This window comes from Spirosoma oryzae, assembly GCF_003002825.1.
GTDB lineage: Bacteria > Bacteroidota > Bacteroidia > Cytophagales > Spirosomataceae > Spirosoma > Spirosoma oryzae.
In genome coordinates, this window is the sequence record NZ_PVTE01000011.1 from 115,343 (window position 1) to 173,013 (window position 57,671).

Genomic DNA, 57,671 nt, shown 5'->3' on the forward strand with positions numbered 1-57,671 from the left:
GGTGGTCGCTGCGGAAGTACCAGCCCTCGGGATGGTCGGGCTTGTCCCACAGCGTATCGAGTTTGAAATGCGCGTCCGCTTTGTTGACGGCCAGGGCTGCATTGACTAGATCGGTCGAGTTGCGGTGTGGCGGCTGTTGTCCCAGAATACAGGCGCTGTCCGGCGCATTCCGGCCGATCATTTCCGCGTTCAGCACCGCGACGATCGAGCCTTTCGGTACGGTCGGGTGTTCAACGTAATAGCGTGAACCCAGTAGTCCGCGTTCTTCGGCGCCGTGAAAGACAATCAGCGCCGACCGTTTGCCGGGCTTTTTGGCGAAGGCCCGCCCGATGGCCATTGTTGCCACGCAGCCGCTGGCGTTATCGTCGGCCCCGTTCCAGATCGAGTCGCCTGCTACCGCCCGCCGAACACCGTCGTGGTCCTGGTGGGTGCTGAAGAGTACGTACTCGTTTTTCAGCTTTGGATCAGTGCCGGGTGCCTTCGCCACGATGTTGACCGATGGGTAGCTGAAACTTTCGACGTTGACCACGTTGGTAAATTGCTGACCGGGTTGCTTGATCCAGTCGATGGCGGAGGCTGGTAGCCACACCGTCGGGGCCTGTGCAAACACCCGCGTGTTGGGACCACCCGGCAGGTCATACCGACCGCGTTCCAGCCCCGTCGTCCAGCGCTCGAAATACGACTGCGCTTCTTTATTCGACACCCATACCACGGCCAACGCGCCCGCTTTGACCAGTTCGGCAGCCCGGCGGCTCATCGTGCCGAATAGAAACCGGCGGTAGCTGATGTCAGCGGGGCCGGTACCGGAAAACTGAATCGCAACGGCTTTGCCCTTGATGTCGACCTTGGCCAGTTCCTCTGGTGTGCCCGTACCGACGAAAACGAGCGGGGCATCGACCGATGCGATGGCCGGAGCGAGCAGAAAAGCATCCTGTCCGTGCGTGAGCTGGTGCGAGCCAATGTTCAGGCGGCTGGTTTCGGTGATGCGGGTGCGTTGGATGTGAAAAAACTGGAAGAACGTCCCGTCGTCGCCCGCCGGCTGAAGTCCCATTGCGCGCAACTGATCGGCGATCCATACCGACGCTTTCAACTCGTCGAGCGACCCGGCTTCGCGACCCCGGAAGTGATCCCCGGCAAGGGCGAACAGGTCCCGTTTGATGTCGCTTTCAGTAATGGCAGACACGGCACTGGTACCGGGCGCGACGCTTTGTTTTCCGGTTTGTGCCAGCGCCGGCGAACCAGCCCACAAACTAACGATGGCCAGCAACCCCGTCAGGCGGGGCCGTAGCGAAGAAGGAGAGGGTAACGACATGATGAAGGGAATAAGGATGATTGGGTAACAGACAAATTTACACGATTATCGATGGGAACAACCCGCCCATCCGGGCTAATCCGGGAAGTCCTGATCGATCGGCTTTTTGTCCTATTTGGCTGGTCTGACCGACGTATAGTTCGTATATTTGAAAAATTCTTACTAAATAAAAAGCTAAACGCTGCTTCTGTGGAACGAAGAAATGCGCTGAAAACACTGGCCGGTGCGCTGGGCGGTCTGGTAGCCCTTCCGGGTTGGGCAACTGGCTGGACAGCAGAGTCTGTTCAACTGACAAAATCATTCCTGCCCGCCGATCAGATCGAAACGCTGGCGGCTGTTGTCGATACGATCATTCCGGCAACCGATACGCCCGGCGCTAAAGAACTCAATGTGTCGCAGTTCATCCAGAAAGTAGTAGCTGACTGTTACGACAAAGCTGCGCAGGATGCGCTGTCGAACGGCCTGGTGCTGACTAACGATCTGGCGCAGAAAGCCTACGGTAAGCCGTTTGGTGGTGGCGATGCAACGCAACGCACAGACCTGCTCAAACAGATGGAGCAGTCGACCGAACCGGCGCAGGCTACCTTCATCAAACTGGTGAAGCCGCTCACGATTCGGGGCTACCTCAACTCCGAGTACGTCATGACCAACCTGACCCACTACGAGTTTATTCCGGGTCATTACCACGGCTGCGTGCCAGTGAAAAAGTAAGTTTAACGTTTACTGTTCAACGTTAAACGTTGGTGCAGGCGGTAAACCTTAAACATCAAACTACAAACCTTGAACTATCCGAAGGATGGCTAATTTCAATATTGATGCGCAGGCGCTGAATACCTACGACGCCATTGTGGTGGGGTCGGGGATAAGCGGAGGTTGGTCGGCCAAAGAGTTGACCGCTAGAGGGCTGCGGACACTGGTGCTGGAGCGTGGCCGCGACGTACGGCACATCACCGACTACCCCACGACCAACATGCAGCCGTGGGAGTTTGAGCACCGGGGACAACTCCGAAAAGACGTAAAAGACGCGAACCCCATTATCAGCAAGTGTTACGCGTTCTACGAAGGAACGGAGCAGTTTTTCGTGAAAGACGCCGAGCACCCGTACGTGCAGGAAAAACCCTTCGACTGGATTCGGGGCTATCAGGTCGGCGGAAAATCGCTGATGTGGGCGCGGCAGACGCAGCGCTGGAGCGACTTCGATTTTACTGGCCCCGCCCGCGATGGATTCGCCGTCGACTGGCCGATCCGGTACGCCGATCTGGCCCCCTGGTATAGCTATGTGGAGAAGTTTGCCGGGATCACCGGTAACAAAGACGGTCTTGACGTACTGCCGGACGGTGAGTTTCTGACACCCCACGAGTGGAACTGCGTCGAAACGCATTTTCAGAAGCAGATCGCCAGTAAGTACAAGGACCGGCACGTGATTATGGGTCGGGCAGCACACCTGACGAGTCCGAAACAGATTCACTACGATCAGGGCCGGGCGCAGTGTCAGCACCGGACGATCTGTGAGCGGGGCTGTCCGTTTGGTGGCTATTTCAGCAGCAACTCCAGTACGATTCCCTGGGCGGCCAAGACGGGCAAGATGACCCTGCGGCCGGACTCGGTGGTCCATTCGATTATTTACGACGAGAAGAAAGGACGGGCCACGGGCGTACGCGTTATCGATGCCAATACGAAGCAGATGACGGAATACTACGCCCGGCTGATCTTCGTCAATGCCGCTGCGCTGAATACCAACCTGATTCTGCTGAACTCGATCTCGTCGCGCTTCCCCAACGGACTCGGTAACGACAGTGGTACGCTGGGCAAATACGTGGCCTTCCACAACTACCGGGCGGGTATTTCGGGCGAATACGACGGCAACCTCGACATGACTACCGATGGACGCCGACCCAACAGCCCGTACATTCCCCGCTTCCGTAACGTCTACAAGCAGGAAACCGGTTTTCTGCGGGGCTATGCCGCCGGTTTTCAGGCTGGCCGTTCATCCCAGACAGATATGAGCGGTATGGGGGCCGATCTGAAGCAAAGCCTGTTGAACCCAAAGCTGGGTGGCTGGCATGTCGGGTCGCACATGATGGGCGAGACCATTCCCAAAGAATCAAATTACGTTGCGCTCGACCAGTCGCTGAAAGATCCGTATGGCATTCCGCAGCTTAAAATCGCGATTGCCTACGACGACAACGACGAGAAGATGATCAAGGATTATCAGGAGCAGATGACCGAGATGTTTCAGGCGGCTGGCTTCACCAACATCCGCCTGCGCGACGACAAGCGCAACCCCGGCCTCGACATCCACGAGATGGGGGGTGTGCGGATGGGTAAAGACCCGAAAACGTCGATGCTCAACAAGTGGAATCAGCTACACGCGGTGAAAAACGTGTTTGTCACCGACGGCGCGAGCATGACTTCAACCTCGACGCAGAACCCCTCGCTTACCTACATGGCCTTCTCCGCCCGCTCCGTCGACTACGCCGTCAAGGCGATGAAGAAAGGATTGGTGTAAGGTTTTCGGTATACAGTATTCAGTTTACGGTCGGAGTCGCCAGTACGAGCATCTACCGTAAACTGAATACCGTGTACTAAAACTGTTTTTGCATCTTCAAACTTTCCGTCGTAACGTTGCGTTAATTGAACTGAGTCTAAATAATTAATGCCGTTTTAAAACGCGGTGCCGGGACCATGAGCAAGCGCAGTGTAGCCGATTTGAAAATAGGAGAGCGGGCTGTTATTCAGGCGTTCAACGACGAAGTCATGTCGCTGAAGCTATTGGAAATGGGTTGCCTTCCCGGCGCTGAAGTCTGCATGGGTAGCAAGGCACCCTTAGGCGACCCGATTTGTCTGCATGTGTCGGGCTATTGCCTGTCGATGCGGAAATCAGAAGCCGCCACTATTCTTGTCGATTAGTATCTGGTTGACAGGGTACCGTTTTCAGTTACGCCCATTGTCGACTTGCTGAGAATGGCCTGTCGCGAACCGTAGCCTGTAAACAGTAAACCGAGTTGAAGCCCCCTATCATTGCCCTCATTGGCAACCCCAACGCGGGTAAATCGTCGCTCTTTAATCAACTGACCGGACTGCGCCAGAAAACTGGTAATTTTCCCGGCGTTACTATGGACCGTAAGTCGGGCCCGTGGTCGATCGACGATCAGACAACGGCTACCGTAGTCGACCTGCCCGGTGTCTACTCCATTTATCCGAAGTCGCTGGATGAACAGGTCGTCACCGATATTCTGGCCAATCCCCAACATCCTGATTATCCTGACGTCGCGATTGTCGTTGTCGACGCATCGAACCTGCACCGAAACCTGCTGCTCTTCACGCAGGTCGCCGATTTGGGTCTACCGACGATTCTCGCGCTGAACATGCTCGACGTGGCCAAAGAGCAGGATAAAGACGTCAACGCGGTTCGGCTGGCTATGCGGCTAGGGGTACCGGTCGTACGGATCAACGCCCGGACCGGCGAAGGGGCCGACGCGCTGCGCAAGGCGGTAATGAAGCAAATACAGGAGCCGGTGCTGCCTGGTAAACCGCTGTTCGACCCGGCCGACGAAGCCCCTGCACTGATTGCCAGTACTAAAGCGCAGTACGGACTGAGTAACAACTACCTGGCCTTGCAATATGTCATTCAGCACGACGGCTTTACCTTTCTCAACGAGCAGCAACGGAACGGTCTCGATACGCTGATTGCCGATCACGACTTCCGGGAAGTACCCTTTCAGGCGAGTGAAACGATTACCCGCTACAAACGCATTGCGCAAATCGTTACCGAAGTTGTTACCGATCAGCGCCCAATCGGTAAGCCTACCTGGACGCAGAAACTCGACCGGGTCTTGCTGCACCCGATCTGGGGCTACACCATTTTCGCGCTGATTCTGTTGCTGATCTTTCAGGCCATTTTCGCCTGGGCAGCCCCCTTCATGGATGGTATCGACACGGGCGTTGCCTGGCTCAACGGACAGCTGAAAGAAAGCCTGCCGCCCGGCCCGCTCACCGACCTGCTGACGGATGGTATTCTGGCTGGCATTGGTGGTATCCTGGTGTTTATTCCGCAGATTGCCTTCCTGTTCCTGCTGGTGTCACTGCTGGAAGAGTCTGGCTATATGGCGCGGGTTATGGTCATCATGGACCGGATCATGCGCAAATTCGGCCTGAACGGGCGCAGTGTCGTGCCGCTGATTTCGGGTGTCGCCTGCGCTGTCCCGGCAATTATGGCCACGCGAAGCATCGGCACCCGTCGCGACCGGCTCATTACGATTCTGGTAACGCCCCTGATGAGCTGCTCGGCCCGCCTGCCGATCTATACCATCCTGATTGCGCTGGTCGTGCCGAGTCGGCGTGTACTGGGGGTTTTCAACGTGCAGGGGCTGGCGCTTATGGCGCTCTATCTGCTTGGTTTGCTGAGTGCGTTGCTGGCAGCGTATGTGCTCAAACTGATCCTGAAGACAAAAGAGCGTGGCTATTTCATCATGGAGTTGCCTACGTTCAAGCTGCCGCGCTGGAACCACGTCGGACTGACGGTCTGGGAAAGTGTACGGGCGTTTGTCTGGGAAGCCGGGCGCGTCATCCTCGCGATCTCCATCATTTTGTGGGTGCTGGCCAGTTACGGGCCCGGCAACGATATGCAGCAGGCCGAAGAAGCCGTTCGTCGGGAGCAACCGACGCTCTCATCCGATGACCTCAACAACCGCATTGCTTCGGAGCGGCTGGAAGCGTCGTATGCCGGTAAGTTCGGCCATTTCATCGAGCCCGCTATCCGACCGCTGGGCTACGACTGGAAGATCGGTATTGCGCTGCTCAGTTCGTTTGCGGCCCGCGAAGTGTTTGTCGGTACGATGTCGACAATCTACAGCATCGGTGCCGGGGGCGATGACGAAGGCGTGACCATCCGGGAACGGTTGCAGCAGGAGCGGAACCCGGCGACGGGCGGGCCGATGTATACGCCGGCGCTGGCCTGGTCGCTGCTGATTTTCTATGTTTTTGCCATGATGTGCATGAGTACGCTGGCGGCTACACAGCGCGAAACCAAAAGCTGGAAATGGCCCACCGTGCAATTGATTTATATGATGGCCCTTGCCTATGGGGCCGCCTTTCTGACGTATCAACTGATGGCTTGATTAAGGCAGCTGCTGCAAACAAAACGTCTCCAGTCTTGCGGCTGGAGACGTTTTGTTTGGGTATGAACTGTGCGTTACCACAGCAGACCTTTTGCAATGAGTGGGTAGATGAAGTGGTAGACAATGTAGCCGAACAAAGCAACGGTAATGCTGCCGAGCGCCGTTGTCTGGTCGAACAATACCCGCGTTTTACTGCGGCTGGAAGACCAGTTGCGTTGAGTCGTGTATTTCATCTTCGATAGTCAATATACTGTCCTGCATTTAAGACAATTTTGACACCGAACTGTAGCGGCCCAATACGACCGTATTGAGCGAACGGTTAGAGGGGCGAAAACAAACTTCTTTGCGTACTCCTGTTGACCGGACATTTCGTAAACGGTAGGTCGTTGGGGCATCGGACAACCGCTAAGTCAACGTACGCGGGGAAATAAATCTACAGTGGCGTTGACTTCATTCTACACATCTACTCCCAGCGCAAGGCATCGATGACGTCGGAAGCAGTCATGCCGATGGGGCCCCGCTGATCGGCGATAACGTCGCCCGCCAGGCCATGCGCATAGACGCCCAATACGGCCGCTTCGACCGAATCGTACCCCTGCGCCAGTAGCGCCGTCAACACGCCTGTCAGTACATCCCCCGTGCCGCCCGTGCTCAGGCCCGGATTACCCGTCGAATTGAAGTGAACGTCACCCGTGGGAGTGGCGATAGCGGAGTGGGCTCCTTTCAGGACGACAACGACACGGTGCGTTTTGGCAAAGTCACGTAGCAGATCCAGCTTTTCATAATCGTTCTGCCAGGGCTTGGTCAACCGTTCAAACTCTTTGGGATGGGGTGTCAGGATGCTGTTCTGGGGAATCTGACTGTACAATTCGCGGTTTTCGCTCAACAGATTCAAGGCATCAGCGTCGATCACCATTGGCCTGGTGATGGTTGGCAGCAGGTCGCGCAGCATCGCCAGCGTTTCGGGGGCTTTACCGATACCAGGGCCAATACCGACTGTCGTATACGTTACCGGTTGCGGCCCCCCAACCCGACTGGTGCCAGTCAGTACTGTTTGATGACCGTCGGACTCACACATGGCTTCAGGAACCGATGCCTGTATGATCGAATAGCCACACTGGGGTACGTGTACGGTCAGCAGGCCTACGCCCGATCGTAGACAGGACCGTGCGGCAAGTACAGCAGCCCCTATCTTGCCAAAACTACCCGCTAGTAGCAGCGCATGGCCGAACGTCCCCTTATTCGAGTACCGATCCCGCTGGTGCAGCAGCAGACGCGCTTCGTTGGGCTGCGTGTAGTAATAAGGCGTCGGAGCAATGTCGATGTAGCGTTTATGCAACTGAATGTCGATCAGGTGCCACTTGCCTACGTACTTCCCGTTCTTCGGTAAAACAAAAGCCAGCTTGGGCAACTGAAACGAAACCGTGTGGTCGGGTTCGATAATAACGTCGTTGGCCTGATTCGGCTGATCGACGTACAGACCGCTGGCAATATCGACGGATACAACCGTTGCCGGGGCGCGATTGATCGCTTCGATCGTTGCTTTAACAATGCCATCCGCCGGACGCGATAAACCGGAACCGAGAATGGCATCGATCACGACTTCGTTGTGCCGAAGCGTCGGCAGGTCGCGCGAATACTCGATGTACTTGACGTCTTCGGTGATGAGTTTGAGCCGGCGATGGTTGTGCATAAAATCGTCGGACTCGCGCGGAGCGTACCGAACGACGTATACTTCAACCGGATAGTCCCGCTCCATCAGCAGCCGGGCAATGGCCAGACCGTCGCCCCCATTGTTGCCCAGGCCGCAGAAGATTTTAGTCGACGTAGTAGCCGGAAAATGATCGACGAACCAGTTGACGAACCCCATTGACGCCCGTTCCATCAAATTGAGCGGAGCGATAGGCTCATGTTTTATAGTCGATTCGTCGAGCGCACGGATCTGATCAACGTTCAATATTTTCATACGGCCTATCGCGGTTGTAAGAGGGAATTTTACAAAAGTATTTTCCTGCGCCCAAAATTTTGCTATCTTTGCGGCTCATTTCGCAAATAGTTATCTGGCGATTATATACGGTCATGAGCGATTTAATCAAACTAGTGGAGGCAGACAACGCGCAGCGTCGCGCCGATTTGCCCACCTTCCGGGCAGGCGACACGGTGAATGTGCACGTCAAAATCCGCGAAGGAAATAAAGAACGCATTCAGGTATTTTCGGGCACGGTTATTCAGCGCCGGAACCCGAGCAGCGGTGGCGAAACGTTCACCGTACGTAAAGTATCAAACGGAGTAGGCGTCGAGCGTATCTTCCCCGTTTTGTCGCCTAACGTCGACAAAATCGAAGTAGTACGTCTTGGTAAAGTTCGCCGGGCACGTCTGTTCTTCCTGCGTGGTCGTCAGGGTAAGGCAGCACGTCTCAAAGAGCGTAAGCCGAAGGCAGTCGCAGCGGCTTAATCGCCGGCTGTATGGCCAGAGAAGCATGACAAAAGCCACCTGCGAGGGTGGCTTTTTTGTTGTAAAACTATAGCGTTGTATAGTTGCTAGCGCGTCAGCCTGTCCGGCGGCTAGTGGTCAGTGCGACGCGGTAGCAACTACACAACTAGACGACTCTATAACTAGACAACTCTAAAAGTCCCCATGATCCTTCCGTTCTTCAAATACCAGGGTACCGGCAATGATTTCGTTATGATCGACGACCGGAACGAAACGTTTCCTGCCGATGATCAGGCGCTGATCGAGCGCTTGTGCAACCGCCGGTTCGGTATCGGTGCCGATGGGCTGATTCTACTGCGCAACGACCCCGACTACGACTTTCGGATGATTTATTTCAACGCCGACGGAGCCGAAGGCAGCATGTGTGGCAACGGCGGTCGCTGTATCGTCCGGTTTGCGCACGACCTGGGTGTGTTCGACCGGGCTACGCGGTTTATCGCCGTCGATGGCGAACACGAAGCGACGGTAACCGAAGCGGATGTATCCTTGAGAATGAGCGATATAGCTGGCGTAGGCAAGCAGGGAACGCATGTCTTCCTGAATACCGGTTCGCCCCACGCTATTCTGTTCACGGACGACATCGAATCGACGGATGTCGTAGCCGATGGGCGGGCCATTCGCTACAGTGAATCGTTTAGTCCCGGCGGAACGAACGTCAACTTCGTGCAACAGACAGACAAATCAGCCCTATATGTCCGGACGTACGAACGGGGTGTGGAGGATGAAACCTATTCCTGCGGTACGGGCGTGACGGCGGCTGCATTGGCGGCTTACCAGCACCTGGGCGTTGCGGAACCGGTAGCGATCCGTACCATTGGTGGTAACTTGCAGGTGTCGTTCAAGCCCCAAATCGATGGTACGTTTACCGACGTATATCTGATCGGTCCGGCCCAGCGTGTTTTTGCCGGGACTATCGTCATCTGACCGTAAACGCTACCATGATTCTTTACAAAGCGAAAAGCTGGCTACCCGCCGTCTGGCATTTCCATACCGGCCCAACTGCACTGGCCCTGTTCCGACGACTGGGCATTGTCCTGATTTACGTGGTCGTCGTAACCACGGTCGAACTACATTATTTCGACATTCGGTTGAAGGATACGCCGAGTTCATTCTTATCGGCGATGGGTATCCTGCTCAGCCTGCTGCTGATCTACCGGACCAATACGGCCTATGATCGGTTTTATGAAGGGCGTACAGCTTGGGGCGCGCTGGTCAACAACAGCCGAAACCTGGCGCTTTATTTCAATGCGGTGCTACCGGCCGATCGGCATGAGGATCGGCTGTTTTTCGCCAAAATGATATCCAACTTTCCGTTTGCGCTGAAGAACCACCTGCGGGGCAGTACGAGCGTCGACGAACTGGAGTTATTGACAGATGAAAACAGCAAAACGCTGGCCCGCTTCGATTACAAACCCGGTGGCGTATCCAGCCTGCTCTGGAACAGGTCGGAAGGGCTGTATCGGGAGGGGATGCTATCTACCTCGCAGCACATCAACCTGAATCAGCGGCTGACGGCGTTGATGGACGTAGCGGGAATCTGTGACCGGATCAAGAGTACGCCAATCCCGTTTTCGTACAACCTGTTTATCAAGCTGTTCATTACGCTTTATGTGGCGGTTCTGCCCTTCACGATCATTCAGGCATTCGAGTACATGACCATTCCGGCGGTATTGCTTACCTCGTATATCCTGGTTGGCCTGGAATTGATCGGTGAGGAGATTGAAGATCCGTTTGGTGTCGACCGGAACGATCTGCCGCTCAGCCAGATCAGTCAGCTGATTCGGGTCAACGTACACGATATTCTGGATTTCGACTTGCCACAGGCTGAAAAGCTGGCCGCCAAACCCGGCTTTATCATCGTCACATAGGGTTTATTGACAGGATTACAGGATTGACATGATTTATCACTTAAAAAAATAAATCATGTCAATCCTGTAATCCTGTCCATTACACATCGCCAATCAGGCCACCGTGCAGGTGGTAGAGTGTGTGTTGCTGGAATTCAGGCTGGCGACGCAGTTCTTTGACGGCGATGCGACTGCGGGTGCCATTAGAGCACACGACGATCAGCGGGTCGAACCCAGTTAGTTCGGCTTTCCGGGCGCGAATGTCGGGCAGGGGCAGATTCAGGCCACCGAGGTTAAACTCGTCAAACTCCCATTCGTCGCGTACGTCGAGTAACAAAGCACCGGACTGTTGCCGCAGCGACTCAAGTTCATCTAGGGAAATATCAATATAAGCAGGCTCGCTCAAAACCGTACACTATTGGGCTGACAGCCTTTTTTTAACAGTCTCAACGAATGTAACGGTCGTTTCAGTCAGACTTGCAATGCGTTCGACGCTAAAGTCTGTCTGTAACAATAGATTACGAACCAAAATCCGTTTCCCTTCCTCCAGTCCCTTTCGCTCACCTTTCACATAGAAAGGATCTCCCTGCTCGTTTATGTAATGTGCCAGATTGTCCATAGTGGATTCGAAAAGTGGTCGTAATTTACGCAATTGGACCAGCACCCGCAACTGAGTGATGTAACGCTGAAAGTCCAGCGAGCTAGTGGCTGTCTGATCTAGCCGAATCAGTACATTCGTCAATACTTCTGACGAATCGGGCGGGCTAAAATTACCCAGTACCGCAAGCAAAATTTCTTCTGGTACATCCGACGATAAAAACAACCGGTAATCAAGCTGCTGAAAGTGTACCAGATTGTAACGAAATGATAAGTCGCCACTAACCAGCGATGTAGTCATTCTTGGTATTAACTGACCCAGATAAAGCACATACTGTTTGACCGGAAGTTCATACCGCTCTAAAAGCATAGCGCAGTAAGAGTGCATGCGATGAATCATTTTAGGCTCATCTGCCACTTGGAACTCCAGATGCAGAATAAATGTGTTGCCTGCCTGATCAGTGATGCGTTTCAGCGCGTCGGGTTTGCGTTCTTTCGTATGTTGAATATCGTCGGGAATTTCGTCCGAACTAAACACCTGAATGTGCAATACCTTTTCGATCAGTGCTGGAATTGAGGCTTCTAAGTTCTCTTTTAGGATTTTGTCGTATTGACTACTTTGACGGGAATGGTGGGTGTTCATAGGTACGGCAGAATCGGATACTAGACACAAACTTATGGATTAGTTACATGGCTGTGTCGCATTCTTGCTGTCAATCTGTCAGTCTATGCCGGAACTGGAATAGCCTTTGTCAGTACCCAAGCACACGATTTTACTGTTCGATTCCCTGACAAAGTTGCCTTATGGAAACCGTACAAAACGAAAAGGGGCAGATCTCGATTCATACCGAGAACATTTTCCCAATCATCAAGAAGTTCCTGTATTCAGACCACGAAATTTTCCTGCGGGAACTGGTCTCCAATGCCGTCGACGCGACACAGAAGCTGAAGCAACTGTCGTCGTTTGGTGAGTTCAACGGCGAACTGAATGATCTGAAAGTAACGGTCTCGCTCGACGAAGAAGCCAAAACCATTACCATTAGTGACAATGGTATCGGTATGACTGCCGAGGAGATCAAGAAATACATCAATCAGATTGCGTTCTCCGGCGCGTCGGATTTTCTGGAGAAATACAAAGACAAAACCGACGACAAAGGGCAGATTATCGGTCACTTCGGGCTTGGCTTCTATTCGGCATTCATGGTCGCCAAAGACGTGGAGATCGTGACGAAGTCGTACCGCGACGGGGCCGAAGCCGTCCGGTGGGTGTGCGATGGATCGACGGAGTATGAACTGACGGCGGCCGAACGAGCCGAACGGGGTACCGATATAATTCTGCACGTTGCTGAAGACTCCGAAGAGTTTTTAGACAAAAGCCGGATTCGCGGTATCCTCGACAAATACGCCCGTTTCCTGCCGGTACCGGTGGAATTTGATGGCAACGTAATCAACAATACCGCGCCGATCTGGACCAAATCGCCATCGGAACTGACCGACGAGGATTACAAAGCGTTCTACCGGGAGTTGTACCCAATGGGGGAGGAGCCACTGTTCTGGATTCACCTTAACGTGGATTATCCGTTCAATTTGACGGGTATCCTGTACTTCCCACGCGTTAAGAACGAATTGCGGTTTCAGCGGGAAAAGATTCAGCTCTACAGCCGGCAGGTATTTATCACCGACGAGGTGAAAGACGTAGTGCCCGACTTCCTGATGATGCTCCACGGCGTAATCGACTCGCCGGATATCCCGCTAAACGTATCGCGCAGCTTCCTACAGGCCGATTCCAACGTTAAGAAGATCAACGGCTACATCACGCGGAAGGTCGCCGACAAGCTGAACGATTTGTTCAAGGAAGACCGGAAAGGATTCGAAGAGAAGTTCGACGACATCGGTCTGTTCATCAAATACGGTATCCTGAGCGACGATAAGTTCTGGGAGCGGGCCAAGAATTTTGTCCTGCTAAAAGGAACGGATAACAGCTATTCGACCATCGATGAATACCGCGAAAAAACGCAGGCCAATCAGACCGACAAATCCGATACGCTGATCTGGCTGTACACGACCGACCGCAAGCAGCAGGATGCTTACATCGGCTCGGCGACCCGGCGCGGATACGACGTGCTGTTGATGGATAACGTCATCGATGCCCACTTTATCAACGCGCTGGAGTCGAAGCTGGACAAAGTACGACTGCAACGTGTCGATGCTGATACGCTCGATAAATTGATCGACAAAGACATCAACAACGAAAGTGTGCTGTCGACCGACGATCAAACGAAGGTGAAAGAGCTGTATGAAAAAACGCTCGATAACAAGATGTTGACGGTGAGCGTGGTCTCGATGCCTGCCGACGAACTGCCGGTTACGATTACACAGCCGGAGTTTATGCGTCGGATGAAGGATATGTCGGCCCTTTCGGGCGAACAGTCGTTCTACGGCAACATGCCCGTTATGTACAATGTCGCTGTCAACGCAAACCATCCCCTGATTGGTCGGTTGTTGGCGGAGACTGACGAAGCTGCGCAGCAGGCGCTGGCCAAGCAGACGTACGATCTGGCGCTGCTGGCGCAGAATATGCTGACGGGCGCTGACCTGACGGCCTTCGTACAGCGTACGGTTGCGGGCCTGTAGACGATAGCTCCGCAGTACAACGCAAAAGAGCGACTCGATCGGGTCGCTCTTTTGCGTTTCAACGGCCAGTATTTTTCATGACTATTTTTTGTCGCTGATTAAACCCGGATGATGATTTGTAGTCTAACTGCGAAGAATAGATCGATATAGTGGACTTAACTTCGTTACAGCATGGCCGGGGGCGTACAGTACATTGCGGAATGAGCCCTATATTCGTACAATATTAGTTTATCGCCATTAGTCTACAGTTGTAGAGTAATAATAAAGGGAACAGGTTGGTTCCTGCTATTCATTGGGCGGTAGAAATCGACAGGTTGCGGAAAATCGTACGTTTGATCGTGTCAGCACAAACCGCGTATAGCGTTTGCCGTTGTTACTGATTTTGCGGTAAAGGGTGTTCACACTGTTTTCGTTATCATTGTAAATCAATAAGCAACAGACGTAGGGTCCGGGCGGGCTCTTTATGAATAGTTATGTCACAAACGCAGTTTCCTATTCTGCTGGTTGACGACGATGCTCAGATTGCCGACGTGCTGGTAAGGGCTGCGCAATCTAGTTTTCCGGAAGCCTCGTTTATCTACGTAGCCAGTTTTGAAGAGGCAAAAGCATACATCGATGATCTGGAAGGTCGCGGACCTAAAATCGTATTGCTTGATATCGATTTGAAAGGAGCGGTAGACGGCCTGGATTTTCTGGCCATGTTACGGGCGCACCCCAAGGGGCGGTTGTTACCTGTCGTGATGCTGTCAGGGTCGAAAACACCCAAACAGGTCGAGCGTTCGTACGCTTTTGGCGCGTCAGCGTTTACGGTTAAGCCGTACTCGTACAGCGACTGGAAGATGTACTTGCACAACCTGCGCACGTATTGGTTCGAAACCGTAACCCTGCTTGACTTCCGACATCGGCGGGACTCCTGATCACATTGTTTACGCCTGCGAACGTCGGGTGAACCAGACCCGGCGTCGGGCGGCAAGACGGGCCATAAAGAACAGCAGAACAACGACCAGTACGACGAACGCGAAGAGCGGCAGGAAAATCGACAGTAACGACAGGCCGAAGGACGCTACGTTTTCGCCGGTCGCCACTACCGGGTTTGCCAATCCACCCGTGGTAGCCGTGGAACCCAGCCGGAGCAGGCTTGTTCCGGCCTGAATGATACCTGCCGAGCCACCGCCCATAATCAGACCAAGTCCCCAGTGAAACACTGGGTTGTCGATGGGCAGCAGGGCCGTGCTGAGTAGGGTGCCGGCGATGATCGACGCGGGGGTAGCCACCGTGTCGAGCAAATTATCGAGCCAGGGAATATAATAAGCACCCAGCTCAAATACGGTAGCCACGGTCAGGCCAAACAAGGCCGGCGTCTGACTGAGCCATTCAAAACCCGGCATTGGGTTGATATACCCCAGGCGTGTTGCCAGGCTGGCCAGCAGCAGCGGTACGAAGACCCGAAAACCGCAGCAGGCCGCCAGACCGATACCCAGGCAGGCGCTCATAATCCATTCGATAGACATAGGTGTTGGTTACTTGTTTCCCCTATGCCTAACCGATTTCAGCGCGAAGGGTTTAGCCAAAGAACTGTGGGTTGAAATTCATCAGATACACTTCGGCAGTGGCGCGGGTTAGTGCCGTGTACAGCCAGCGGACAAATTCGTGGTTGACCTGCCCTTCCGGCAAAAAGCCCTGATCGATGAATACGGCGTCCCATTGGCCACCCTGCGCCTTGTGGCAGGTTAGTGCGTAGGCGAATTTCACCTGCAGGGCGTTCAGGTACGGATCGCGCCGGATGGCTTCAGACCGCTCTTTCTTGCTTTTGATGTAGAAATAATCCTGCGAAACGCTCTCGTACAACGCCTTCGACTGCTCCTGTGTGAGCGATGGTACGGCGGAGTGCAGCGTATCGAGGAGGATCTTCGCTTCAAATTCGGGGTGGTCTTCGTAGTCGACCAGCCGCATGGTAACCGTAGCAAATCGAAAGCCGTGCATCTCCTCATGCCGCCGGACTTTCTGCACCTCGACAAATTCGCCGTTGGCTAGAAAGCCCGCCGGTGAATCCTCACCCAGAATCGTGTAGTTGTTCCGGGCAATCATCAGCATATCACCCGCATCGAGTTCGTCTTCGCACTGATCGATCATGCGTCGAACGAATTGGTTGTACTGGACGGCTGTTTTGTTCGACCGACAGATAATGGCCGTGTTCTCGCGACCGTACTTGTTGTAGGCGTACCGCACGCCATCTTCCAGCTTGGTCAGCGGCATTTTGAAAATATCGTTGAACGAGCGGACGTTAAGCTTAATCGGTGCGGCCTCCGCTGAAACGGGTGCCGCACCGTCATTGAGCAGCGCGTCGAAACCAACCGCTTTGGGCGTCGGGTCGCCGGTGCCGATACCTTGTTCCGCCAGCAACAGGCGCAGGTCGGTCGCGTTGTAAAGAATACCCGACTCTTCATCCTGCCGCATCACCTCGGTTAGTTCCTGCTCGTAGACGTGCATGTCGAACGAACTGGCCAGAAACCCCCGGTCGAGGGCGGGGCTGACGTCGCGTCCCACGGGCGGTAACTGCGCTGTATCGCCGACAAGCATCAGCTTGTTGCCGGGGTTCTCGAAGACAAACTCAATTAGGTCGGTCAGTAGCCCTTTGCCACCGAAATCGGCTTCGTCGGAGATCATCGAAGCCTCGTCGACAATGAACAGCGTGTCTTCGTGATAATTCTTCTGCCGTTGAAAGGCCAGCGATCCCGAGCCGGGGTCGGCCACCTGCCGGTAGATTTTCCGGTGAATCGTCTGCGCCTGCTTTTTGGAATAGCTGGCCATCACTTTGGCGGCCCGCCCGGTCGGTGCCAAAAGCACGGATTTATAGCCGAAACGGGGAAGCACTTTGATCAGTGTGCCGACAAGGGTGGTTTTGCCCGTTCCGGCGTACCCCCGCAGCAGAAAGCAGTCGCGGTATGGGTCAAGTTCAGGATTGTCGGTACTGATGAAGGAGCCAATCTGATCGAAGAAAGCCAGCTGCCCGGACGTGGGTTTGAAAGGGAAACGTTTGGCCAATAAACTGGCCGCCGTCTGGGTATCGTTCATGCTACTAATTTACGAAAAAACGATTATATTCACCCGCCACATAACCCCCTCATTACGATGAAAATAAGCCAAATTCTACAGGGAAAGTCTATCAATGCGCTGTTCTCGGTTGGCTCGGGAGAAACTGTACTCGATGCGCTGAAATTGATGGCCGAAAAAAACATTGGGGCCGTGCTGGTCGTCGACAATGGTGAGCTGACGGGGATCTTTTCTGAACGCGATTATGCCCGCAAAATCGTGCTGAAGGGCCGCCATTCCGACGATACGCTGGTGCGCGACGTCATGACGCCTAACGTGATTACCATCGAACCGGAACAGCGGCTGGAAGACTGCATGCAGATCATGTCCGATAAGCACATCCGGCACCTACCCGTCATGGAAGCGGGTAAACTCATCGGTATCATCTCGATCAACGACGTCGTAACGGCCATCATCCGCGACCAGAAAACGCGCATCGACTCGCTGGAAAGCTATATCTCCGGTAGCCCATACTAATACCGGTTCGACGGTTTTCGGTATACGGTTTACACACGTATCATGGGATTGGTAGCAGCGATACGAACGACTCCGTAAACCGTGTACTGAAAACCGCAAACCAAAGAAATCCACTACCTTTGCGTCCCAAAATATTGATTTTGCTGTGACGCAGGTACTTGATAAACCCCGGCAGGAAGTGATTACGCTGTACGGAAACCGGTTGCGGCTGCGCGTCTGCGGCCTGTATCGTCAGGACGATCAGTTGCTGATGGTACGCCACCGGGGCATCGGCCCGACAAATACGTTCTGGTGCCCGCCGGGTGGGGGTGCGCAATTTGGCGAAGCCGCCCCTGACGCGCTGGTTCGGGAGTTCTCCGAAGAAACCGGTCTCGACATACGCGTGGGTGAACTGCTGTTTGTCAATGAGTTTATGCTGCCTCCGCTACATGCACTCGAACTGTTTTTTCGCGTCGATGCGCAGGGTGGTCAGCTGTTGGCCGGGACCGACCCGGAGATGAGCCCCGACGGGCAGATCATCGAAGAAGTACGGCTGATGTCGTTCGATGAGATAAAATCGTATCCTCCCCACGAAGTACACGCAATGTTCCGGTACTGTCAGTCGCTCGACGACGTGTTCGCGCTACGCGGCTATTTACCCCGTTGACGCGGTAAACCGCCCGTTTCGATAGACCATGGATAGTTCATTCCCTAAAAGTTAGTATGTTGTAACGTCAAACGATTGCTTCGTTCCTGTGCAGATCCTCCCGATGCCTACACCTACCATCAGTATCCGCTCTGACCAGTTTGGCCCGGAGCATTCGGCACGGGCGGTGCTCTGTCTGGAAGCAGGCCACGATCGGTTCCGGTTTATGGCGATGGATGGGCAGGGGCGGGGCCAGTGGCTGGAAGATTACGCCTTCCCCTCGCTACTAACGGAGCGAGCACCTACTGACCTGTTGACGGATATCTTCCGCGACCATCCCCTGCTGACGGCCGGACCGTGGCATGAGATTCGGATCAGTATCAATACGCCCTCGTTTACGCTGGTACCGCAGCCTCTGTACCGGAAAGAATATGCAGGTAGTTACCTGGCACTGATGCGGGGCAATGAGTTACCTGCTTATGAGTTTGCGCAGGCTTATCGGCACGAAAGCGAAGGTTTTCTGTCGGTGTTCAGCCTGAGCCACGCGTTAGCCGATTTTTTCTCGGAAGCCTATCCGTTGCAGCCGATGACGTTTGTGCATCAGGCGGGTGCCTTGCTCGAAGCAACAGCCGCGCTCAGTAAGCAGGCTTCCGACGAGTCGCCGGTGTATTTGTATTTCGAAGACGAGTTTGTCACAGTCATTAGCCGTGCCGGAGGGAAACTGACCTACTGTAATCGGTTTGGCTACAAAAACGCGCAGGATCTAACCTATTACGTGCTGTATATTCTGACCGAGCTGTCGATAAATCCCGAAACGGTGGTCGTTATGTTGTATGGTGAGATCACCCCGTTCGCCGAGCAGTATACGGAATTAAGCCGGTTTCTGGCCCATCTTCGATTTGGGACTTATCCCACAGCCCTGACGCTGAGCGACGATTTCAGCGACCTGCCTGACCATCGTTACCTAAGCTTGTACGGACTTTGTCTGATGGGAGACTAGACGCGCTGTCGTCGCAACTGCTCCCTGTCATCTATGAAAAAAATAGCGTTGTTTCCTGGCTCGTTCGATCCGTTCACCCGTGGTCACGAAGATATTGTCCGGCGCGGACTGAAACTGTTTGATGAGGTCGTCATCGGCATCGGCAAAAACGCCCGCAAGGACCGGTATTTTCCGCTGGAGCAGATGATTGGCTTGATCGAAGAAGCGTTTGCGGGTGAGCCGGCCGTTCGGGTGATCAGTTACGACGACCTGACGGCCACCGTAGCCCGCGACATTGGTGCCCGCTTCCTGTTGCGCGGATTGCGCAACACCACCGACTTCGAGTACGAAAACGGTATTTCGCAGGTAAACCGCTACATATACGAAGACGTCGAAACGGTCTTTTTGATTACGTCGCCCGAATTGTCACCCATCAGTTCGAGTATTATTCGCGACTTGCACCGATACGGGAAAAACGTCGACCCGTTCCTGCCGTATAAATTGGTGGAATGATTGAGTGATGGAATGATTGAATGAGTTCATGCGCCAGCCCATTCAATTATTCCATCATTCTATCACTCAATCAGTCTATTTATTTCTGGCTTTCTTCGACGACGAAGCGGATTGAGCTGAACGAGTTCGTGAGCGCCTGCTGCGTTTGGCGTGAGTCGAGCCAGGCGAGTTGTTCGATGCCTTCTTCCGCTTGCGGAGCCATGTTAGCATCGCTGACGACTGTCATGTGGTACCACTTCGTACGCTTCAGAATCCGGCTACCGTTGAGGGCGTAGTTGTGCCAGGTCGTGCAGATACGTTCGCCCACACGGACACGCACGCCCGTTTCTTCTTCAACTTCGCGGGCGGCTCCTTCGCGCGACGATTCGCCACCGTCGAGTTTGCCTTTGGGTAGATCCCAGACACCCCGCCGAAACATCATCAGGATTTTGTTGTCTTTTCCAACGACACCGCCGGCCGCTTTGATGATCTTGAAGTTTTTCTTAACAGCCGCTTCACAGTCGGACTTGCTGATACAACCCAGCGTAATCGATAGCAAGTGGCCCGATTTCGTTTTCTGAAGGAGCGCCAGCAGTTTGTCGACGGTGACAGGCGTGGCATTTAGAATGAGCAAGTGCCCAATCAGTGCTTCTCCTTTGAGCGCAGTCAGTCGGGCATCGATGGTATTGTCAAAATCTGTCGTTGAAGGCTGCGTAGGCGACCCTGTCAGGCGAGTCGCCGTTTTCAGACCGATGAGCCGCAGGGGGCGGTCGTCAATAAAGACAATCATGCAGGAAAAATAAATAAGTAACAGGGCAAAAGTAACGAAACGGGCGGTCTAATAGGCTGCTATCTGGGGCGGAAACCTGCCCTATTATGCTATTTTTGCGCCGGGCCAATCCTCTCCCTGTGTGGAACTACTAATAATTCTGTTGCTGACGATTCTGAATGGGGTGTTTTCCATGTCAGAAATTGCCCTTGTTTCCTCTCGAAAATCGCGGTTCGAAGCGGCCGCGAAAAATGGCGATCGACAGGCGCAGAATGCACTTGACCTGGCCAATGCTCCCAACCGCTTTCTGTCGACCGTACAAATCGGTATCACACTGATCGGTTTACTGACGGGTATTTTCTCCGGCGACAGTGTCACAACCGATGTCGAAAATTACGTCGCCCAGATTGCCATTCTGAAACCATACGCGCACTCGGTCTCGGTGGTGCTGGTGCTGATCGTGCTGACTTACGTGTCGCTGGTGCTGGGTGAACTCGTCCCGAAGCGGATCGGTCTGTCGAACCCCGAAGGCATCGCTAAAACGATGGCGGCTCCCATGATGCTGGTGTCAAAACTGACGTCGCCCTTCATTGCACTGCTGACGTTCTCCAGTGATACGCTGATTAAACTACTGGGTATCAAGCCCAACGACAGCGCCGTAACGGAAGAGGAAATCAAAAGTCTGATTCAGGAAGGAACGACGGGTGGGGCCATCGAAGAAATCGAGCAGGAGATCGTGCAGAACGTCTTTCAGCTTGGCGACCGTAAGATCACGTCGCTGATGACCAACCGGCAGGAGATCGTGTACCTCGATCTGGAAGACGATGTCGAGGAGAATAAAGCAAAAATTACGGAATACCGGCACTCGGTGTTCCCGCTCTGTAACGGCGGTGTCGATGAAGTCGTCGGGTTGATTTATACCAAAGATTTTCTGGGCAAAGACCTTGATACGGAACTGCTTCGGTTGAACGACCTGAAACGCGACGCGCTCTTTGTACCGGAAAACAACCGGGCCTATCAGGTGCTGGAACGGTTCCGCGAACGCCGGCAGTACGTCGGGGTTATCGTCGATGAATACGGGGGAGTGTTGGGTATTGTTACGCTCAACGACATTCTGGACGTACTGGTTGGTGACATTGATGACAATACGGACGACTACGAAATCAGGAAGCGTGACGACGGTAGCTTCCTGATCGACGCGCAATTGCCGTTCGAGGATTTTCTGTCGTACTTCGACATTACGATTACCCCTCAGAATCGCCGGGACCTGACCGGATTCGATACGCTGGGTGGATTTGCCCTGCATATCCTGAAGGATATTCCGCAGACTGGTGAGCAGTTTGCGTGGCAGTCGTACCGTTTTGAAATTGTCGACATGGACAAAAGCCGTATCGATAAGATCATGGTTTGGAAGGCTGCTGAAGACTAGGAGGCCAAACAGTCTGGCCCGGTGGCGCGTTTAGCTGTCATGAATTAGTAACGATCAGTGCATACTGAACAGCTAAACACAACACGTATGAGCACCAACGACAACAGCGAGCGCCCGCTCCGCAACGTACCCTCCGGCCTGGACAACGATCCAAACGCCGACGAAGAAATCATCAACCAGCAACGGGACAAAACGGCGACTGACTTAGAACCTGCCGACGCCGATCCCGCGCCGATTGCAGCCGACAACCTATCGGACAACATCGCCTACGCACTCGATGGTAGCGGTCCCGGCCCAACGGGTGCCAAACCACAGGTCGAGGAGCATAAACCCATAAGCGAAGGCGTTACCGGAGCCAATCTGGAGGAGGAAGAAGAAAATCTGGCGAAGAAAATCAAGCTTAAAGAGTAGGCGTTTTCAGCAGCGTAGTCGAGTTGGTAATCTGCCACGACGATTCTTTCGACAGGCACTGACGGAGCATTTTCTCGAAGTCTTCCGGCTTCAGCAATTTGCCGATGATGACCACGCGGCTAAGCTGCTCTTCGTCTTCCTGCCAGGGTGTTCCTTCCAGTAACGTTATATTTTTCCCCACCGATTGAATGATCCACCGCTCCTTGCGGGTCTGGTCATAAATAATACCCTTGACACGGTAAATGTCCTGCCCCTGAAATAGCAGCAAGGTCATCAGTCGGTGGTACAAGCTCGTCAGGTCCATCGATTCCGTGAAGCGGAAGCTGAGCGAGACAATGTCGCTGTGCTTATGATGATGGTGATTAGAACCCGATGCCGATGAACGTGGTTTGACAACCGGCACCTTCGCGACCGGCCGGCTGGGGGTGAACCGACCGGGTTTATCAGGCGCAATCGCTGTTCGGGTGAACGCCATGATCGCTTCGATCGGATAGTCCTCTTTGTGCCCCGTCAGAATCTGCGCCATCGGATTCATTCCCTGTAGCATCTCGACAAGCTTCGCCAGATACACCGTCGACACCCGGTCTGTTTTGTTGATAACAATCAGGTCGCTGAACGAAATCTGGGCGATGGCTTCCTCCGTATCGCGCAGCTGATCTTCCACCAGTTCCGCGTCGACAAGGCAGACAACGCGTTTCAGACTAAAATCACGTTGCACAGCTGGCAACATCAGAAAGGGGAGTGCTACGTTGGCCGGATCGGCGATACCGGTAGTCTCGATAATCAGTTCATCGAACCGGTCGCTTCGGTCGTTCAATTCCTCAAGCACAGTCAACAGGTCGTCGTTGAGCGAGCAGCATAGACAGCCATTGCTCAGCTCAACGATGTCGACGTCGGGGCGGATGACCATATCGCCGTCGATGCCTTCTTTCCCAAATTCATTCTCGATCAGGGCAAAGCGCGTGTGCGGGCGCGTATTCATCAGCGCGTTGAGTAGCGTCGTTTTGCCGGCCCCCAGGAAACCGGTTAGTATCGTTACGTCTTTTGGCATCGCATTAATTCAGGTATACCCTACTGTATGTCGCTTCTACGCGCTTATACCACTTCCTTGTATTGCATCCGGTAGAGGTTGGCGTAGAAGTCACCCCGCTGGAGCAGCTGTTCGTGCGTGCCCTGCTCAACAATCCGACCTTTGTCGACCACAATAATGTTGTTTGCCTTCTGAATGGTCGATAACCGGTGGGCAATCACAATGGCTGTACGACCTTTCATCAGCGTACTGATTGCCTGCTGAATCATCTCCTCCGTTTCCGTATCGACCGATGACGTGGCCTCATCAAGAACAATAATTTTCGGGTCCTGCACCATGGCCCGCACAAACGAGATAAGCTGGCGCTGTCCTACTGACAGTGTTGAACCCCGTTCCATTACGTTGTACTGATAGCCGCCCGGCAGCCGTTCGATCAGGTCGTGAACACCGACCAGTTTGGCTGCTTCGATCATCTTTTCCCGACTGATACGTTTGTCGCCGAGGGTGATGTTGTTTTCAATGGTGTCGGAGAAAAGAAACACGTCCTGCAAAACAACGCCAATGTTTCGGCGCAGGTGGCCCAGTTCGTAGTCGTGCACGTCGGTGCCGTCGATGCATATTTCGCCTTTATTGATGTCGTAGAAGCGGCTAAGCAGGTTGATAATCGAAGACTTACCCGCGCCGGTAGCGCCCACAAAAGCCACTGTTTCACCGGCTTTCACGCGGAAGCTGATGTCACGCAGTACCCAGTTCTCGTCGTTGTAGGCAAACCAGACATCGTCGAAGCTAACGTCGCCCCGGATGGTAGCGGGCGCGAATTTGCCGTTGTCGACCGTGTATTCGTCGCTGTCGAGGAGTTTGATGATCCGGTCGGTGCTGACGATACCCATTTGCAGCGTGTTGAACCGGTCAGCCAGCATCCGGATCGGACGGAAGAACAGGTTGATAAACATCACGAAGGCCGTGACGGTACCGAATGTGATGTCGGCATGAATAATTTGCCGCGCCCCGTACCAGACGACCAGCCCTACGGCGACCGCCGAAATAATGTCGGCAACGGGGTAATAAACCGAGTAATACCAGATCGAGCGAATGTTGGCCCGGCGGTGTTCGTCATTGATGTCGCGGAATTTATCGGCTTCAATTTTCTCACTGCCGAAAATCTGCACGATGCTCATGCCGGTGATATGTTCCTGCACAAACGAGTTCAGATTGGCCACCGCCGTCCGCACTTCGTTGAACGACGTTTTAATTTTTTCCTTGAACACATACGTGCTGAACAGCATGAGCGGAATGGTCGACAGGCTGATGAGCGCCAGCCGCCAGTCGGTATACAGCATTACACCGATAATCAGGACCAGTTGCAGAATGTCGCCCGCAATGGCGGCCATGCCTTCGCTAAACACATCGGCCAGCGTTTCGACATCGGAAATGGACCGTGTCACCAGCCGACCGATAGGCGTGTTGTCGAAGAATTTCAGCCGGAGCGTCAGAATTTTGCGATAGAGCTGGACCCGAATGTCGCGGATAATGTACTGCCCCAGCCAGCCCGACAGATAGGTGTTGGAAAACTGGACAATGGCCTGTACCACCAGTACCGACAGCATGATGATGAGCATGGTGGTGAGCTGGTTGTAGTCGCCGGCGCTGATGACGTTGTCGATCGTGTAGCGAATCAGCAGGGGTGTCAGCGGGGCCAGGCAGGCCGCCAGCATGATAATGGCGACCAACCCGAAAAAGCGACCCCGATACGGTTGTACGAAGGCATAGAGTCGCTTGAGTATAGCCACGTCAAAGATGCGGCCGGCCGTCGATTCGGCACTTTTGGTTTCTTGGCTCACGGAAAACAGGAGAGTTCAGCAGGATAACCCAATCGACGCATTGAACGTTTCCATGCCGCTACTATTCCTCGTAGCCGATCGAGTACCGGTGAGTCTACCCTTCGATTCGCTCGCAAAGGCGGCTGGCTTACGTTATAGCCAGGTGCGGACGGTGTCCCAAAGCAGATACGCGTTGAGACCGATGATCAGACCGGCTACAACCCAGGCGGTGATTTTCATCCAGCCGGGGTTGACGAAGCGCCCCATCTTTAGCTTGTCGCTGGTAAAGATAACCAGGGGGACAACGGCGAAGCTGAGCTGCAACGACAGAATAACCTGGCTGAAGACAAGCAGTTCGGAGGTACCGTGTTCGCCATAGAGCGAAGCAACGATCAGCGCCGGAACGATAGCGATCAGACGTGTAATCAGCCGACGTAACCAGGGTTTCAGACGCAGACTCAGGAACCCCTCCATTACGATCTGACCCGATAATGTGCCCGTTAGCGTCGAGTTTTGACCGGACGCGAGCAGGGCGACGGCAAACAGAATACCCGCCAGTTTTACCCCCAGTATCGGATCGAGCAGGCGGTGGGCATCGGTAATATCGGCAACCGTTTGATTCCCCGAAAAGTGGAACGCTGCCGCCGATAGAACCAGAATGGCTGCGTTGATAAAAAACGCCAGAAAGAGCGATACCGTCGAGTCGATTGTTGCGAACCGGATGGCCGTTTTCCGACCGGGATCGGTACGGGGGTAGTCGCGCGTTTGTACAATGCTGGAGTGCAGGTACAGGTTATGCGGCATGACGGTAGCGCCCAGAATACCGATGGCGATGTACAGCATGCTGGGGTTTGTCATCACCTCGCTGTGGGGTATCAGGCCATTTACCACGGCACCCATGTCGGGCCGCGATACGATCAGTTCGTAACCGAAGCAGGCGATGATCAGGAAAATCAGGCTGGCGACAATACGCTCGATCGTCTGAAATCCTTTGTTCTGCAAGAACAAGAGTAATAGAACATCGGCGGCAGTAATGAGGATGCCCACTGTCAGCGGAAGACCGAAAAGCAGATTGAGCGCAATGGCCGAACCGATCACCTCGGCCAGATCGGTAGCGGCAATGGCGATTTCGGCCAGTATCCACAGACCAATTGCGACGGGTTTACTGTAGTGATCGCGGCAGGCCTGCGCCAGATCCCGGCCAGTTGCGATGCCTAGTTTGAGCGCCAGATGTTGCAGAAGGATGGCAAACAAGTTGGAAATCAAAACGACGGACAACAACCGATACCCAAACCGCGCACCACCGGCGATGTCGGTAGCCCAGTTGCCGGGGTCCATGTACCCTACCGCTACCATCATTCCCGGCCCGGCATAGGCCATCAGGGTGCGGAAAAAGCCGGCGTTGGCCGGTACCGAAACAGAGCCATGTACTTCAGACAGCGATTTGGTCGTATTGTCCTGTCGCCATCCTTTCACTGGTGTATTCGTAACGTTCATGTAAAAAGAAGAAAGACGTGAGATGAAAGAAAAAAGAAATAAGCCAGCACACTTTTCTTCGTTTATCTTACCTCTCTCATCCATGATACAGCTGCAAACCAAGTAGGTAACGCACGAAAGATAAGGAATGTTGAAATAAAAATTTAGGTAAGTCTAAATTTTTAGAAAGTTTAACACAAAAGGTACCTTTGCGGATGAATCAAAAGCGGCTTGGCGGTCGTTTACAGGCTATTGAGTAGTATTATGCATTCGTTCACGGAGGAGAATTATCTGAAAACGATCTACGCCATCTCGCTGCGGCAGGCGGGGGACGTAAGCACGAATGCGTTGGCAGAAGTAACGGCTACGAAGGCGGCATCCGTAACGGATATGCTGCGTAAACTAGCTGATAAAGAACTGATTCACTATAAAAAATACCAGGGTGTCCGGCTGACGGAAGAAGGCGAACGGCTGGCGCTGCAAATCATCCGGCGGCATCGGTTGTGGGAAGTATTTCTGGTCGACAAGCTGGGCTTTGGCTGGGATGCCGTTCACGACATTGCCGAAGAACTCGAACACATCCGCTCCGACGAACTGACGGCCCGGCTGGATACGTTTCTCGGTCACCCGCAGTTTGATCCTCACGGCGATCCGATTCCGACGCAGGCCGGACTGATGCCCGAAACGGAATACCGGAAACTGTCGGAGGTAAACGAAGGCGAAGCGGTGCGGCTGATGGGCGTACTGGAACATTCGACTGCGTTTCTGCAACACCTCGATCGCTGTCAGCTGACGCTGGGCTGCGCCGTTACGCTGGGCGAAATCAATCCGTTCGACCGGTCGGTGCGCGTCGTCAGCGAAGCCGGGCTACCAATTTTTGTCAGCCACGAAGTCGCTCGAAATTTGCTGGTGGAATAAATGGTGCACGGTATACAGTGTACCGTTCACGGTTTTCCGGTGCGACCTACTGACTGAAAGGCAGGTTATCTATTTAGCACCGTGAACTGTATACCGAATACGGAAAACGAAATTTTTACATGAAACTATTAGACTGGTATATTCTTAAGCGCTTTCTACAGACGTACATCTTCGTCGTGATGGTGATCGTGCTGGTGGTGGTGATGATCGACTATACCGAGAAGGTGGACAACTTTCACAAAAACAACGTAACGGCGGCTGAGATTCTGGGCCAGTATTATCTGAATTTCATTCCCTACTGGGCGAATTACATCAGTCCACTGATGGTGTTTATTGCGACGGTGTTTCTGACGTCGCGACTGGCTGCCCGGACCGAAATCATTGCCGCGCTAAGCAGTGGCATCAGCTTCGTCCGGTTGTTGTTTCCGTATCTGCTGGGTGCGTCGGTGCTGGCCGTACTGACCTATTTCATGGTCAACTATATCATTCCCAAAGCCAACAAAACGCGGATTGCCTTCGAGATCAAATACATCAATAATCCGTATACCTATTCAGGGCGGAACGTTCATATCAAGATTGCCCCGAATACCTACGCGTATCTGGAAAGCTACAACAACCTGAGCAACACGGGCTACAAGTTTACGCTGGAGCGGGTCGAGGGGAATCAACTGAAAGCAAAGCTCTCGGCCGATCGTATCGAGTGGGACAGTAAAAAGAAGAAATGGGGTATCTACGATTATACGGTCCGGTCGATCAATGGGAAAACCGAAACGCTGACACCTGGTACGCGTGCGGACACGACGCTGAATCTGAAACCCGATGATTTTGGTTCTGACTTCAATCTGTTCGAGACGCTGACGTTGCCCGAACTGAACAAGCACATCGATCTGCTGAAAAGTCGGGGGGCCGACGGTGTCGAAACCTACCTGATCGAAAAATACAGCCGCGACACCCGCCCGTTCGCCATCATCATCCTGACAGTCATTGGCGTGATTATGTCGGCCCGGAAAAGTCGGCGGGGCGTCGGCTGGCAGGTAGCGCTGGGTTTCTTTCTCGCGTTTACCTACCTACTGTTTTTCATGCTAGCAAAGGGGATCGCGCAGGAAGGCTTTCTCAATCCGATTCTCGCTGTCTGGCTACCAAACCTTATTTTTACGGCCATCGGCCTGCTGCTCTATAATACTATTCCGAGGTAAACAGTGATTGAATGACGGAATGATAGACTGATTGAATGGAAAAGTGTCGGCGTCAGCCTACTCAATCAGTCTACCACTCTGTCATTCAACTAACCCCGTATTATGCCCCAGAAGTCTTCGCCTGCTGATTATTTCCAGCTTCACTTCATTGTTCTGATCTGGGGGTTCACCGCCATTCTGGGTAAGCTGCTGCAACCCCTCGACGCGTCGGCGGTGGTATTGTTCCGGACGGGACTAGCGACGATCGGGCTGCTGGCCGTGCTCCGATTTCGAAAACAGTCGCTGGCCATTGCACATACCGACCGCTGGAAACTACTGGCAACGGGGGGCATCATTGCGTTGCACTGGGTACTGTTCTTTCTGGCGGCCCGGCTTGCCAATGTGTCGGTTTGTCTGGCCGGTATGGCGACAAGTTCGCTGTGGGCCAGTGTGCTCGAACCAATCGTGCTGCGTCGGCGCGTCCGGCTGATCGAAGTCATACTGGGGGGCGTCGTGATGTCGGGCCTGTACCTGATTTTTCGCTTCGAATTCGATAAGGTCGCCGGACTGGCGGTCGCTGTTTTCTCGGCTATGCTATCGTCGCTGTTCACCATCATCAACAGCCGTTTTGCGCAGCGTTACGAATCGCTGGTAATTTCGGCCTACGAGATGGCGGGAGCTACCGTCGGGGCGCTCGGGTTGTGGCTGACCGTGCGGTATGTACTACCCGCTGACCCGGCGCAGGTCACGCAGTTTGTACCCGAGACGGCTGCGCAATGGCTATGGCTGGGTATCCTCTCGATGGTGTGTACCGTGTATGCGTATTCGGTAGGGGTAGGGCTACTCCGTAAGTTTTCACCGTACATGGCCATATTAACCGTAAATTTGGAGCCAGTGTACGGAATTTTGCTGGCTGTCCTGATCTTTGGCGACACGGAACGGATGACGGCTGGCTTCTATCTGGGTACACTGGTTATCCTGCTGGCGGTACTCTCTTACCCATTTCTGGATCGGCCCAAGGTCGAGCCGGTGTAGCGGTAAAAGGCTGTATGGCAGTCACTACACTGCATGAAACATCTTTTTTCTGACCGGTTGATTGCCATAGCAGCCGGTCTGTTCGTTGCGCTGACTTACCTGCCCCTGTTGCTGCTGTCGGCGCATAACCATCCGTCGGCCGCCGACGATTATTGCTTCGCTGATACGGCGGTGCGCTATGGTTTCTGGGCCGCGCAGAAACTGTATTATAATGGCTGGACGGGCCGCTACTTCTCCAATATGCTGGTGCACGGCAGCCCATTGGTCTGGGGCTGGTACGACGGCTACCGCCTGATTCCGGCACTGACCGTGACGGGGTTTCTGCTGTCGGTATACAGTTTTACGAACGAACTCCTGCGCGATCAGTCGCGTGTAACACGGCTGACGGTTGCGGGCCTGCTGTTTTTCGCGTACATGGTGGCGCTGCCCAACACCGTCGAAGGATTTTTCTGGACATCGTCGGTCGTTGCGTATACGATTCCGGCTGCGCTGACGCTCTACTGGCTGGCCATTGTCATGCGCTGGTACCGACTACCGGCTGGTTTATACCGAAATCTGAATGCTTTCTGGGCCGGGGTACTGGTTTTTTTTATCGTCGGATCGGGCGAAACGATTCTAGTGCTGCTGGTCGGGATGCTGCTGGCGATGGCTGGTTATCGGCTGGTATTCCAACGTACGTTCGACGGTTTTCTGGCGGTTATGCTGGTTGTCGCACTGGCCTCAGCGGGACTGGTGTTCGGTGCGCCGGGAAATGCCATCCGGCTTGGGTCAAACGAGGTACAGGGTAATAGTATCGTGTCGCTCGGAATGACGGTCGGTATTCTGGCGAAGGCCGTGCTGGGCTGGCTTGTGCAGACGCCCGTACTTCCATTATCTCTGTTAAGCCTGCCGTTGCTGGTTCGGCTCAATCGGCCAACCAGCTCCGTACGGACTATCGGTCAACTACCTGTTCTGTTGCTCACACTGATCTGGGCCGGGGTGCTGCTGGTGCTGACTTTTCCGTCGGTGTATGGGCTGGGTACGGCACCGGGCCGGGTGATGAACCTGACCTACCTCGTGTTTCTGTTCGGCTGGTTTTTAGTGCTGGCGGCATGGGTTGGTTACCTGATGCGCGGTCAGGGAGCCGCCGGGCGCTGGCTGAATGCCGGTGCACCGGTACCGACGCTGGCGCAGGGTATTGCGGGCTTGTGGCTGATCGGTAGCCTTGTCGTGAGTCCAACGCTCAGGCTGCAATATGGCGACCTGCTCAGTGGCGATGCGGCTACCTACGATCGGGAGATGAGTCAGCGACACGCACAGCTTCAGCAGTCGGGCGATACACTGCAACTGGCACCGATCCGTGTGTACCCGGCTACGCTGGTTGTTGAAGATATAAAGACGGATAGCCAGCACTGGTGGAACCGCTGTCAGGCTGGTTATTACCACCATAAAACCGTTCTGCTGACCGCAGACAACCGTTAGTTAATGAGTCAAGCCTGCGCTTGTGTTGCTGGCTAATTGATTCACTACACAGCTTTGCCAAAGTAAGATAAGTACCGACCACTATTAACTACAAGACTAAATGTCCAGTGTCTGCGTCATTATACCGTGTTACAACGAAGCGGGCCGATTGCTAGTCGATGCGTTTCGGGCGTACCTGAAACAGACGCCAGCCGTACGGTTTTGTTTTGTCGACGATGGCAGTACCGATCAGACTCGTGTGCTGCTGGAGCAACTGCAGGCTGAGCAGCCGAGTCGTGTCGAGGCTTTGATTTTGCCACAGAATCGGGGTAAGGCGGGGGCTGTCCGGGCGGGAATGCTGCATGTCGCGCAGCAAGCAGTCGATTACATTGGTTTTCTGGATGCTGATCTGGCCACTCCACTCGACGCGATCGACGATCTGATCGAAGCCCTCGACCGACGGCCTGAGCTTGATCTGGTGATGGGATCGCGGATTAAGTTTCTGGGGGTTGATATTCGTCGTAAACTGTTTCGGCACTACACCGGTCGGATTGTTGCTACGCTCATCAGCAATATTCTTAAACTGCCTGTTTACGACACGCAGTGTGGGGCCAAGCTGTTTCGGCGTCGCGCCGTGGAATCGTTATTCCGGGACGAGTTTATCAGTCCCTGGTTATTCGATGTGGAACTGCTGGCCCGCATGATCCAGCAGTACGGCCGCGCGGAAGTGAAAAAACGCGTTGTTGAAAGCCCACTTCGGCAGTGGGTCGAGCAGAGCGACTCACGCATCAGTTCTACCTATATGTTTAAAATGTGGTACGAGTTGTACCGGATTCAACGAACCTACCGAGACGTATGAGTCGATTTTACCGCCTGCTGGCCCGACGCCCGCTGACGTTAGCCCTGTTACTACTACCCATTGGGGCATTCTTCGTGTATTTCTTCGCGCTGCGGTACGATATTCCGTGGTTTGATGAATACGAAAGCATTTCCGATTTTTTACGACGCTTCCTGGCTGCCGACTCCTTTGTCGGAAAAATGGAGGCTCTATTAAAGCCAAACAACGAACATCGGCTGGCGTACGCGCGGCTGGTCGTAGTAGGACAGTATCTGCTGACGGGGGGACTAAATTTTGCCGGCCTGATGCTTTGGGGTAATCTGGGGATGGTAGTCATTTTCTGGCTCCTCTACCGTGCGCTTCGCCGGGCGGATGATCCCGCTGCTCATGCGCTGACGCCCCGCTCACTGGGCGACAAAGCGCTGATTGGGATGCTACCTGTTGTCCTGATTCTGTTCACGGCGCAAAACTACCTGCTGACGTTTACGGCATTATATACCCTTCAGTACCTGGCGATCATCATGCTGGCCATGCTGACGTTGTACGTACTAACGACTGACCGGCTGCTTTACTTCGGTATTGCGCTGCCGATGGGTGTGTTCAGTACGTTCAGTATGGGCAATGGCCTATTGTTGTGGCCCGCTGGTGCTGCTGTTCTGTTTGTTCAACGTCGGTGGGCTGCGCTGGGTGTCTGGCTGGCTACAGGTGCATTAAGCGGCTGGTTATATTTTCTGGGCTATCCGGTGCAGCAGGGCAATGCCGATGGGTTTACGTATGTGCTTGAGCATCCGATCAAGACGTTGGCTGGTTTCCTGATTTTCGCTGGCAGTGTGTTCGATCTGTTCCCAATACTGCCTGTTGAACCGCGCTCGTACCTGCCGCTCATAATGGGTTTCATACTAATGGCTGGCTTGGTTTACTGGGTGGCCAGCGTTGTAATTCGACGGGAGAAAGCGACATCGTTCTTTGACGTTTTTCTGCTGGGTTGCCTACTGTTTGTTCTGGCGAACATCGGGCTGATTGCGGTGTTTCGCATCCGCTTTTACTTTGGAATGGTGCTGCACAGCTCGTACCGGACCTACTCGCTCGTACTGTGGGCGATAGCCTGCGTACTGCTGTTCAGCCGGTTGCCCGATGTATGGCGGGTCAAAGTATGGCCCGGCCTGTGGCTGATGTTTCTGGGTGTCAACGTGCTTACCTACGGCACTTACATTCCGGAGGCTATCGAACGCCGGAAGCATATGCAAGCCATGACGTTCAATCAGCGGTATAGCGATATCGGGCTGGGGGGCACACGGAATACGAAGCTGGCCCGCTACATTTCTGACCTGACTAAACTGATGCACGACCGGGGCTGGTACAATTTACCAGATCCGACCATAACCCCTGATGAAAAAAGGCTGCTCGGACCAGCCGAACGGTCTGTCCCGACAGAACCGCTACAGATCACTCAACGGCCGGATTACATCGTCGTCGACAACCACGATGCCAACTACCAGCTCGGTGTCAATATGGCTACGTATCTGGTGCTCAAGTCAGATAAGCATACCTACCTGGTACTGGCTGCTCGCATTCGACCGCAGGGGCGTCGATTCTGGCGGGTGTTACCCGGTTTTACGGCTGCGATGCCGACTGCGATCGTACAGCCCGGCCGCTATCGGATTGGCTTGTTTCGGACGTATCCCGATCATTCGCAAACTCAATTTACCGATCGCTTTGTTGACATACCGTGATTCGATAATGACATGTCTGATTGCTTCCGGATGCGTAGCCAGTCGATAGCTTCGGCGTTCTAATCAGCCAGTGTAGAGACGCGCAGGATCGCGTCTCTACAAAAAACGGTTAGTTTTGCCCTTCAAACGCCCGTCAATTCATTCGTGACTGCCTCCGATTCAATCTCCAGTCGTATTAATATTGTTATTCCGCTTTTCAACGACTGGCAGGCGGTAAGCCTGTTACTGGAACGTATTCGTTCGGTCGTAGCGGCCCCGATTGTGCAACGGATGGCCTTTCTGATCGTCGATGATTGTTCGGTAACTGACTATGAAACCCTGCCAACCGGCATTGGTCAATCGCTGTCAATTTTGCGACTGTACCGTAATGTAGGCCACCAGAAAGCCATTGCACTGGGCCTGTCATACCTGGCCGATCAGGCCGATCCACAGACGACGATTGTGATGGATTCAGACGGGGAGGACCGGCCGGAAGATATTGAGAGACTGATTCAGCAAAGTGTCCGTGAACCCGGCCGGATCGTATTTGCGCACCGGGCCAAGCGGCACGAAAGTCTGGTGTTTCGCACGTCGTACGAAATCTATAAACGTATCTTCCAACTGCTGACCGGGAAGGTCATTACGTTTGGCAATTTCAGTCTGGTTCCGGCCGGGCTGCTTCGAAAGCTGGCACACGTCTCATCGATCTGGAATAACTACCCCGGTGGGGTGATTCGGTCGCGGCTGCCGTATACGGCGGTGCCGCTGGAGCGGGGCCGGCGACTGGCGGGGGAGTCGAAGATGAATTTTGTGTCGCTGGTACTGCATGGCCTTAGTGCGGTGTCGGTGCTGATCGACACGACCGCCGTACGGCTGGTGCTGTTCTGCGCGCTGATGATTGGTGCCTCGGTAATCGGTATCGGTGTGGTGATGTACATGAAGCTGTTCACGAACGCATCGGTGCCGGGCTGGGCCAGCTACCTGGTCGCTTCGTTTCTGATTGTCATTTTACAGGCCTTCCTGATCTCGCTGCTGCTGGTATTCATGGTACTGGCCTACCGAACGCAGGTACAGTTTATTCCGGCCCGGCAGTACCGAGACTTTGTAGAGCGGGTGGAAACGATTTACTAACGACTAAACGGAAGTGGGCTCTGTTGCCCGCACGGATCAACGTCTGTCGACGAGCCAATGCTATTTAATTCACTACAGTTTCTTCTTTTCTTTATCGTCGTTACGCTCGGCTATTTCAGTCTGAAATGGCGGGGCCGGTGGGTGTTGCTGCTGGTAGCAAGCTGCTACTTCTACATGGTTTTCAAGCCGTCTTATTTTTTAATTCTGCTGCTGACCATCATCATTGACTATATCGCTGGTATCTGGATCGAGCGAACTCATGGCCCGGCCCGGCGGTGGTTGCTGATTCTGTCGCTGGTGTCGAACCTGGGAATTCTGGCGTTCTTCAAGTACCTCGGATTCTTCGCCGAAAACGTCGTCTGGCTGTTCGACCACCTGAGTATGCCCAGTTTGGCCACGCAGGTTGAAGGGCTGACGAATCGTATCTTTATCCGGGTACTCCGCTTTTTCGGCGAAAACGACGTATCGTCCTTCAAAGACAACGTTATCAATATCCTGCCCGTCGGTCTGTCGTTTCACACGTTTCAGGCCATGAGCTACACGATTGAAGTGTACCGGGGAAATCAGAAAGCAGAGCGGCATTTCGGTATCTACGCGCTCTACGTGATGTTCTACCCGCAGCTGGTAGCCGGACCCATCGAGCGCCCGCAGAACGTACTCTGGCAGTTCCATTCCTATTTCCAGTACGATCGGGAGGAAGTAAAAGCCGGCCTGATGCAGATGGCTTTCGGTCTGTTCAAAAAACTCGTCATCGCCGACCGGCTGTTATTGTTGACAAATCATGCCTACGCCGACCCCAGCCAACATAACGGGCTGACACTACTGGTGGCAACCTTCTTTTTTACCTTTCAGATCTACTGCGACTTTTCGGGCTATTCCGATATTGCCATCGGGGCTGCTCGGGTAATGGGCTTTACGCTGATGGAGAACTTCCGTACGCCCTACATCGCCCAATCGGTATCGGAGTTCTGGCGACGCTGGCATATTTCGCTCTCGACCTGGTTTCGCGATTACCTGTACATTCCGCTGGGTGGTAACCGTAAGGGGCCGGTTCGGCAATATATCAACATGCTGATCGTGTTTCTGGCCAGTGGGTTGTGGCACGGTCCTAACTGGACCTATGTGATCTGGGGGGGACTAAACGGGCTGTATCAAGTGTTGGCCGTGTTGCGCGATAAACTGCTCGCCCGATTTGGCTTCATCACTACGCCCGCCCGACAGATTCACTCACCCGCCAGCGAGCCGAAGCCAGGTTCACCAGTATGGGCCATTATCAACACGCTCATCACCTTCGTACTGATTATGCTGACGTGGGTATTCTTCCGCGCCCGTAACCTGGGCGATGCGATGCTGATTCTACAACGCATCGCCACGTTGTCCTGGTCAGAGACAATCAGTAGCCCGATGAATGCGGTAGAAATGTGGTTCAGCGTGGGCCTGATCGCTTTCCTGCTCGCCAAGGAGTATTTTTACCTGGCCCTTCCGACGCGCAACACAGTCGTGTTTGTCGTACTATTCGCGCTTACGACCTTTGCGACCTATCTGTTCGGTGTTTTCTCTTCAAATCAGTTTATTTACTTCCAGTTCTAGCGCTACTTCCTGTATAAAACGCCAAGCGCCCAGCGTAGATCGCTGGGCGCTTGGCGTTTTATACAGGAATAAATTAGGAGCGGGGCTTATGCGCAATCAGCAGCACGGATTTGCCTAGCGAACGGCCGATCAGGGGATCAACGATTTTCGACGCGGGTACCATTAGTGAATCCCATAATTGAATCTGGGCTTCCGTCGGATTGGACTGCCGTAGCATCAACTTGTTTGCCGAAGAAGCCAATAAGCCAACACTATCCATGTAATGGAATCGGTCGATGACCAATCCGGAGGGAATAACCTGTTTGAGCCGCGCTTTATTATAGCGTCTATAATGGCCAATAGCCGCATCAAATGGGCTAAATAGCCATTGGTGAGCCGGTACCAGAATGATCAGATGGCCGCCCGGACGGAGCAACGTAAACGCGCGTTGTAACTCACTTTTATCATCTTCAATATGCTCGATAACGTCAATATACAACAGGCTGGAATACGTACCCGTGTCTGTCTTGATTAAGTCGTCTGTTATACCGAGCAGGGGTTGGCAACTGGCTGGAATAAGCCCCTCTGCCTGCTGGCTACGTAACTGACTGAGCAACTCGGGGTCTGGTTCCAGACAAGTCCATTTTCCGGAAAACCCAGGTTTGCAAAGCTGCCGTGTTGTGCCACCCAGACCTGCACCAACCTCTAGCACATTATCGCCTAAAACGGGGACGACGAAGGAAGACCAGTATTGCTTCCAGTTGACGGCTTTTTCGAACAGGGAGAGTTCATTGCCGATGTAGTTTACGGTAGTGGAACTTATCATCGAACAATAATACTAATAACTCATCAGATATAGTGATAAACGCCGGCGAAAAGGAATTGATCGGTCCGACTACGACAGGTTAGCCCTGACAGGAACTCCGTTTAGTTGATCTGCTTCCTGCCGACAGGTATGAACTGCATTGCGACGCCGTTCATACAGTATCGTAAACCAGTCGGGTCGGGCCCATCTTCAAATACGTGTCCTAAATGACCGTCGCAGACCGCACACCGTACTTCCGTCCGGTTCCCATCGGGTTCGGTGTAGACAGCATTTGACAGGATGGGGGCGTAGAAACTGGGCCAGCCCGTTCCCGACTCGAATTTTGCTGTTGAGCGAAACAGTGGATTATGGCAGGCGGCACAGACAAACGTGCCGGGTCGGTGCTCATCCGTGAGTGGACTGCTTCCCGCCCATTCGGTGCCATTTTCCCGAAGCACTGTGTAAGCTGATCGGTCGAGTTGTTTCTTCCAGTCGGCATCGGATTTTACCACGCGCCGGTCGCCGGGCGAGGTCGTTCCTGTCGGGCGTTGGTGCGGTGGACGCGGCTTCGCGATGTATGTGCCATAGCCCCAAAGTCCGCCGACCAACAGGACGGCAATTACCAGAAACAAAGTCGTTGAGCGCATAAATCTCGGTAGGTAGCAATGGCTTCCCTACCGGAAAATACGTTCGTGCGGTACAATCAGTTCCGGGAAGATGCGGCAGGGGATTTCACCGGATTCGTAGATGTCGACTAACGCAAACTCGTCGCCTTCGAGTACGTAAACGTTGACTGCTTTTTCCTTTGGCTGTACAATCCAGTACTCACGTACACCTGCCTGCTCGTAAAGGTGAAATTTCTCGTCAAAGTCATACTTGGCCGTTCGGGCTGAGGTAATTTCGATAACCCAGTCGGGCGCCCCCAGACAACCATCATCGTCCAGCTTTGTCGAATCACAAATGACGCAGATGTCGGGCTGTACAACGGAATAAATCTGTTCAGGTTTCTTTTTATTCTGAACCGGTAAACGAACGTCGAAGGGAGCATCGTAAACTTGGCATGTCGCGCCGTCGAAATAGTGACGAATAGTATAAGAAAGATTACCCGACGCGCTCTGGTGCATCCGTTTAGGCGCGGGCGACATGGCAATAATTTTTCCCCGAATCAATTCAACATGTTCATCGAGCTGCCATTTCAGATAGTCGGCATATGTGTACGTACCATTAGGGTCGAGTTGCGATATGTCTGTAATCACGATAGATAGCTTTATGGACAAACTAAATTACGGCCGAACCACCGAAAACGGTATACCGTATACCGAAAACCGCAACCCTACCGCCCGATAGCGACCTTGCGGAGTATGGCGTCGATGACTTGTAGCGGAGTAATCTGATCAGCTTCGGCTTCGTAGTTGAGCAGCAGCCGGTGATTGAATACATCCGGAGCGACCTCCTTGATATCTTCGGGCAGTACGTAGTCGCGCCGGTCGAAATAAGCAAGGGCTTTAGCGGCCAGGTTCAGGTTGATACTGGCGCGGGGCGACACACCAAACTGAATGTAACGGGCTTCGTCGCGTAGCCCGTAGTCGAGCGGCCGGCGGGTCGCAAAAACCAGCTCGATGATATAGCGTTCAAGCGTTTCCGAAATGCTGATGCCGTTGATTTCGTCGCGAATGGCGATCAGATCGTCTTTGTCCAGCACGGGCTGCACCTCGTAGTCGAAATTCATGTTCGACATTCGACGCATGACTTCCAGTTCATCCTCCCGGCTCAGGTAATCGACGAACACCTTCATCATAAACCGGTCGACCTGGGCTTCGGGCAGGGGGTAGGTACCTTCCTGCTCGACGGGGTTCTGTGTCGCCAGTACCAGAAAGGGGCGGTCAAGCAGAAACGTTTCTTCGCCAATCGTCACCTGCTTTTCCTGCATGGCTTCGAGCAAAGCCGCCTGTACCTTGGCGGGCGATCGGTTGACTTCGTCGGCCAGAATCAGGTTGGCGAAAATAGGGCCCTGCTTTACTTCGAACTCCGCCGTTTTCTGGTTGAAAATCATCGTGCCGATCAGGTCGGCGGGCAACAGATCGGGTGTAAACTGGATACGCTGGAAATCAAGTTCCAGTACTTTGGCCAGCGTATTGATCGTCAGTGTTTTGGCTAGTCCCGGAACGCCTTCAAGCAAAATATGACCACCCGTAAACAGGCCGATCAGCAGCCGGTTGAGCAGCCGATCCTGCCCGACAACGACCTGACTCATCTCCCGGAATACGTCCCGAATTTTGGCGTGGTAGGTGAACGATGACGTGGATTGCATATAATTGGTTTACGGTTTTCAGTATACGGTTTACGGTTTCGTAGGCCAGTCTGCGTGGCTTACCGAAAACCGTAAACGGTACACCGTATACCTTTAAAAAGTTGCCCGGATGCTGCGGTCTTTGCCGTGAATATCTTTGTAAACCTGGATACGCGTGAAGCCCCGGTCGGCGAATACCTGCCGGGTGGCTTCGCCAAAACGCTCGTTTATTTCAACGTAGCAAGCCCCATCTTTCGTCAGATGGCGCACACAGAAATCAGCGACAGCTTTGTAAAACACCAGCGGGTCGTTGTCGTCGACAAACAGGGCCAGGCCAGGTTCGTAGTCGAGCACGTTGCGGTCCATGTCGGCGGCTTCCGATCGGGTCACGTAGGGCGGGTTACTGACGACGCAGTCGAACCGATGCGTGAAATCCGCCGGGACATTCAGAATGTCCTGAATGGCGAAAGTCACGTCTGCGTTCAGGTTGTGCGCGTTGCGCCGGGCCAGTTCGAGGGCTTCCTCCGAGACGTCCCAGCCCGTCACGACCGACTGGGGCAGAAACCGTGACAGCGTCGTGGCGATACAGCCGCTACCCGTACCAATATCGACAATGGGAACGTCGTCGGTGCGATCGGCGAAGTCGTGCATGATCAGCCGGACCAGGTCTTCGGTTTCGGGCCGTGGAATCAGCACGTCGGGCGACACCTCGAATTCGAGACCGCAGAAGATGGTCGTCCCGATGACGTGCTGAATCGGTTCCTGCCGGTTCAGGCGCTCCAGAATCTTGAACCAGTCGGGCTCGGTGCGATTCGGCGGGAGCGGTTTGTCAGTCAGTACATCGGTTTTGCGCAGCCCAAAATAATGGTCAAGCAGCATGAATGCCATTTCACGGGCTTCTTCGGGCGAATAAGCCGTGATATTTTTGCGCAGTCGATCGTATAGAGGTTTGGCTGTTGCCATGCGGTTCAGAAGCGTAATTTTAGCCAAAAATAGACAAGTTTATGGTTCCAGCGGAAGTATTCATGCGTCGTGCGCTCGAACTGGCTACGTTAGGTCGCGGGCAGGTCAGTCCGAATCCGATGGTTGGCTGCGTCATTGTGCACGATGCTACGCAACGTATTATCGGCGAAGGCTGGCATCAGCGGTATGGCGAGGCTCATGCCGAGCGAAACGCTGTTCAGGCAGTGCAGCCCGATGACCTGCCGCTACTGCCGGACAGTACAGCCTATGTCACCCTGGAACCCTGCTCGCATTACGGCAAGCAGCCGCCCTGCGCCAATTTGTTGGTTGAAATCGGAATCGGTCGGGTCGTTTGCTGTAACGATGACCCGAACCCGCTGGTCGGTGGACGAGGGTTTGCGAAGCTGGAACAGGCTGGTGTCCGCGTCGAGCGGGGGATATTGGCCGATGAGGGGCGACTGCTGAATGCCCGCTTTTTTACGTTTATGGAGCAGCAGCGGCCGTACATCATCCTGAAATGGGCAGAAACCAGCGATGGCTACATGGGCGCACCGGGCGGTCAGCCGGTGCAGATCAGCGGTCCGTTGAGCCAGCGATTGGTGCATCGATGGCGGGGTGAGGAAGATGCCATCATGGTCGGGACAAACACGGCCCGCAACGACAATCCCCGGCTGAACACGCGACTTTGGCCGGGTAAACATCCTACCCGCATCGTCATCGACCGACACAATACGCTGCCCCCCTATCTTCACCTGTTCGACGGGGCACAACAAACAATTGTCATCAGCGAAGCCGGGTTGTCTGGCGGCTTGGCTTCGCTCGTTGAGCAGAAGATTACGTCCGTTCTCGTCGAAGGTGGCGCTGCCTTGCTGACTTCGTTTTTATCGGAAGGCTTGTGGGATGAGCTGCGGGTGTTTCGCAGTCCGGCCATGCTGGGTGACGGTATCAAAGCCCCTGCGGTGCGGGGAAGGCTCGTCAGCCGGGAAATGATCGGTGCCGACGAACTGACAATTTATCGACCCAACTGAGAAGGGCCTAATTAGCGAAGCAGGGTTGCCATCGTCTGCAAATTGACGTCGGCGTCGAAAGCAGAGCGGATGGGGATAGCGAAGTCCGGCAAAACAAACGATCGAATCGTGCCCTCACCCGCTTTCAGGATAAGTTGGTACTGCCCGTCTACGAGGTGATATTGCTCAATGACTTGTTCGTCTGCATCGACAAGCCAGTATTCGGCTACGTCATGCGCCTGATAATCGTCAAATTTGATTCCCCGGTCACGTTTAGCTGTCCCGTCGGAAAGTACTTCAATCACCAGGTCAGGTGCTGGAAACAGCGTTTGTTTGGCCGTGAATGTGTCAGCTTTAGCGCGACCGAAAAAGCAGATGTCAGGTTCGTAGTCGTTTCGGGTCAACGCCGTCATAATTTTCTCGACCCCGACAAACCCCAGTTTGTGCCGGCGGACGTAGAGATCGAAAAGTTCGCATAAGTATTTGGTTGCCTCATTGTGTGATTTTCTGACCGGCGAATGCATGACGATTTCGCCGTTGATAAACTCAACCTTATCCTGTTCGGTGATGTCGTTGTAGAACGTTTCCCGCTTTTTGCGCTCTTCGTTCAGGGCGGCCTGAATTTCCTGCATGATCAGATAAGCATCCGGGTATTCCAAAATTTGCTCGACAAGCTGCTGGTGCATGAGTTGGTGGTGTGGTGGATCACTACACGAATATACAAAAACAGTTTGTGGTTAGTGGTTTGTTGTTCGTGGTTCTTCCGTAAGAAACCCCGTGACAGCAAACCACTAACCACAAACTATTAAACGACAACCCTGCTATTGCGCCTGTGCGACGGGGGTGGCGTTAACACCAATATTACCGCTGGCAACGACGGCACCGCCGGTCATAATTTGGACGTTGGCGTTATAGGTGCCCAAATTGTCGAAGAAATTGGCGTCGGTGATGGTGTAATACTTATTGGTGGCGAACGCCCCCGTTGTACCACTGACAACATCGAGGGGCTTTAGAGCGGTAGTCGAATTGGCTGTCAGCGCTCCTTGGTAGATCGACGACGTGTACGAAGTGCCACTTGCGGTATTGTACAAACCCATTTGTACCAGTGTTACAGACGAACTGTACTTGTAGAAAACGACCCGACCGTAAACCGTGCTACTGCCGACACCCGTCAGGCTGTACGCTTTGTAAACCGATACCGTTCCGCCACCGGGCGCGGCATTCGACAGTGGTTCGTAGTTGGTTTGTTCGCAGGCGGTTGTCAGGCCGATCAGTATGAACAGGATACCGGCCAACAGGCTAAAAGATAAGTTGATGTATCGTTTCATTGGAGAGATAGCTTAGAAGTTGAATAGCACACGGCCATAGTAGTAAGCACCCGTCGACCCTTGCTGGTAGTTCGAATACAGCGTAAAGCCCCGGTTTTCAGCGCGCAGAATCTGTGGGTATTTATCGAGGATGTTGCTGCCACCGATTGAAAATTTCAGGTTGCGATTCAGGGCATAGCCAAGACTCATGTCCAGAATAGCCTGCGGGGAAAATGTCTGATCGTAGTAATTACCCTGATCGTCGGCGGAAATAGACAGCGCCGTGGTCGAGCCGAAGTAGGAACCGCGCAGCATGGCGTCCCACTTGCCCTGCCGATACATAACCGAGCCAATCAGCTTGGTACGGGGCGTACCGGTTTCAAACTGACCGATCACGTCACGGCTCAGGTATTTGCCGACGATCTCTTCCGCCGTCAGATTCTGAACGTTCAGGTTCAACGTGTTACGGCTCAGGATTGTGTTCTTGCTGAAAATGCCGGCCAGGCTATAGGTCAGACTGCTCTTGCTCGACAGGTTCTGTGTATAGTTGCCAACAATTTCAAGCCCTTCTGACCGGACGTTGGCACCATTGACAAAGAACTGCGCTTCACCACCGCCAATTACTTCGTTGTAGTTGTTGCCGACCTCCGACGCGTTGAAGAAGCTGGTCTGGAAAATCCGGCCGTCCACATCGACGCGGTAGGCATCAACTGTTACTTCAAATCCACGCATCGGCTGGTACGTCAGCCCGAATCCATAGGTGCGCGAATTTTCCTGCTTCAATCCTTTGATGCCCAGTGCCCGGGCTGCCGTACTGTTGGTTGGGTAAGTGGTCACGTCGAGTGGCTGCGGAACCCCATTGGCGTCGGGGACGAAGGCCGTTGTCGTGTGCGTGTAGTTTAGTTCCTGAAGAGAGGGTGCCCGGAATCCCGTTGCGACCGAGCCACGAATGGTCAGGTTGGGCGTAACGTTGTAGCGGGCCGCGATTTTACCAATACTGACCCCGCCGAAGTCGGAGTAGTTTTCCACGCGCAGGGCTGCCGCCAGCAGAAGTTTGCGCGTTACTTCAAGCTCGGTGTCGAGGTAAGCGGCCATCGTTGTGCGGAAGGCGTTGCGCTCGTCTTTCGGCCCGAAACCCGAAAAACACTGACAGTTGGCTGCGAAGTTTTTTACCGTAATCTGCTGCCCGGCGTATACCGACAACGGCTGCCCATTGGCCCCTACGATAGGCTGCGCGCTGTTGTCCTGTAGCGGTTTTCCGTCCGGGCCGATCAGTAAGCCGGCTGAGGTCGCGGTCAGAATACCAGCATCGCCATAAGCGTAGCTTTCTTCCTGCCCGCGTATGATTTTATAGTTTTCGACCCGCATCTCTGCGCCGAACGCTACGTTCAGACCGCTCATCACGTCTTTGAAATAGCGCGAGAAGTCGAGGTTGGTCGAGTTTTGTGTAAACTGGTTGGTGCCGATATTCATGTTGACCGGCGAGTTAGCACCAATCGACGCGTTGAACGTGTTGACCATGCCAATCTGGGAGGTGTTACGACCGAACGTGTTGCTGAAATCGACGCTGAATTCGCCCATCTTGCTCCGAATACCTACCGTGTTCGATATATCGCCGGTATTGGTTGTTAGCTGTGGCCGAAATCCATTCGGATAAAGCAGGTAGTTGAACCGATCTGTCTGGCCCGGCCGCCGGTAGTAGCAGGAGAATCCTTTCAAATACTTGTACGAAATACCACCAAAGCTGTAGAGAGTGGTGTTGGGATTGATTTCGTAACCGGCGTTATAGAACGTACTACCCAGCGTAATCCCCGGCATACCGGCATAGACGGCGAAGTCGGCGGGGGTGTAGTTGCGGGCGCTCAACAAACCATCCTGTGTTTTCAGCGAACTAATCAGGGAACTGTTGCCAGCTGCCTGAGCCGCAATCAGTTCTGGATTGGTGATGATGGGGCGGCCGTATTTGTCGGTGCGGAGGTTATTCAGGTAGGTATTGTCGTATATCTGCCAGTCATTGACGAACGGACGTACTGTGGGGCGACGCTGGGTAATCTGCCCTGTCAGGTTCAGATAGCCTTTGTCGCCAATTTTAAAGCCGTAGTTTGCGTCGAACTGGTAGTTAAAGCCATCCGGCTTACCCGCGCTGGTCAGGTTACCGGCCTGGCCGCCCGAGTTCAGGTAGCCGCCACCCGTCAGGCTACTGGTCAGCTTATTCGTCCCTTTTTTCAGAATGATGTTGATGACCCCAGCCACCGCGTCGGAACCATACTGAGCCGCTGCTCCGTCGCGGAGAATCTCGACCCGGTCAATCGACGCAGCCGGAATGGTCATCATGTCAACAGAGGTTGACGGACTACCCACGGCGGTCGTTGTGATTAATAGCGACGAGGTATGACGTCGTTTTCCGTTTACCAACACGAGCGTCTGGTTGGGAGCCAGGTTTCGTAGTTGAATCGGGTCGACGTGCGAGTCGAGGTCACCGCCCTGATTGCGAACGGCGTTAAAGCTAGGCGCAACGAATGCCAGCATTTGGGCCAGGTCAATCTGGGGGAGGTCGCCCATGATGTCCTTGATCGAAATGACGTCGACCGGTACGGGTGTTTCCAGAATCGTTCGGCCGGTATTACGCGTGCCTGTCACTACCAGTTCGGTAAGCAGGGATGCGTCTTCATCGAGTGTTATCGCAAGGGTAGGGTTTGAGCCGACGCGAACCTCTTTGGTTTTAAAGCCAATGAAGCTGATAACGAGTGTATTGGTAGGGTCGGCCTCTAGTGCGAATACCCCCTGACTGTCTGTGATAGCGCCCTTGTTGGTGCCTTTTACCAACACGTTGACCCCCTGAATGGCTTCCTGGTTAGCCGTGACGATTTTGCCGGTAATTCGTTTGACCTGAGCGAGTACCGTGCCGGGTAGCAATGCGACCAGCATCAGTACGGTCAGCATCAGGCGCAGGTTATGATGGATGGGTAATGGTCTGATCATGGTTACTGTAGGTTCGTTAGAGAGAATGCAGCCTGTTTACGCGCAATTGGTAGAAAAAAGTGAATATGGATGTTTTCTAAAAACTTGAACAATACAAAGCCAGTCAGCCTTTTGTGGGCTGTCAGATAGAAGCGAAAAGCATACTGGACGAACGCAATACGCACGCACTCAGTGAGTGATACGATTGTTTACTATGGCCTGAAGAGATAGCAGCGACGGTCTCATTCTACGCGATTGATGAGCCGTAGGTTTTGTTGTACTTTGCTAAAAGTGCAGTTTATTATTTTGAAATAAAAGTTAAAAGAAAAATATACTATTGAATATTTGGAAAAGTTAAATATAAAATTGTATCGATTATATTTTGCCGTTGTCTCCGCTGAATTGCAGTTGTACAAGCCGGTAAGCAGCAAGCGTCAGTTAGTTTACTGCTTGCCGTTCGACCGGGCGTACTTCTATTGGAAAATAGTATTAAAAAAAGAACAGCTCCCAGATTGAGAGCTGTTTCAAGTGATGTAGTCAGTAGCTACAGCTGTTATTGCCAGACGCCTTGAACGGTCAACGATTTATCCAGCCGAACGAGTCGGGCGGCATGCCCGGGCTGGATGCGTCCGATCTGGTCGCCCAGTCCAGCAACGTCGGCCGGAATGCTGGTTGCCATGCGCAGGGCATCTGTCAGCGGCAGGCCAGCTTTTTCGACGCAGACACGTACACAATCGATCAGCGTCAGTGCCGATCCCGCCAGCTTCCCTTCGTCGTTCATGTATCGACCGGGCCCACTGGGATCAGTGGCGTAATGCACCACAAACTCGCCCAGCGTGAAGGTAGGGCGGGGACCATCCACACCGGGAGGGGCCGCAAACAGCGCGTCGGAGATCAGGAAGAGCCGGTCGCCAAGAATACGGTGGGCAATGCGGATCGTGGCCGGGTCGCAGTGGTACCCGTCGGCTACCAGACTGGTGCATACGGTCGGGTGATCGAAAATAGCGCCGACGACGCCCGGCTCACGGCTTTCAAATCCACGCATGGCGTTGTACAGATGCGTTGCCAGCGGAATCTGCCCCGTGTTGAGCGCATCCGTGGCCTGCTGGTAGGTGGCATTGCTGTGCCCCAGCGACAAGCGCGTATCAGGATGTTTAAGCGCGAACAACTGAGCCAGTCGTTCCGGTGGCATTATCTCCGGGGCCAGGGTCAGAATACGAATGACGTCGGCGTTACGACTGAACAGTGTCGTTAGCTCTGCTTCGTCGGGAACGCGCACAAAGGCAGCACTGTGCGCTCCTCGTTTGACCGGATTGAAATAAGGCCCTTCAACGTGAATACCCGGTACCCCCAGCGGATTCTCCGCCCGCACGACAGCAACGGCGTCGATGGCCTGCTGCATGACATCAAGCGATGTGGAATGAATCGTCGGTAGCAGGGTGGTGGTGCCGTTGCGGTTGTGCGTATCAAAAATGTGCCGGACCGTAGCGGGCGTCGGGATTTCGTTGAGAAACAACTGGGAACCCCCGTACAGTTGCAAATCGACTAGTCCTGGAATCAGATAGTCGTCGGCCAGGTCAATGACCTTTACGCCCGCAGGCGCTACTGGTGACTGATCGGTTATCGTCTGAATGCGCCCATCGGCAACGTGCACGGAAGCACCGGTCAGGAAGCGATCGCCCAGAAAAACGGTCGCGTTCTGGAAAAGAAGTTCGTTCATGGCTGGGTAAGTCGCGCGGGGCCTGTCCCTACTATACTTCGGTCGTCGTTAGTTCGACGGGGGCGGCCAGCCAGTCTTTAGCCAGTGCGCCAAATTCACGCATATGTGGCATCTGATTGTGGGCAGCCAGACCTGCGGCATCAGTCCAGCGTTCGTGCATGATAAAATGCTCGGGATGCTCTTCGCTGGTGTACAGTTCATAGAGCAGACAGGCGTCTTCCTCGCGCACTTTGGCGACCAGGTTGAACAGGCCATTGCGCAACTCGGCTTCCGCGCCGGGCTTCGCCTGAATGACAGCAAAAACGGATAGGGGCATAATTTCGGTATGAGGTTTATGGTTTATAGTGGTTGCCGTCAGCAGGTTTGCTCGTTAGCCACCGTAAACCATAAACCGTATACTATAAACTGTGTTTATCCCTGCCAGATCGCCCAGGCTTTCTCGGCTTGCAGTACCAGCATTTGGTAGCCGTTCATGGTTGCTGCACCGCGTTCCTGACCGAGTTGCATGAAACGCGTTTCGGCGGGATTATAAACCAGATCGTAAAGTAGATGCCGATCGGTTAGTTGATCGTAGGGAAGGGCAGGGGCTTCATCAACCTTCGGGTACGTTCCAACGGGTGAACAGTTAATCAGTAGCGTGTACTGATCGATCACAGCGGGTAGCTCGTCGTAGGACAGGTTGTCGGGCGTTTTGGTGCGCGATACCGCTTTGTAGAGAATACTCAGATCGGAGAGAGCCGCGACGACTGCTTTCGAAGCACCACCTGTGCCCAGTACCAACGCCTGCAAATTGGCGGTGGTGCGGCTCAGCGCTGCCAGCCACGCTTCCAGCGACTGTCGGAACCCGTAATAATCGGAGTTGTAGCCCGTACGGGTACCGTCGGCTTCGACCTTGATCACATTGACAGCACCGACTTTTTCGGCCGATGCATCGAGTCGATCGAGGTAAGGCAATACCGCCTGTTTGTGGGGGATGGTTACATTCAGGCCGTGCAGATCCGGGCGTTGCAACAGATCGGGTAGCGCCGTCGCCACGTCAGGCATGTCGAACAGCTCATAGCGACTGTCGACGATGCCTTCACGGTCAAATTTATCGGTGAAGTACCGCTGCGAGAATGAATGCGTCAACGGATGACCAATCAGGCCGTAGGTAATCATGGATTAAGGTTTTCTGTGTACGGTATACAGTTTACAGTGGGCACCGTAGCGCGGTGGCTGACGCTATTGGGCTTTCGCGGCAGCTACCGTAAACTATAAACCGTATACCGTAAACTTCCGTTAAGCAAACCGTTTTTTAACGACTTCGAACAGGATTGGCAGTAGCGAGATACCAACGATACCGAACACGACGAACTCGAAATTCTTCTGAACAACTTCAAGATTGCCCAGGAAATAACCGACCAGAGTAATGCTCGTTACCCACAGGATAGCCCCCAGGATACAGTTGCGGATAAACGTGCTGTAAATCATGCTACCGGCACCCGCTACGAAAGGCGCAATCGTGCGGACGATTGGGATGAAGCGGGCCATAATGACCGTCCGACCGCCGTATTTGGCGTAGAATTTCTCAGTTTCTAAGATGTACTCGCGCTTGAAGAACAGAATTCGTTCGCGCATCTTGATCTGATTGCCCAGCGTTCGGCCGACAAAGTAGTTGACGTTATCACCGAGCAATGCGGCTACGATCAGCAACGGGATAATGACGCCCACGCTCAGTTCGTTGGTGTCGCGGGCGGCCAGTGCACCAGCGGCAAACAGCAGCGAATCGCCCGGCAGCAGCGGCATGACGATCAGGCCCGTTTCGGTGAACACAATCAGAAACAGGATCGCGTAGAGCAACACACCGTATTCATTGGCCCACAGGTCGAGGTACCGATCCAGGTGCAGCAAAAAATCAAGCAGCGATTTAATAAGGTCCATCGATAAATTGGTTTACGGTTTTCTGTTCACGGTTTATGGCGGCCACGCGGTGGTCGCCACCGTGGCGCGGTCCGTCGCACGGTTTCAGCAGCTAATTAACGCCGGATAACGGCCGCCGTAAACTGACTACCGAAAATCGTAAACCGATTTAGAGTTTATCCAGAAAATGGGTGAAGGTGTCGCCACGAAGGCCCAGCCGGATGGTTTCGAGCGGAATAACTTCGTGCGGAGCGATGTTGCCGACGTTGACATTGGCACCTAGCAGTTTGACAAACCACACCTGCTGCTCTTTCTGCGGGGCTTCCCACAGGACGCTTTCAGACGGTACCTGCGTCAGAATCTCTTCGACCAGTCCCTGACGTACTTCACCGCTCGACCGGAACAAACCGACCGTACCGCCCTCGCGGGCTTCGCCGATTACTTTCCAGGCACCGGCCTGCAACTCGGATTTCATCAGCTGAATCCACTTGTAGGGCGGAATAATCTTGGCTTCGTCTTTCGAGCCTACTTCCGACAGGACTGTCACCTGCGTGGCTAACTGACGAATGTAGTCGCATTTGTCGTCCTGTGCCATATCGATCGACCCATCCGATACTTCGGCGTATTCCATGCCGTAGCGGTCGAGCAGTTTGCGGTACTCGTCGAACTGCTTGCGAACGACAAACGCTTCGAAAAGCGTCCCGCCGAAGTAAACAGGGATGTTGGCCGAGCGGTAGATGGCGAGTTTTTCGGTCAGCTTGGGCGTAACGAAGGAGGTTGCCCAGCCTAATTTAACGATGTCTGTATAGTGGGCGGATGTCGACAGAAAGTCCTCCACCTCGCGCAGGCTGAGCCCCTTGTCCATCACCATCGTCAGGCCACTCTGCCGGGGTTTGACGGTGCGGTCGGGTATCTGCGTAAGCGTATAGTTCATTCAGTTAGCTTGAATAGGGGATTCCAAAATCGCCCAAAAGTAGCATAACTCTCGATAACCCCCCAAGAAAGTACACCAATTATCGCTTATTCGGGCCATTTTACTTGGTTTAGTGCTATTTTTGCCTGCTATGGACAAGTCTACAAACCCCCGGCTCGACTATTTTCGGGCTATGATCGGTCGTGACATGCGTGATAGTATTTCACCGCTGGGCCGCTGGCTGAATGTTACGCTACAACAGGTTGACGAGGGGCGGCTGGTGGCTAGTCTCGTGGTACGCGAGGAGTTGACTAATCCGGCCGGGGTGTTGCATGGTGGGGCTACCTGCGCCCTGCTCGATGATCTGATCGGGGCAATGGTCTTCACCCTGAACCGGGAGCACCTATACGTTTCCGTCAACATGAACGTCGATTTTCTGCACGCGGCTCGCTTGGGTGATCAGCTGACGATTACCGCAGAAGCCGTTCGGACGGGACGGAACATCGTGCACTGCGACGGTCAAATCAGGGCCGTCGATGGTAAACTCATCGCAAAGTGTTCCACCAACCTGATCCAAACCAATACGAAGCTACCGTTATAGCTGTGTAGAGACCGCACCGGCGGACCGGCGACCCCTCGCGTCTCACCGCCGGATGGCTCCCGCCGGCAGGTGTTGCTGACGCGTGCTGAGACGCAACGGATTGCGTCTCTACAAAAAACTGATCAACAACTTGCGCTTTTTTTGCGAAAACACTACTTTTGCCCCTCATTTCCAATTTTATACAACAATCATGTACGCAATCGTAGAGATCGCAGGACAGCAATTCAAGATCCAGAAGGATCGCTTCATCTACACCCACCGGTTAGAGGGCGACGTGGACGCTGCACTTGCGGCCGACAAGGTGAAAGTTCTCCTTGTTGATAACGAAGGTAGCATCTCGATCGGTGCACCAACCGTTGCCGGTGCCACTGTATCGGCGAAGATCGTCGAACACCTGAAAGGCGAGAAAGTTATCGTCTTCAAGAAGAAGCGCCGGAAGGGGTATAAAAAGAAAAACGGACACCGTCAGTACCTGACTAAAGTCCTGATCGAAAACATCACTCTGTAAAAACAGGAGTTATAAAGTTGCAAAGTTTTACAGTTGTAACGTTCCATTCGTCTACGAATCAACTCTACAACTTGCCAACTGTACAACTCTAAAACTAATTTAAGAAATGGCACACAAGAAAGGTGTAGGTAGTTCCAAAAACGGCCGCGATTCACACAGCAAACGGCTGGGCGTGAAGCTATTCGGTGGCCAGTCGGCTATTGCCGGCAACATTATCGTTCGTCAGCGGGGTACCAAACACCACCCCGGCAAGAACGTAGGTCTTGGTAAAGATTATACGCTGTTCGCTCTGGTTGATGGTGTGGTTAAATTCCGCCCCGGCCGCGACAGCCGTTCGTACGTAGATATCGTTCCGGCTGGTCCGTCAGCAGTAGCCGCTCCGGCTGTTCCCGCTACGGCAGTAGCCGCTCCGATTGAGTAATCAACGGTGCAAGCCTGTGATAGAAAGCCCGCCTGATTTGAGTCAGGCGGGCTTTTCCCGTTTTGCGCCAAACTAAATAAGAAACCCGGCTGTTGGAAAAAGAGTCGCAAAGTTATGAAGCTGAATAGCGGCAGAATTACTACCGCCGGTATCAAACGCGCCAGATACTTCATAACCCTATAACTAGCCAGCTTCACAAGCCTAAAATTTCAAAAAGATATGAATCCTGCATTAAGCCGCCCCGTTTCGGTCTTCACCGAAGGTAGCCCAAATCCGAATTCGATGAAGTTCGTACTCAGCGTCGAACTGGTGCCGAGCGGCCTTTCCTTTGACTATGCTACCCCCGCCGACGCGCTTGTCGATGGTAAAGCATCGCCGTTGGCGGTAGGGCTGTTTGGGTTCGAATTCGTGCGCCGGGTGTTTATTGCCAACAATTTCGTGACTGTCACCAAAGATGAACAGACCGACTGGGACGAGGTCATGTTCGAAGTGAAACTGTTTCTGAAAGAGTATCTGGGCGAACAGAAACCCGTCTTTGCGCAGCGTACGATGGACGCAAACACCACGAAGCTGGATATGGATTCGGAGACGGTGCAAAAGATAAAGGCTGTACTCGATCAGTACATTCGTCCGGCTGTTGAAACGGATGGCGGTGCGATCAATTTTCACTCGTTTGATGAACCCAGTGGTGTCGTGAAAGTGCAGTTGCAGGGCTCATGTAGTGGTTGCCCATCCTCGACACTGACCCTGAAAGCGGGTATCGAGAATCTGCTGACCCGCCTTGTTCCCGAAGTAAAAACCGTCGAAGCGGAAGGGGTCTGACGAGTTTTCGGTTTTCGGTAGGCTGGCGCGACTACTGCTGATTGCGTCAAATCACCGAAAACCGAGAACCATATACCGAAAACTGAAATTGGCCAATCGCTCAGAAAGAACCGTCTCTGGTGACCCCGGGGGCGGTTTTAGCGTTTAATGAACGAATACTCCTATCGATTAAAACACTACATGAAGAATTTATTGGTACTAGGAGCCATCGGATTGGGCCTGTCGTCGGCGTCGGGGCAGAATATGCTCGGCATCTCGACCAGCCGCTACGGTGGTACGAATCGGTTATACATTAACCCGGCACTGGCGGCCGATTCGCCGTCGCGCGTGTTCCTCAACGGGGCAACGGGTAACATTCACCTCAACAACAACTACGTTCGTTACCAGGCTCCGTTCTCACTGCTACGACTCGTTACCAGCAAGGTACCTGCCCAATACCGAAACGCGGATGGGTCGGTACGTTTTCAGGAGTCGTACACGCAGGAAATCAATGACGGTCGACCCAAAAACGGAACGTTGGCGGGCGAAGTACGGGGACCGGCCATTCTGGTGAAAACCAGCGACTACAGTGCGTTTGCCGTGACAACCCGATTTCGGGGAATCGTGCAGGTGATGGGTGCGTCCGAGGCTCTACTGTCTTCCCTGCGCGCCAGCCTGAGTGATGGGGCGCTGTACGGCATTCCCAGCCGGAACAACCAACTGAGCGTTAACACAAACACCTACGCTGAACTCGCTTTCACCTATGCGTCGACCCTGATTGACGGTGACGGGCAGAAACTGCTGGCGGGTGCAACCGTGAAAGGGCTGCTAGGCTATAATGCACAGCACTTCATCAACAACGGACTAACCTATCGGGTGACGGCTGATGCCGCAACGCCCAATATGCCTTATCTGGAAGTCACTCAGCTGGATGCTACGCTGGGTTACACAACGTATTTGCAAAACCGGGGTATCAGCCCCCGTACACTCATCAGCAGCGACATTCCGGGCATTGGTGTAGGGGCCGACATTGGTCTGACCTACATCAGTCAATACGATCGTGATAGCCCGTCGTTCCGTCTTGGAGCGGCTATTACCGACATTGGTGGCATCAGCTACAAGGGGCAGGACTACGTGTACACGTCGGCGCAACTGGAGCGTAATCCGATACGATTTCAGGGAAGTGATTTCAACAACATCGGTGGGACGCTGGATCTGGCACAGACCGTACAGGAAAAACTCAGCGCCGGGCGTACCGCCGATCGTACCCGTTTCAGCGCCGGATTACCAACATCGCTCAACCTGACAGCTGACTATACCGATGCAACCGGGACCGGTATCAGTCTGACGTATTTACAGGACCTACGGTCGATACAGGCGCAGGCTGTTCATCAGCCTACGCTGGTTGCTGTAACCCCTCACTTCGACAAGCGATGGCTCAGCCTGTCGTTGCCGGTCGTGTACCTCAATCGGGGGGTTAGCGTTGGTGCTTCGGTGCGGGTTGGGCCAGCCTGGCTGGGTACTGATAACTTTCTGGGTCTCTTCGGTAACTCGGCCAATGGCATTCGTCCGCGTGGACTGGACGTGTACGGCGGGCTCGCATTTGGTATCGGCCGCGCTGATAACGACGAGTAGGCGTGTCCCGGCAAGGACTGGCCTGGTTCGCGAAAAATGCGTAAATTTGGGGTAGTCCCATCGGAAAAAACCGGGGTGTATGGGCCTGTTATGACCGAGCGAACTACCTTTTTCGACACACCACTTACGCAGCTGCGGAGTTTAGGACCGCAACGTACCGAACTACTCAACAAGGAACTGAACCTGTTTACGTTTGGCGATCTGATTCAGTATTATCCGTTTCGGTACGACGACCGGTCGCGCTATTATACGATCAGCGAACTGATGGACAGTATGTCGTCGGCGCAGGTACGTGGGCGACTGCGGGAGTGGTTCGTAGAGGGGGAGGGGCCTAAAAAGCGGCTGGTCGGCACCTTCACCGACGGGACCGGAACGATGAGTCTGGTCTGGTTCCAGGGCATCACTTATATCGAAAAAACGCTCCGACGCGATGGCGAGTACATCGCTTACGGAAAGCCGCAGTCATTCAACGGGCAGTTCAGTATTATCCACCCGGAACTGGAAAACACGGCCACTGGTCCTGCCCATGAGCCGGGGTTTTATCCGGTGTATAACCTGACCGAGAAACTGCGCCGACGTCATCTCGACAGTAAGGCAATCGCCAAAGCAATGCGTCAGTTGCTCGAACAGGCGTGGCCCCACATCCACGAAACGCTGCCTGCTGAACTGATCGAGAAATACCGGCTTATCAGCAAGCGTGATGCGATCTGGAATATTCACCTGCCACAGCACCAGGGCTGGCTTAAACAGGCGCAGCGTCGGCTGAAATTTGAAGAGCTGTTCTACAACCAGCTGCGGCTGATCAAGAACAAGCTGATGCAGAAGGAGGAGTTCCCCGGCCAGATTTTCCGGGACACGACGCTGATGAAGCATTTCTACAACGAACTGCTGCCCTTCGAGCTGACGGGCGCGCAGCAGCGTGTGATTCGTGAACTATACGCGGATTTTCTGACCGGTAAGCAGATGAACCGGCTGTTGCAGGGCGATGTGGGTAGTGGCAAAACCATCGTGGCGTTCATCGCCTGTCTGATGGCGATCGGCAACGGCGCACAGGCCTGCCTGATGGCCCCGACCGAAATTCTGGCCGATCAGCATTATAACGGACTCAAGCCCTTCGCCGATGCCATGGGGTTGACCATCGGTATCCTGACCGGCTCGACAAACAAGAAGCGCCGGGTGGTACTGCACGAGGAATTGCAGTCGGGGAAAATGCATGTGCTGGTCGGCACGCACGCGCTGCTGGAAGACGCCGTACAATATAAAAACCTCGGCCTGTGCATCATTGACGAGCAACACCGGTTTGGGGTAGCGCAACGAGCCAAGTTATGGGGAAAGAACGAGACCGTGCCCCCGCATATTCTGGTCATGACCGCAACGCCTATTCCGCGCACGCTGGCCATGACCCTCTACGGCAATCTCGACGTATCGACCATCGACGAACTACCTAAAGGACGGAAGCCGATCAAGACCGTTCACAAGTTTGACAAGCACCGCTCCGAAGTATTTGGCTTTATGCGGCAGCAACTCGAACTGGGACGACAGGTGTATGTGGTATATCCGTTGATCGAAGAGTCGGAAAAGCTGGACTACAAGGACCTGATGGACGGTTACGAGAGTATGCAGCGGGCATTCCCCCGGCCCCAGTACGAGATCGGTATCCTGCACGGGAAGATGCTGCCCTACGAAAAAGACGATGAGATGAAGCGGTTTCTGAAACGGGAAACGCAGATTCTGGTGGCGACGACGGTAATCGAAGTAGGGGTGAACGTCCCCAACGCCAGCGTTATGGTGATTGAAAGCGCCGAGCGGTTTGGGCTGTCGCAACTCCATCAGTTGCGCGGGCGCGTAGGGCGGGGGGCCGAACAGTCGTATTGTATCATGATGACCGGCTATAAGCTCAGCAGTGATACGCGTACCCGGCTCGAAACGATGGTTCGTACCAACAACGGATTCGAGATCGCCGATGTCGACCTGCAACTACGAGGCCCCGGCGACCTGACCGGTACGCAACAGAGTGGCGTGATGGATCTGATGATTGCGGACCTTGCAAAAGACGGTCCTATCCTGACAGCCGCCCGCGAATCAGCGCAGGCTATCTTACAGGAAGATCCCGAGCTAATTTTACCCCAGCATGCGCCGGTGCGTAATCAGGTCGATAACGTCCGTAAGCACGGCAACAACTGGGGAAGAATCAGTTGATTTATACTCCGTTGAGCCTACATTCTTTATTAACAGGCGTTAGAAATATACTTTTAGGTGAAAAAAATATCACTCAATGCTAAGATAGCATAAGTAAACGGCGATTAAAAGGAGCTTTAGATTCTGTTAAAAAACAGTTAACTGGAACTCTATCGCTTATGCAAAAGAACTCTACTCGTCCGAGATACGCGGATCGGCCGGAGGAACGAAACCGCTGGTTATTGAGCGGATTCGCCGTAATTGTACTACTAATGCTGTGCTCGTTTGGCGCAATGGCACAAACCAAAGTGTCGGGACGGGTAATCGATGCACAGCAGCAGGGCCTGCCCGGCGTTAGCGTTGTTGTAAAAGGAACAACGACCGGGGCTGTAACTGATGCCGATGGTCGGTATTCGCTGAACGTTCCCCGCGACGGTATCGCACTGGTCTTCTCGTACATCGGGTATGTATCGCAGGAAGTGCCCATCGATGGTAAGTCAACCATCAACGTGAACATGGCCGACGATACCAAATCCCTGAACGAAGTTATCGTCGTTGGGTATGGTACGCAGCGGAAAGAAACGATCACCGGTTCGGTTGTCGCCGTTAAAGGAACGGATCTGGTGAAGTCGCCGACGACCAACCTGTCGAACTCGCTGGCCGGTCGTCTGCCGGGCGTAACGGCGGTTAACCGCAGTGGTGAGCCGGGTTACGATGGCTCGACCATCCGGATTCGTGGTACAAACACGCTGGGTAACAACAGCGCGCTGGTCGTTGTCGATGGTATTCCTGACCGGGCGGGTGGTCTGGACCGGATCAACCCCGCCGATATCGAAACGATTTCGGTACTGAAAGATGCGTCGGCAGCTATCTACGGATCGCGGGCGGCTAACGGCGTTATTCTGATCACCACCAAGCGTGGTAAGAGTGGTAAGCCCCAACTGTCGTACTCCTTCAACCAGGGTTTTGCACAGCCAACTGTTGTGCCTAAACTGGCGAATGCGGGTCAGTATGCTGAAATGCTGAACGATCTGAACGTATACGAGCTACCCGTATCGGAATGGGCTGCTGCAACGCAAGGCTTCAAAGCAAACGGGACATACACACGGCCAAACGGAACTGTTCGGACGGCTCCTTACTCGCCAACGGACATTCAGAAATATAACGACGGTTCAGATCCTTGGGGACACCCCAATACGGACTGGTATAAGTCGACACTGAAAACGTGGTCGCCCCAATC

At 53.8% G+C, this 57,671-nt stretch carries 55 protein-coding genes (2 of these 55 running past the window's edge); 31 read left to right on the forward strand and 24 right to left on the reverse strand.

Going from position 1 to position 57,671, the window contains the following annotated elements; translation table 11 throughout:
- On the reverse strand, nt 1-1,312 hold the 5' portion of the coding sequence (locus tag CLV58_RS14445; RefSeq protein WP_106138536.1) for a M28 family peptidase. Its footprint begins 203 nt before the window's first position; only the first 1,312 of its 1,515 coding nucleotides appear in the window; the start codon lies at nt 1,310-1,312; its stop codon lies off the left edge, out of view.
- A 189-nt stretch (nt 1,313-1,501) separates the two neighbouring features.
- On the opposite strand from CLV58_RS14445, the gene CLV58_RS14450 reads away from it, so the two are divergent.
- From CLV58_RS14450 to feoB, 4 genes are all read left to right on the forward strand, one after another.
- Nucleotides 1,502-2,023, forward strand: coding sequence for a gluconate 2-dehydrogenase subunit 3 family protein (locus tag CLV58_RS14450; RefSeq protein WP_245882333.1), 522 nt, complete (start codon nt 1,502-1,504; stop codon nt 2,021-2,023).
- 85 nt (nt 2,024-2,108) lie between these two features.
- The gene (locus tag CLV58_RS14455; protein ID WP_106138537.1) at nt 2,109-3,821 is read left to right on the forward strand and encodes a GMC oxidoreductase; all 1,713 of its coding nucleotides are present in this window, start codon (nt 2,109-2,111) and stop codon (nt 3,819-3,821) included.
- A 176-nt stretch (nt 3,822-3,997) separates the two neighbouring features.
- Nucleotides 3,998-4,222, forward strand: coding sequence for a FeoA family protein (locus CLV58_RS14460; RefSeq protein WP_106138538.1), 225 nt, complete (start codon nt 3,998-4,000; stop codon nt 4,220-4,222).
- 95 nt (nt 4,223-4,317) lie between these two features.
- Nucleotides 4,318-6,432: a ferrous iron transport protein B gene (gene feoB / locus CLV58_RS14465; RefSeq protein WP_106138539.1), complete on the forward strand. Its 2,115-nt coding sequence runs from the start codon at nt 4,318-4,320 to the stop codon at nt 6,430-6,432.
- A 74-nt stretch (nt 6,433-6,506) separates the two neighbouring features.
- Here feoB and CLV58_RS28385 read toward each other — a convergent pair whose 3' ends face one another.
- Both CLV58_RS28385 and CLV58_RS14470 read right to left on the reverse strand, forming a co-directional pair.
- Nucleotides 6,507-6,665 carry a hypothetical protein gene (locus tag CLV58_RS28385; protein WP_170108709.1) on the reverse strand — a complete coding sequence of 53 codons (159 nt, stop codon included), beginning with the start codon at nt 6,663-6,665 and terminating at the stop codon, nt 6,507-6,509.
- Between the two features lie 230 nt (nt 6,666-6,895).
- The gene (locus CLV58_RS14470; protein WP_106138540.1) at nt 6,896-8,398 is read right to left on the reverse strand and encodes an NAD(P)H-hydrate dehydratase; all 1,503 of its coding nucleotides are present in this window, start codon (nt 8,396-8,398) and stop codon (nt 6,896-6,898) included.
- A gap of 113 nt (nt 8,399-8,511) precedes the next feature.
- Here CLV58_RS14470 and rplS point away from each other — a divergent pair, with 113 nt between their 5' ends.
- From rplS to CLV58_RS14485, 3 genes are all read left to right on the forward strand, one after another.
- A complete protein-coding gene (rplS, locus tag CLV58_RS14475; RefSeq protein ID WP_106138541.1) occupies nt 8,512-8,886 on the forward strand; it encodes a 50S ribosomal protein L19 in 375 nt (124 codons plus the stop codon).
- A 183-nt stretch (nt 8,887-9,069) separates the two neighbouring features.
- Nucleotides 9,070-9,849, forward strand: a complete 780-nt coding sequence (dapF, locus tag CLV58_RS14480; RefSeq protein WP_106138542.1) for a diaminopimelate epimerase — start codon at nt 9,070-9,072, stop codon at nt 9,847-9,849.
- A gap of 14 nt (nt 9,850-9,863) precedes the next feature.
- The gene (locus CLV58_RS14485) at nt 9,864-10,793 is read left to right on the forward strand and encodes a bestrophin family protein (RefSeq protein WP_106138543.1); all 930 of its coding nucleotides are present in this window, start codon (nt 9,864-9,866) and stop codon (nt 10,791-10,793) included.
- 79 nt (nt 10,794-10,872) lie between these two features.
- On the opposite strand, the gene CLV58_RS14490 is transcribed toward CLV58_RS14485, so the two are convergent.
- Complete coding sequence (locus CLV58_RS14490; protein ID WP_106138544.1) at nt 10,873-11,178, reverse strand: rhodanese-like domain-containing protein; 306 nt, start codon at nt 11,176-11,178, stop codon at nt 10,873-10,875.
- A 9-nt stretch (nt 11,179-11,187) separates the two neighbouring features.
- Nucleotides 11,188-12,012 carry an RpnC/YadD family protein gene (locus CLV58_RS14495; protein WP_106138545.1) on the reverse strand — a complete coding sequence of 275 codons (825 nt, stop codon included), beginning with the start codon at nt 12,010-12,012 and terminating at the stop codon, nt 11,188-11,190.
- Nucleotides 12,013-12,173: 161 nt separating this feature from the next.
- Here CLV58_RS14495 and htpG point away from each other — a divergent pair, with 161 nt between their 5' ends.
- Nucleotides 12,174-14,003 (forward strand): molecular chaperone HtpG, encoded by a 1,830-nt coding sequence (htpG, locus tag CLV58_RS14500; protein WP_106138546.1) that lies wholly within the window; start codon nt 12,174-12,176, stop codon nt 14,001-14,003.
- Nucleotides 14,004-14,476: 473 nt separating this feature from the next.
- The gene (locus CLV58_RS14505) at nt 14,477-14,920 is read left to right on the forward strand and encodes a response regulator (RefSeq protein WP_106138547.1); all 444 of its coding nucleotides are present in this window, start codon (nt 14,477-14,479) and stop codon (nt 14,918-14,920) included.
- A gap of 9 nt (nt 14,921-14,929) precedes the next feature.
- Here the strand turns inward: CLV58_RS14505 and CLV58_RS14510 are convergent, their stop codons facing one another.
- The gene (locus tag CLV58_RS14510; protein WP_106138548.1) at nt 14,930-15,514 is read right to left on the reverse strand and encodes a DUF4126 domain-containing protein; all 585 of its coding nucleotides are present in this window, start codon (nt 15,512-15,514) and stop codon (nt 14,930-14,932) included.
- 52 nt (nt 15,515-15,566) lie between these two features.
- Nucleotides 15,567-17,078 carry an ATP-dependent DNA helicase gene (locus tag CLV58_RS14515; RefSeq protein ID WP_106138549.1) on the reverse strand — a complete coding sequence of 504 codons (1,512 nt, stop codon included), beginning with the start codon at nt 17,076-17,078 and terminating at the stop codon, nt 15,567-15,569.
- Nucleotides 17,079-17,135: 57 nt separating this feature from the next.
- Here CLV58_RS14515 and CLV58_RS14520 point away from each other — a divergent pair, with 57 nt between their 5' ends.
- The 4 genes from CLV58_RS14520 (at nt 17,136) to coaD (ending at nt 19,690) form a co-directional block, all read left to right on the forward strand.
- Nucleotides 17,136-17,573, forward strand: a complete 438-nt coding sequence (locus CLV58_RS14520) for a CBS domain-containing protein (protein WP_106138550.1) — start codon at nt 17,136-17,138, stop codon at nt 17,571-17,573.
- 145 nt (nt 17,574-17,718) lie between these two features.
- Nucleotides 17,719-18,219 (forward strand): NUDIX domain-containing protein, encoded by a 501-nt coding sequence (locus CLV58_RS14525; RefSeq protein WP_106138551.1) that lies wholly within the window; start codon nt 17,719-17,721, stop codon nt 18,217-18,219.
- A gap of 103 nt (nt 18,220-18,322) precedes the next feature.
- Nucleotides 18,323-19,198 carry a DUF3822 family protein gene (locus tag CLV58_RS14530; protein ID WP_106138552.1) on the forward strand — a complete coding sequence of 292 codons (876 nt, stop codon included), beginning with the start codon at nt 18,323-18,325 and terminating at the stop codon, nt 19,196-19,198.
- Between the two features lie 33 nt (nt 19,199-19,231).
- Nucleotides 19,232-19,690, forward strand: coding sequence for a pantetheine-phosphate adenylyltransferase (gene coaD, locus CLV58_RS14535; protein WP_106138553.1), 459 nt, complete (start codon nt 19,232-19,234; stop codon nt 19,688-19,690).
- Between the two features lie 79 nt (nt 19,691-19,769).
- Here the strand turns inward: coaD and CLV58_RS14540 are convergent, their stop codons facing one another.
- A complete protein-coding gene (locus tag CLV58_RS14540) occupies nt 19,770-20,459 on the reverse strand; it encodes an NUDIX hydrolase (protein WP_106138554.1) in 690 nt (229 codons plus the stop codon).
- Between the two features lie 121 nt (nt 20,460-20,580).
- Between CLV58_RS14540 and CLV58_RS14545 the strand changes: the two genes are divergently transcribed.
- Together CLV58_RS14545 and CLV58_RS14550 are read left to right on the forward strand one after the other, a co-directional pair.
- A complete protein-coding gene (locus tag CLV58_RS14545) occupies nt 20,581-21,867 on the forward strand; it encodes a hemolysin family protein (protein WP_106138555.1) in 1,287 nt (428 codons plus the stop codon).
- Nucleotides 21,868-21,954: 87 nt separating this feature from the next.
- Nucleotides 21,955-22,278, forward strand: a complete 324-nt coding sequence (locus tag CLV58_RS14550; protein WP_106138556.1) for a hypothetical protein — start codon at nt 21,955-21,957, stop codon at nt 22,276-22,278.
- Here the strand turns inward: CLV58_RS14550 and CLV58_RS14555 are convergent.
- The 3 genes from CLV58_RS14555 to CLV58_RS14565 form a co-directional block, all read right to left on the reverse strand.
- The gene (locus tag CLV58_RS14555; protein WP_106138557.1) at nt 22,268-23,329 is read right to left on the reverse strand and encodes a CobW family GTP-binding protein; all 1,062 of its coding nucleotides are present in this window, start codon (nt 23,327-23,329) and stop codon (nt 22,268-22,270) included. The two genes, CLV58_RS14550 and CLV58_RS14555, sit on opposite strands and share 11 nt — an antisense overlap.
- Nucleotides 23,330-23,373: 44 nt before the next feature.
- Nucleotides 23,374-25,149, reverse strand: a complete 1,776-nt coding sequence (locus CLV58_RS14560) for an ABC transporter ATP-binding protein (RefSeq protein WP_106138558.1) — start codon at nt 25,147-25,149, stop codon at nt 23,374-23,376.
- Between the two features lie 132 nt (nt 25,150-25,281).
- Nucleotides 25,282-26,625: an Nramp family divalent metal transporter gene (locus CLV58_RS14565; RefSeq protein WP_106138559.1), complete on the reverse strand. Its 1,344-nt coding sequence runs from the start codon at nt 26,623-26,625 to the stop codon at nt 25,282-25,284.
- Between the two features lie 243 nt (nt 26,626-26,868).
- On the opposite strand from CLV58_RS14565, the gene CLV58_RS14570 reads away from it, so the two are divergent.
- From CLV58_RS14570 to CLV58_RS14605, 8 genes are all read left to right on the forward strand, one after another.
- On the forward strand, nt 26,869-27,522 hold the full coding sequence (locus tag CLV58_RS14570) for a metal-dependent transcriptional regulator (protein WP_106138560.1): 654 nt from the start codon (nt 26,869-26,871) through the stop codon (nt 27,520-27,522).
- Between the two features lie 119 nt (nt 27,523-27,641).
- Nucleotides 27,642-28,718, forward strand: coding sequence for an LptF/LptG family permease (locus CLV58_RS14575; protein WP_106138561.1), 1,077 nt, complete (start codon nt 27,642-27,644; stop codon nt 28,716-28,718).
- Nucleotides 28,719-28,820: 102 nt separating this feature from the next.
- The gene (locus tag CLV58_RS14580) at nt 28,821-29,732 is read left to right on the forward strand and encodes a DMT family transporter (protein WP_106138562.1); all 912 of its coding nucleotides are present in this window, start codon (nt 28,821-28,823) and stop codon (nt 29,730-29,732) included.
- Between the two features lie 33 nt (nt 29,733-29,765).
- Nucleotides 29,766-31,193: a DUF6056 family protein gene (locus tag CLV58_RS14585; protein WP_106138563.1), complete on the forward strand. Its 1,428-nt coding sequence runs from the start codon at nt 29,766-29,768 to the stop codon at nt 31,191-31,193.
- 100 nt (nt 31,194-31,293) lie between these two features.
- Entirely contained in the window at nt 31,294-32,031 is a 738-nt protein-coding gene (locus CLV58_RS14590; protein ID WP_106138564.1) for a dolichyl-phosphate beta-glucosyltransferase, read from the forward strand.
- Entirely contained in the window at nt 32,028-33,743 is a 1,716-nt protein-coding gene (locus tag CLV58_RS14595; RefSeq protein WP_106138565.1) for a hypothetical protein, read from the forward strand. The genes CLV58_RS14590 and CLV58_RS14595 overlap by 4 nt, the downstream gene beginning before the upstream one ends.
- 144 nt (nt 33,744-33,887) lie before the next feature.
- Nucleotides 33,888-34,853, forward strand: a complete 966-nt coding sequence (locus tag CLV58_RS14600; RefSeq protein ID WP_245882334.1) for a glycosyltransferase — start codon at nt 33,888-33,890, stop codon at nt 34,851-34,853.
- A 57-nt stretch (nt 34,854-34,910) separates the two neighbouring features.
- A complete protein-coding gene (locus CLV58_RS14605; RefSeq protein WP_106138566.1) occupies nt 34,911-36,443 on the forward strand; it encodes an MBOAT family O-acyltransferase in 1,533 nt (510 codons plus the stop codon).
- Nucleotides 36,444-36,516: 73 nt separating this feature from the next.
- On the opposite strand, the gene CLV58_RS14610 is transcribed toward CLV58_RS14605, so the two are convergent.
- The 5 genes from CLV58_RS14610 to prmC form a co-directional block, all read right to left on the reverse strand.
- Nucleotides 36,517-37,248: a class I SAM-dependent methyltransferase gene (locus tag CLV58_RS14610; protein WP_106138567.1), complete on the reverse strand. Its 732-nt coding sequence runs from the start codon at nt 37,246-37,248 to the stop codon at nt 36,517-36,519.
- Between the two features lie 101 nt (nt 37,249-37,349).
- A complete protein-coding gene (gene msrB, locus CLV58_RS14615; protein ID WP_106138568.1) occupies nt 37,350-37,874 on the reverse strand; it encodes a peptide-methionine (R)-S-oxide reductase MsrB in 525 nt (174 codons plus the stop codon).
- A gap of 27 nt (nt 37,875-37,901) precedes the next feature.
- Nucleotides 37,902-38,483: a Uma2 family endonuclease gene (locus tag CLV58_RS14620; RefSeq protein WP_106138619.1), complete on the reverse strand. Its 582-nt coding sequence runs from the start codon at nt 38,481-38,483 to the stop codon at nt 37,902-37,904.
- 77 nt (nt 38,484-38,560) lie between these two features.
- Nucleotides 38,561-39,538, reverse strand: coding sequence for an AAA family ATPase (locus CLV58_RS14625; protein ID WP_106138569.1), 978 nt, complete (start codon nt 39,536-39,538; stop codon nt 38,561-38,563).
- A 93-nt stretch (nt 39,539-39,631) separates the two neighbouring features.
- On the reverse strand, nt 39,632-40,480 hold the full coding sequence (gene prmC, locus CLV58_RS14630; protein ID WP_106138620.1) for a peptide chain release factor N(5)-glutamine methyltransferase: 849 nt from the start codon (nt 40,478-40,480) through the stop codon (nt 39,632-39,634).
- Nucleotides 40,481-40,521: 41 nt separating this feature from the next.
- Here prmC and ribD point away from each other — a divergent pair, with 41 nt between their 5' ends.
- Nucleotides 40,522-41,508, forward strand: coding sequence for a bifunctional diaminohydroxyphosphoribosylaminopyrimidine deaminase/5-amino-6-(5-phosphoribosylamino)uracil reductase RibD (gene ribD / locus CLV58_RS14635; protein ID WP_106138570.1), 987 nt, complete (start codon nt 40,522-40,524; stop codon nt 41,506-41,508).
- Between the two features lie 11 nt (nt 41,509-41,519).
- On the opposite strand, the gene CLV58_RS14640 is transcribed toward ribD, so the two are convergent.
- The 8 genes from CLV58_RS14640 to CLV58_RS14675 form a co-directional block, all read right to left on the reverse strand.
- Nucleotides 41,520-42,173: a Uma2 family endonuclease gene (locus CLV58_RS14640; RefSeq protein ID WP_106138571.1), complete on the reverse strand. Its 654-nt coding sequence runs from the start codon at nt 42,171-42,173 to the stop codon at nt 41,520-41,522.
- 135 nt (nt 42,174-42,308) lie between these two features.
- Entirely contained in the window at nt 42,309-42,815 is a 507-nt protein-coding gene (locus tag CLV58_RS14645) for a hypothetical protein (RefSeq protein WP_106138572.1), read from the reverse strand.
- 12 nt (nt 42,816-42,827) lie between these two features.
- Nucleotides 42,828-45,776 carry a TonB-dependent receptor gene (locus CLV58_RS14650; RefSeq protein WP_106138573.1) on the reverse strand — a complete coding sequence of 983 codons (2,949 nt, stop codon included), beginning with the start codon at nt 45,774-45,776 and terminating at the stop codon, nt 42,828-42,830.
- A gap of 532 nt (nt 45,777-46,308) precedes the next feature.
- Nucleotides 46,309-47,475: an N-acetylglucosamine-6-phosphate deacetylase gene (gene nagA, locus CLV58_RS14655; protein ID WP_106138574.1), complete on the reverse strand. Its 1,167-nt coding sequence runs from the start codon at nt 47,473-47,475 to the stop codon at nt 46,309-46,311.
- Between the two features lie 31 nt (nt 47,476-47,506).
- The gene (locus tag CLV58_RS14660) at nt 47,507-47,791 is read right to left on the reverse strand and encodes a putative quinol monooxygenase (RefSeq protein WP_106138575.1); all 285 of its coding nucleotides are present in this window, start codon (nt 47,789-47,791) and stop codon (nt 47,507-47,509) included.
- A gap of 95 nt (nt 47,792-47,886) precedes the next feature.
- On the reverse strand, nt 47,887-48,633 hold the full coding sequence (locus tag CLV58_RS14665) for a shikimate dehydrogenase family protein (RefSeq protein ID WP_106138576.1): 747 nt from the start codon (nt 48,631-48,633) through the stop codon (nt 47,887-47,889).
- 120 nt (nt 48,634-48,753) lie between these two features.
- On the reverse strand, nt 48,754-49,395 hold the full coding sequence (locus CLV58_RS14670; RefSeq protein WP_106138577.1) for a DedA family protein: 642 nt from the start codon (nt 49,393-49,395) through the stop codon (nt 48,754-48,756).
- Between the two features lie 148 nt (nt 49,396-49,543).
- The gene (locus CLV58_RS14675; protein WP_106138578.1) at nt 49,544-50,308 is read right to left on the reverse strand and encodes a phosphosulfolactate synthase; all 765 of its coding nucleotides are present in this window, start codon (nt 50,306-50,308) and stop codon (nt 49,544-49,546) included.
- A gap of 130 nt (nt 50,309-50,438) precedes the next feature.
- On the opposite strand from CLV58_RS14675, the gene CLV58_RS14680 reads away from it, so the two are divergent.
- The 7 genes from CLV58_RS14680 to CLV58_RS14710 form a co-directional block, all read left to right on the forward strand.
- Entirely contained in the window at nt 50,439-50,888 is a 450-nt protein-coding gene (locus CLV58_RS14680) for a PaaI family thioesterase (protein WP_106138579.1), read from the forward strand.
- A gap of 190 nt (nt 50,889-51,078) precedes the next feature.
- Entirely contained in the window at nt 51,079-51,396 is a 318-nt protein-coding gene (rplU, locus tag CLV58_RS14685) for a 50S ribosomal protein L21 (RefSeq protein ID WP_106138580.1), read from the forward strand.
- Nucleotides 51,397-51,502: 106 nt separating this feature from the next.
- Nucleotides 51,503-51,817 carry a 50S ribosomal protein L27 gene (gene rpmA, locus CLV58_RS14690; RefSeq protein WP_106138581.1) on the forward strand — a complete coding sequence of 105 codons (315 nt, stop codon included), beginning with the start codon at nt 51,503-51,505 and terminating at the stop codon, nt 51,815-51,817.
- Nucleotides 51,818-52,036: 219 nt separating this feature from the next.
- On the forward strand, nt 52,037-52,639 hold the full coding sequence (locus CLV58_RS14695; protein ID WP_106138582.1) for a NifU family protein: 603 nt from the start codon (nt 52,037-52,039) through the stop codon (nt 52,637-52,639).
- 180 nt (nt 52,640-52,819) lie between these two features.
- Nucleotides 52,820-54,253: a DUF5723 family protein gene (locus tag CLV58_RS14700; protein ID WP_106138583.1), complete on the forward strand. Its 1,434-nt coding sequence runs from the start codon at nt 52,820-52,822 to the stop codon at nt 54,251-54,253.
- Between the two features lie 90 nt (nt 54,254-54,343).
- Entirely contained in the window at nt 54,344-56,452 is a 2,109-nt protein-coding gene (recG, locus tag CLV58_RS14705; protein ID WP_106138584.1) for an ATP-dependent DNA helicase RecG, read from the forward strand.
- 272 nt (nt 56,453-56,724) lie between these two features.
- Nucleotides 56,725-57,671: the start of a SusC/RagA family TonB-linked outer membrane protein gene (locus CLV58_RS14710; protein WP_106138621.1), read on the forward strand. The gene runs 2,146 nt beyond the window's last position; 947 of the gene's 3,093 nt are visible here — the first part of the coding sequence; it begins with the start codon at nt 56,725-56,727; the stop codon falls past the right edge of the window.

Excerpts from the sequence above, each read along its gene's own strand:
- CLV58_RS14455 (WP_106138537.1), top strand. The coding sequence starts at position 2,109 with ATGGCTAATTTCAATATTGATGCGCAGGCGCTGAATACCTACGACGCC.
- CLV58_RS14650 (WP_106138573.1), bottom strand. The coding sequence starts at position 45,776 with ATGATCAGACCATTACCCATCCATCATAACCTGCGCCTGATGCTGACC.
- CLV58_RS14625 (WP_106138569.1), bottom strand. The coding sequence starts at position 39,538 with ATGCAATCCACGTCATCGTTCACCTACCACGCCAAAATTCGGGACGTA.
- CLV58_RS14495 (WP_106138545.1), bottom strand. The coding sequence starts at position 12,012 with ATGAACACCCACCATTCCCGTCAAAGTAGTCAATACGACAAAATCCTA.
- rplS (WP_106138541.1), top strand. The coding sequence starts at position 8,512 with ATGAGCGATTTAATCAAACTAGTGGAGGCAGACAACGCGCAGCGTCGC.
- CLV58_RS14485 (WP_106138543.1), top strand. The coding sequence starts at position 9,864 with ATGATTCTTTACAAAGCGAAAAGCTGGCTACCCGCCGTCTGGCATTTC.
- CLV58_RS14515 (WP_106138549.1), bottom strand. The coding sequence starts at position 17,078 with ATGAACGATACCCAGACGGCGGCCAGTTTATTGGCCAAACGTTTCCCT.
- CLV58_RS14610 (WP_106138567.1), bottom strand. The coding sequence starts at position 37,248 with ATGATAAGTTCCACTACCGTAAACTACATCGGCAATGAACTCTCCCTG.
- CLV58_RS14520 (WP_106138550.1), top strand. The coding sequence starts at position 17,136 with ATGAAAATAAGCCAAATTCTACAGGGAAAGTCTATCAATGCGCTGTTC.
- CLV58_RS14590 (WP_106138564.1), top strand. The coding sequence starts at position 31,294 with ATGTCCAGTGTCTGCGTCATTATACCGTGTTACAACGAAGCGGGCCGA.
- CLV58_RS14665 (WP_106138576.1), bottom strand. The coding sequence starts at position 48,633 with ATGATTACCTACGGCCTGATTGGTCATCCGTTGACGCATTCATTCTCG.
- CLV58_RS14530 (WP_106138552.1), top strand. The coding sequence starts at position 18,323 with ATGCCTACACCTACCATCAGTATCCGCTCTGACCAGTTTGGCCCGGAG.
- CLV58_RS14700 (WP_106138583.1), top strand. The coding sequence starts at position 52,820 with ATGAAGAATTTATTGGTACTAGGAGCCATCGGATTGGGCCTGTCGTCG.
- CLV58_RS14550 (WP_106138556.1), top strand. The coding sequence starts at position 21,955 with ATGAGCACCAACGACAACAGCGAGCGCCCGCTCCGCAACGTACCCTCC.
- CLV58_RS14595 (WP_106138565.1), top strand. The coding sequence starts at position 32,028 with ATGAGTCGATTTTACCGCCTGCTGGCCCGACGCCCGCTGACGTTAGCC.
- CLV58_RS14660 (WP_106138575.1), bottom strand. The coding sequence starts at position 47,791 with ATGCCCCTATCCGTTTTTGCTGTCATTCAGGCGAAGCCCGGCGCGGAA.
- CLV58_RS14580 (WP_106138562.1), top strand. The coding sequence starts at position 28,821 with ATGCCCCAGAAGTCTTCGCCTGCTGATTATTTCCAGCTTCACTTCATT.
- CLV58_RS14555 (WP_106138557.1), bottom strand. The coding sequence starts at position 23,329 with ATGCCAAAAGACGTAACGATACTAACCGGTTTCCTGGGGGCCGGCAAA.
- htpG (WP_106138546.1), top strand. The coding sequence starts at position 12,174 with ATGGAAACCGTACAAAACGAAAAGGGGCAGATCTCGATTCATACCGAG.
- CLV58_RS14470 (WP_106138540.1), bottom strand. The coding sequence starts at position 8,398 with ATGAAAATATTGAACGTTGATCAGATCCGTGCGCTCGACGAATCGACT.
- CLV58_RS14565 (WP_106138559.1), bottom strand. The coding sequence starts at position 26,625 with ATGAACGTTACGAATACACCAGTGAAAGGATGGCGACAGGACAATACG.
- CLV58_RS14640 (WP_106138571.1), bottom strand. The coding sequence starts at position 42,173 with ATGCACCAGCAGCTTGTCGAGCAAATTTTGGAATACCCGGATGCTTAT.
- CLV58_RS14645 (WP_106138572.1), bottom strand. The coding sequence starts at position 42,815 with ATGAAACGATACATCAACTTATCTTTTAGCCTGTTGGCCGGTATCCTG.
- CLV58_RS14605 (WP_106138566.1), top strand. The coding sequence starts at position 34,911 with ATGCTATTTAATTCACTACAGTTTCTTCTTTTCTTTATCGTCGTTACG.
- rpmA (WP_106138581.1), top strand. The coding sequence starts at position 51,503 with ATGGCACACAAGAAAGGTGTAGGTAGTTCCAAAAACGGCCGCGATTCA.
- CLV58_RS14575 (WP_106138561.1), top strand. The coding sequence starts at position 27,642 with ATGAAACTATTAGACTGGTATATTCTTAAGCGCTTTCTACAGACGTAC.
- CLV58_RS14505 (WP_106138547.1), top strand. The coding sequence starts at position 14,477 with ATGTCACAAACGCAGTTTCCTATTCTGCTGGTTGACGACGATGCTCAG.
- coaD (WP_106138553.1), top strand. The coding sequence starts at position 19,232 with ATGAAAAAAATAGCGTTGTTTCCTGGCTCGTTCGATCCGTTCACCCGT.
- recG (WP_106138584.1), top strand. The coding sequence starts at position 54,344 with ATGACCGAGCGAACTACCTTTTTCGACACACCACTTACGCAGCTGCGG.
- msrB (WP_106138568.1), bottom strand. The coding sequence starts at position 37,874 with ATGCGCTCAACGACTTTGTTTCTGGTAATTGCCGTCCTGTTGGTCGGC.
- CLV58_RS14670 (WP_106138577.1), bottom strand. The coding sequence starts at position 49,395 with ATGGACCTTATTAAATCGCTGCTTGATTTTTTGCTGCACCTGGATCGG.
- CLV58_RS14675 (WP_106138578.1), bottom strand. The coding sequence starts at position 50,308 with ATGAACTATACGCTTACGCAGATACCCGACCGCACCGTCAAACCCCGG.
- rplU (WP_106138580.1), top strand. The coding sequence starts at position 51,079 with ATGTACGCAATCGTAGAGATCGCAGGACAGCAATTCAAGATCCAGAAG.
- nagA (WP_106138574.1), bottom strand. The coding sequence starts at position 47,475 with ATGAACGAACTTCTTTTCCAGAACGCGACCGTTTTTCTGGGCGATCGC.
- CLV58_RS14585 (WP_106138563.1), top strand. The coding sequence starts at position 29,766 with ATGAAACATCTTTTTTCTGACCGGTTGATTGCCATAGCAGCCGGTCTG.
- CLV58_RS14695 (WP_106138582.1), top strand. The coding sequence starts at position 52,037 with ATGAATCCTGCATTAAGCCGCCCCGTTTCGGTCTTCACCGAAGGTAGC.
- CLV58_RS14680 (WP_106138579.1), top strand. The coding sequence starts at position 50,439 with ATGGACAAGTCTACAAACCCCCGGCTCGACTATTTTCGGGCTATGATC.
- CLV58_RS14540 (WP_106138554.1), bottom strand. The coding sequence starts at position 20,459 with ATGATTGTCTTTATTGACGACCGCCCCCTGCGGCTCATCGGTCTGAAA.
- prmC (WP_106138620.1), bottom strand. The coding sequence starts at position 40,480 with ATGGCAACAGCCAAACCTCTATACGATCGACTGCGCAAAAATATCACG.
- CLV58_RS14570 (WP_106138560.1), top strand. The coding sequence starts at position 26,869 with ATGCATTCGTTCACGGAGGAGAATTATCTGAAAACGATCTACGCCATC.
- CLV58_RS28385 (WP_170108709.1), bottom strand. The coding sequence starts at position 6,665 with ATGAAATACACGACTCAACGCAACTGGTCTTCCAGCCGCAGTAAAACG.
- CLV58_RS14460 (WP_106138538.1), top strand. The coding sequence starts at position 3,998 with ATGAGCAAGCGCAGTGTAGCCGATTTGAAAATAGGAGAGCGGGCTGTT.
- CLV58_RS14510 (WP_106138548.1), bottom strand. The coding sequence starts at position 15,514 with ATGTCTATCGAATGGATTATGAGCGCCTGCCTGGGTATCGGTCTGGCG.
- ribD (WP_106138570.1), top strand. The coding sequence starts at position 40,522 with ATGGTTCCAGCGGAAGTATTCATGCGTCGTGCGCTCGAACTGGCTACG.
- dapF (WP_106138542.1), top strand. The coding sequence starts at position 9,070 with ATGATCCTTCCGTTCTTCAAATACCAGGGTACCGGCAATGATTTCGTT.